The organism is Vagococcus sp. WN80Y, assembly GCF_059621045.1.
Window position 1 is genome coordinate 1 of the sequence record NZ_JCAQHY010000161.1, and the last position, 57,671, is coordinate 57,671.

60 protein-coding genes, 1 tRNA gene and 1 riboswitch are annotated in these 57,671 nt (G+C 35.4%); of the genes, 9 read left to right on the forward strand and 52 right to left on the reverse strand.

Translation table 11 applies throughout. The features are described from left to right. Positions 1 to 112 precede the first annotated feature (112 nt). Both AC5KOD_RS14155 and AC5KOD_RS14160 read right to left on the reverse strand, forming a co-directional pair. A complete protein-coding gene (locus AC5KOD_RS14155) occupies positions 113 to 1,111 on the reverse strand; it encodes a sensor histidine kinase (protein WP_496915216.1) in 999 nt (332 codons plus the stop codon). Beyond that, positions 1,111 to 1,575, reverse strand: a complete 465-nt coding sequence (locus tag AC5KOD_RS14160) for a GAF domain-containing protein (RefSeq protein ID WP_496915217.1) — start codon at positions 1,573 to 1,575, stop codon at positions 1,111 to 1,113. Before AC5KOD_RS14160 ends, AC5KOD_RS14155 begins: the two co-directional genes overlap by 1 nt. A gap of 228 nt (positions 1,576 to 1,803) precedes the next feature. On the opposite strand from AC5KOD_RS14160, the gene AC5KOD_RS14165 reads away from it, so the two are divergent. After that, positions 1,804 to 2,199 carry a YxeA family protein gene (locus AC5KOD_RS14165; RefSeq protein WP_496915218.1) on the forward strand — a complete coding sequence of 132 codons (396 nt, stop codon included), beginning with the start codon at positions 1,804 to 1,806 and terminating at the stop codon, positions 2,197 to 2,199. A gap of 145 nt (positions 2,200 to 2,344) precedes the next feature. Beyond that, positions 2,345 to 2,728 (forward strand): hypothetical protein, encoded by a 384-nt coding sequence (locus AC5KOD_RS14170; protein WP_496915219.1) that lies wholly within the window; start codon positions 2,345 to 2,347, stop codon positions 2,726 to 2,728. 341 nt (positions 2,729 to 3,069) lie between these two features. Here the strand turns inward: AC5KOD_RS14170 and AC5KOD_RS14175 are convergent, their stop codons facing one another. From AC5KOD_RS14175 to AC5KOD_RS14195, 5 genes are all read right to left on the reverse strand, one after another. Continuing rightward, complete coding sequence (locus AC5KOD_RS14175; protein WP_496915220.1) at positions 3,070 to 4,251, reverse strand: CynX/NimT family MFS transporter; 1,182 nt, start codon at positions 4,249 to 4,251, stop codon at positions 3,070 to 3,072. A gap of 125 nt (positions 4,252 to 4,376) precedes the next feature. Then, positions 4,377 to 5,030 (reverse strand): FadR/GntR family transcriptional regulator, encoded by a 654-nt coding sequence (locus AC5KOD_RS14180; RefSeq protein WP_496915221.1) that lies wholly within the window; start codon positions 5,028 to 5,030, stop codon positions 4,377 to 4,379. 48 nt (positions 5,031 to 5,078) lie between these two features. After that, positions 5,079 to 5,639, reverse strand: a complete 561-nt coding sequence (locus tag AC5KOD_RS14185) for a helix-turn-helix transcriptional regulator (RefSeq protein WP_496915222.1) — start codon at positions 5,637 to 5,639, stop codon at positions 5,079 to 5,081. Between the two features lie 142 nt (positions 5,640 to 5,781). Then, complete coding sequence (locus AC5KOD_RS14190) at positions 5,782 to 6,387, reverse strand: sugar O-acetyltransferase (RefSeq protein ID WP_496915223.1); 606 nt, start codon at positions 6,385 to 6,387, stop codon at positions 5,782 to 5,784. Between the two features lie 21 nt (positions 6,388 to 6,408). Further along, positions 6,409 to 6,969, reverse strand: a complete 561-nt coding sequence (locus tag AC5KOD_RS14195) for a nucleotidyltransferase family protein (RefSeq protein WP_496915224.1) — start codon at positions 6,967 to 6,969, stop codon at positions 6,409 to 6,411. A gap of 107 nt (positions 6,970 to 7,076) precedes the next feature. Here AC5KOD_RS14195 and AC5KOD_RS14200 point away from each other — a divergent pair. After that, positions 7,077 to 7,149: transfer RNA gene (locus tag AC5KOD_RS14200), tRNA-Ala, on the forward strand. A gap of 42 nt (positions 7,150 to 7,191) precedes the next feature. Here the strand turns inward: AC5KOD_RS14200 and AC5KOD_RS14205 are convergent. The 7 genes from AC5KOD_RS14205 to AC5KOD_RS14235 form a co-directional block, all read right to left on the reverse strand. Beyond that, complete coding sequence (locus tag AC5KOD_RS14205) at positions 7,192 to 7,512, reverse strand: DsrE/DsrF/TusD sulfur relay family protein (RefSeq protein WP_496915225.1); 321 nt, start codon at positions 7,510 to 7,512, stop codon at positions 7,192 to 7,194. Between the two features lie 825 nt (positions 7,513 to 8,337). Then, positions 8,338 to 9,603: an LPXTG cell wall anchor domain-containing protein gene (locus AC5KOD_RS14210; protein ID WP_496915226.1), complete on the reverse strand. Its 1,266-nt coding sequence runs from the start codon at positions 9,601 to 9,603 to the stop codon at positions 8,338 to 8,340. 288 nt (positions 9,604 to 9,891) lie between these two features. Beyond that, the gene (locus AC5KOD_RS14215) at positions 9,892 to 10,371 is read right to left on the reverse strand and encodes a GNAT family N-acetyltransferase (RefSeq protein WP_496915227.1); all 480 of its coding nucleotides are present in this window, start codon (positions 10,369 to 10,371) and stop codon (positions 9,892 to 9,894) included. Positions 10,372 to 10,495: 124 nt separating this feature from the next. Further along, positions 10,496 to 11,128 carry a sugar O-acetyltransferase gene (locus AC5KOD_RS14220; RefSeq protein WP_496915228.1) on the reverse strand — a complete coding sequence of 211 codons (633 nt, stop codon included), beginning with the start codon at positions 11,126 to 11,128 and terminating at the stop codon, positions 10,496 to 10,498. A 132-nt stretch (positions 11,129 to 11,260) separates the two neighbouring features. After that, complete coding sequence (locus tag AC5KOD_RS14225) at positions 11,261 to 12,817, reverse strand: DUF4097 family beta strand repeat-containing protein (protein ID WP_496915229.1); 1,557 nt, start codon at positions 12,815 to 12,817, stop codon at positions 11,261 to 11,263. A gap of 1 nt (position 12,818) precedes the next feature. Further along, positions 12,819 to 13,136 (reverse strand): PadR family transcriptional regulator, encoded by a 318-nt coding sequence (locus tag AC5KOD_RS14230; RefSeq protein ID WP_496915230.1) that lies wholly within the window; start codon positions 13,134 to 13,136, stop codon positions 12,819 to 12,821. 222 nt (positions 13,137 to 13,358) lie between these two features. Beyond that, a complete protein-coding gene (locus AC5KOD_RS14235; protein ID WP_496915231.1) occupies positions 13,359 to 14,549 on the reverse strand; it encodes a GNAT family N-acetyltransferase in 1,191 nt (396 codons plus the stop codon). Between the two features lie 358 nt (positions 14,550 to 14,907). On the opposite strand from AC5KOD_RS14235, the gene AC5KOD_RS14240 reads away from it, so the two are divergent. Continuing rightward, positions 14,908 to 16,251, forward strand: a complete 1,344-nt coding sequence (locus AC5KOD_RS14240; protein WP_496915232.1) for an FAD-dependent oxidoreductase — start codon at positions 14,908 to 14,910, stop codon at positions 16,249 to 16,251. Positions 16,252 to 16,375: 124 nt separating this feature from the next. Here the strand turns inward: AC5KOD_RS14240 and AC5KOD_RS14245 are convergent, their stop codons facing one another. Next, the gene (locus tag AC5KOD_RS14245) at positions 16,376 to 17,911 is read right to left on the reverse strand and encodes an AMP-binding protein (RefSeq protein ID WP_496915233.1); all 1,536 of its coding nucleotides are present in this window, start codon (positions 17,909 to 17,911) and stop codon (positions 16,376 to 16,378) included. A gap of 120 nt (positions 17,912 to 18,031) precedes the next feature. Beyond that, positions 18,032 to 18,550: a GNAT family N-acetyltransferase gene (locus AC5KOD_RS14250; RefSeq protein ID WP_496915234.1), complete on the reverse strand. Its 519-nt coding sequence runs from the start codon at positions 18,548 to 18,550 to the stop codon at positions 18,032 to 18,034. A 151-nt stretch (positions 18,551 to 18,701) separates the two neighbouring features. Between AC5KOD_RS14250 and AC5KOD_RS14255 the strand changes: the two genes are divergently transcribed. Further along, on the forward strand, positions 18,702 to 19,121 hold the full coding sequence (locus AC5KOD_RS14255) for a hypothetical protein (RefSeq protein WP_496915235.1): 420 nt from the start codon (positions 18,702 to 18,704) through the stop codon (positions 19,119 to 19,121). A 57-nt stretch (positions 19,122 to 19,178) separates the two neighbouring features. Here AC5KOD_RS14255 and AC5KOD_RS14260 read toward each other — a convergent pair whose 3' ends face one another. The 11 genes from AC5KOD_RS14260 to AC5KOD_RS14310 all read right to left on the reverse strand — a co-directional run bounded on the left by AC5KOD_RS14260 (position 19,179) and on the right by AC5KOD_RS14310 (position 31,950). Next, the gene (locus AC5KOD_RS14260) at positions 19,179 to 20,954 is read right to left on the reverse strand and encodes an ABC transporter ATP-binding protein (protein WP_496915236.1); all 1,776 of its coding nucleotides are present in this window, start codon (positions 20,952 to 20,954) and stop codon (positions 19,179 to 19,181) included. 3 nt (positions 20,955 to 20,957) lie between these two features. After that, complete coding sequence (locus AC5KOD_RS14265; protein WP_496915237.1) at positions 20,958 to 22,676, reverse strand: ABC transporter ATP-binding protein; 1,719 nt, start codon at positions 22,674 to 22,676, stop codon at positions 20,958 to 20,960. A 164-nt stretch (positions 22,677 to 22,840) separates the two neighbouring features. Next, on the reverse strand, positions 22,841 to 23,767 hold the full coding sequence (locus AC5KOD_RS14270) for an aldo/keto reductase (RefSeq protein ID WP_496915238.1): 927 nt from the start codon (positions 23,765 to 23,767) through the stop codon (positions 22,841 to 22,843). 97 nt (positions 23,768 to 23,864) lie between these two features. Further along, on the reverse strand, positions 23,865 to 25,034 hold the full coding sequence (locus AC5KOD_RS14275; RefSeq protein ID WP_496915239.1) for an MFS transporter: 1,170 nt from the start codon (positions 25,032 to 25,034) through the stop codon (positions 23,865 to 23,867). Positions 25,035 to 25,233: 199 nt separating this feature from the next. Then, positions 25,234 to 26,268 carry an AI-2E family transporter gene (locus tag AC5KOD_RS14280; protein WP_496915240.1) on the reverse strand — a complete coding sequence of 345 codons (1,035 nt, stop codon included), beginning with the start codon at positions 26,266 to 26,268 and terminating at the stop codon, positions 25,234 to 25,236. Positions 26,269 to 26,371: 103 nt separating this feature from the next. Beyond that, positions 26,372 to 28,195: an acyltransferase family protein gene (locus AC5KOD_RS14285; RefSeq protein WP_496915241.1), complete on the reverse strand. Its 1,824-nt coding sequence runs from the start codon at positions 28,193 to 28,195 to the stop codon at positions 26,372 to 26,374. A gap of 503 nt (positions 28,196 to 28,698) precedes the next feature. After that, on the reverse strand, positions 28,699 to 28,917 hold the full coding sequence (locus tag AC5KOD_RS14290; protein WP_496915242.1) for a YozE family protein: 219 nt from the start codon (positions 28,915 to 28,917) through the stop codon (positions 28,699 to 28,701). After that, positions 28,914 to 29,438 (reverse strand): peptide-methionine (S)-S-oxide reductase MsrA, encoded by a 525-nt coding sequence (msrA, locus tag AC5KOD_RS14295; RefSeq protein ID WP_496915243.1) that lies wholly within the window; start codon positions 29,436 to 29,438, stop codon positions 28,914 to 28,916. The genes AC5KOD_RS14290 and msrA overlap by 4 nt, the downstream gene beginning before the upstream one ends. A gap of 8 nt (positions 29,439 to 29,446) precedes the next feature. Beyond that, positions 29,447 to 30,112 carry a YpmS family protein gene (locus AC5KOD_RS14300; protein ID WP_496915244.1) on the reverse strand — a complete coding sequence of 222 codons (666 nt, stop codon included), beginning with the start codon at positions 30,110 to 30,112 and terminating at the stop codon, positions 29,447 to 29,449. Between the two features lie 10 nt (positions 30,113 to 30,122). Then, the gene (locus tag AC5KOD_RS14305; RefSeq protein WP_496915245.1) at positions 30,123 to 31,010 is read right to left on the reverse strand and encodes a GDSL-type esterase/lipase family protein; all 888 of its coding nucleotides are present in this window, start codon (positions 31,008 to 31,010) and stop codon (positions 30,123 to 30,125) included. 100 nt (positions 31,011 to 31,110) lie between these two features. Continuing rightward, positions 31,111 to 31,950 (reverse strand): DegV family protein, encoded by an 840-nt coding sequence (locus tag AC5KOD_RS14310; RefSeq protein WP_496915246.1) that lies wholly within the window; start codon positions 31,948 to 31,950, stop codon positions 31,111 to 31,113. 131 nt (positions 31,951 to 32,081) lie between these two features. Here AC5KOD_RS14310 and trhA point away from each other — a divergent pair, with 131 nt between their 5' ends. After that, complete coding sequence (gene trhA / locus AC5KOD_RS14315) at positions 32,082 to 32,726, forward strand: PAQR family membrane homeostasis protein TrhA (protein ID WP_496915247.1); 645 nt, start codon at positions 32,082 to 32,084, stop codon at positions 32,724 to 32,726. Between the two features lie 65 nt (positions 32,727 to 32,791). Here trhA and AC5KOD_RS14320 read toward each other — a convergent pair whose 3' ends face one another. The 8 genes from AC5KOD_RS14320 to AC5KOD_RS14355 form a co-directional block, all read right to left on the reverse strand. Then, a complete protein-coding gene (locus AC5KOD_RS14320) occupies positions 32,792 to 33,286 on the reverse strand; it encodes a dihydrofolate reductase (RefSeq protein ID WP_496915248.1) in 495 nt (164 codons plus the stop codon). A gap of 30 nt (positions 33,287 to 33,316) precedes the next feature. After that, a complete protein-coding gene (locus tag AC5KOD_RS14325; protein ID WP_496915249.1) occupies positions 33,317 to 34,264 on the reverse strand; it encodes a thymidylate synthase in 948 nt (315 codons plus the stop codon). 16 nt (positions 34,265 to 34,280) lie between these two features. After that, entirely contained in the window at positions 34,281 to 36,161 is a 1,881-nt protein-coding gene (locus AC5KOD_RS14330) for an ABC-F family ATP-binding cassette domain-containing protein (RefSeq protein ID WP_496915250.1), read from the reverse strand. Between the two features lie 170 nt (positions 36,162 to 36,331). Then, the gene (locus AC5KOD_RS14335; RefSeq protein ID WP_496915251.1) at positions 36,332 to 36,793 is read right to left on the reverse strand and encodes a hypothetical protein; all 462 of its coding nucleotides are present in this window, start codon (positions 36,791 to 36,793) and stop codon (positions 36,332 to 36,334) included. 105 nt (positions 36,794 to 36,898) lie between these two features. Further along, positions 36,899 to 37,240, reverse strand: a complete 342-nt coding sequence (locus AC5KOD_RS14340) for a thioesterase family protein (protein ID WP_496915252.1) — start codon at positions 37,238 to 37,240, stop codon at positions 36,899 to 36,901. Between the two features lie 51 nt (positions 37,241 to 37,291). Next, positions 37,292 to 38,506 (reverse strand): CCA tRNA nucleotidyltransferase, encoded by a 1,215-nt coding sequence (locus AC5KOD_RS14345; RefSeq protein ID WP_496915253.1) that lies wholly within the window; start codon positions 38,504 to 38,506, stop codon positions 37,292 to 37,294. Further along, entirely contained in the window at positions 38,503 to 39,294 is a 792-nt protein-coding gene (gene dapB / locus AC5KOD_RS14350; protein ID WP_496915254.1) for a 4-hydroxy-tetrahydrodipicolinate reductase, read from the reverse strand. The genes AC5KOD_RS14345 and dapB overlap by 4 nt, the downstream gene beginning before the upstream one ends. Before the next feature lie 21 nt (positions 39,295 to 39,315). After that, a complete protein-coding gene (locus AC5KOD_RS14355; RefSeq protein WP_496915255.1) occupies positions 39,316 to 39,612 on the reverse strand; it encodes a hypothetical protein in 297 nt (98 codons plus the stop codon). A 199-nt stretch (positions 39,613 to 39,811) separates the two neighbouring features. On the opposite strand from AC5KOD_RS14355, the gene AC5KOD_RS14360 reads away from it, so the two are divergent. Continuing rightward, entirely contained in the window at positions 39,812 to 40,705 is an 894-nt protein-coding gene (locus AC5KOD_RS14360) for a YitT family protein (RefSeq protein WP_496915256.1), read from the forward strand. Between the two features lie 77 nt (positions 40,706 to 40,782). Here the strand turns inward: AC5KOD_RS14360 and AC5KOD_RS14365 are convergent, their stop codons facing one another. Beyond that, positions 40,783 to 41,313, reverse strand: coding sequence for a YpiB family protein (locus AC5KOD_RS14365; RefSeq protein WP_496915257.1), 531 nt, complete (start codon positions 41,311 to 41,313; stop codon positions 40,783 to 40,785). Positions 41,314 to 41,365: 52 nt separating this feature from the next. Beyond that, positions 41,366 to 42,610, reverse strand: coding sequence for a tetratricopeptide repeat protein (locus AC5KOD_RS14370; RefSeq protein WP_496915258.1), 1,245 nt, complete (start codon positions 42,608 to 42,610; stop codon positions 41,366 to 41,368). Between the two features lie 384 nt (positions 42,611 to 42,994). Between AC5KOD_RS14370 and AC5KOD_RS14375 the strand changes: the two genes are divergently transcribed. Continuing rightward, positions 42,995 to 43,252, forward strand: a complete 258-nt coding sequence (locus AC5KOD_RS14375; RefSeq protein ID WP_496915259.1) for a hypothetical protein — start codon at positions 42,995 to 42,997, stop codon at positions 43,250 to 43,252. Positions 43,253 to 43,619: 367 nt separating this feature from the next. Here the strand turns inward: AC5KOD_RS14375 and AC5KOD_RS14380 are convergent, their stop codons facing one another. The 7 genes from AC5KOD_RS14380 to AC5KOD_RS14410 form a co-directional block, all read right to left on the reverse strand. Next, complete coding sequence (locus AC5KOD_RS14380; protein ID WP_209525764.1) at positions 43,620 to 43,895, reverse strand: HU family DNA-binding protein; 276 nt, start codon at positions 43,893 to 43,895, stop codon at positions 43,620 to 43,622. A gap of 246 nt (positions 43,896 to 44,141) precedes the next feature. Next, entirely contained in the window at positions 44,142 to 45,452 is a 1,311-nt protein-coding gene (gene der, locus AC5KOD_RS14385) for a ribosome biogenesis GTPase Der (protein WP_496915260.1), read from the reverse strand. A gap of 369 nt (positions 45,453 to 45,821) precedes the next feature. Beyond that, positions 45,822 to 47,048, reverse strand: a complete 1,227-nt coding sequence (gene rpsA, locus AC5KOD_RS14390) for a 30S ribosomal protein S1 (RefSeq protein WP_496915261.1) — start codon at positions 47,046 to 47,048, stop codon at positions 45,822 to 45,824. Between the two features lie 90 nt (positions 47,049 to 47,138). Next, complete coding sequence (cmk, locus tag AC5KOD_RS14395) at positions 47,139 to 47,816, reverse strand: (d)CMP kinase (protein WP_496915262.1); 678 nt, start codon at positions 47,814 to 47,816, stop codon at positions 47,139 to 47,141. A gap of 72 nt (positions 47,817 to 47,888) precedes the next feature. Beyond that, positions 47,889 to 48,494 (reverse strand): SAG1386/EF1546 family surface-associated protein, encoded by a 606-nt coding sequence (locus tag AC5KOD_RS14400; protein WP_496915263.1) that lies wholly within the window; start codon positions 48,492 to 48,494, stop codon positions 47,889 to 47,891. A 64-nt stretch (positions 48,495 to 48,558) separates the two neighbouring features. Further along, positions 48,559 to 49,992, reverse strand: a complete 1,434-nt coding sequence (locus AC5KOD_RS14405) for a RecQ family ATP-dependent DNA helicase (protein ID WP_496915264.1) — start codon at positions 49,990 to 49,992, stop codon at positions 48,559 to 48,561. Continuing rightward, entirely contained in the window at positions 49,989 to 51,047 is a 1,059-nt protein-coding gene (locus AC5KOD_RS14410; RefSeq protein WP_496915265.1) for a YpbB family protein, read from the reverse strand. The genes AC5KOD_RS14405 and AC5KOD_RS14410 overlap by 4 nt, the downstream gene beginning before the upstream one ends. Before the next feature lie 29 nt (positions 51,048 to 51,076). Between AC5KOD_RS14410 and AC5KOD_RS14415 the strand changes: the two genes are divergently transcribed. After that, the gene (locus tag AC5KOD_RS14415; RefSeq protein WP_496915266.1) at positions 51,077 to 51,292 is read left to right on the forward strand and encodes a ferredoxin; all 216 of its coding nucleotides are present in this window, start codon (positions 51,077 to 51,079) and stop codon (positions 51,290 to 51,292) included. 185 nt (positions 51,293 to 51,477) lie between these two features. Here AC5KOD_RS14415 and AC5KOD_RS14420 read toward each other — a convergent pair whose 3' ends face one another. The 8 genes from AC5KOD_RS14420 to fur form a co-directional block, all read right to left on the reverse strand. After that, positions 51,478 to 52,062 (reverse strand): ECF transporter S component, encoded by a 585-nt coding sequence (locus tag AC5KOD_RS14420; protein ID WP_496915267.1) that lies wholly within the window; start codon positions 52,060 to 52,062, stop codon positions 51,478 to 51,480. A gap of 186 nt (positions 52,063 to 52,248) precedes the next feature. Further along, positions 52,249 to 52,379, reverse strand: a riboswitch (FMN riboswitch). 101 nt (positions 52,380 to 52,480) lie between these two features. After that, positions 52,481 to 53,197 (reverse strand): response regulator transcription factor, encoded by a 717-nt coding sequence (locus AC5KOD_RS14425; protein WP_496915268.1) that lies wholly within the window; start codon positions 53,195 to 53,197, stop codon positions 52,481 to 52,483. A gap of 17 nt (positions 53,198 to 53,214) precedes the next feature. Further along, positions 53,215 to 53,931 (reverse strand): pseudouridine synthase, encoded by a 717-nt coding sequence (locus AC5KOD_RS14430; protein ID WP_496915269.1) that lies wholly within the window; start codon positions 53,929 to 53,931, stop codon positions 53,215 to 53,217. After that, positions 53,931 to 54,551: an SMC-Scp complex subunit ScpB gene (gene scpB / locus AC5KOD_RS14435; RefSeq protein ID WP_496915270.1), complete on the reverse strand. Its 621-nt coding sequence runs from the start codon at positions 54,549 to 54,551 to the stop codon at positions 53,931 to 53,933. Before scpB ends, AC5KOD_RS14430 begins: the two co-directional genes overlap by 1 nt. Beyond that, positions 54,548 to 55,324 carry a segregation/condensation protein A gene (locus AC5KOD_RS14440; protein ID WP_496915271.1) on the reverse strand — a complete coding sequence of 259 codons (777 nt, stop codon included), beginning with the start codon at positions 55,322 to 55,324 and terminating at the stop codon, positions 54,548 to 54,550. Before AC5KOD_RS14440 ends, scpB begins: the two co-directional genes overlap by 4 nt. 116 nt (positions 55,325 to 55,440) lie before the next feature. Beyond that, positions 55,441 to 56,331, reverse strand: a complete 891-nt coding sequence (xerD, locus tag AC5KOD_RS14445; RefSeq protein ID WP_496915272.1) for a site-specific tyrosine recombinase XerD — start codon at positions 56,329 to 56,331, stop codon at positions 55,441 to 55,443. Positions 56,332 to 56,373: 42 nt separating this feature from the next. Next, complete coding sequence (locus AC5KOD_RS14450; protein ID WP_496915273.1) at positions 56,374 to 57,009, reverse strand: SatD family protein; 636 nt, start codon at positions 57,007 to 57,009, stop codon at positions 56,374 to 56,376. A 132-nt stretch (positions 57,010 to 57,141) separates the two neighbouring features. Then, entirely contained in the window at positions 57,142 to 57,600 is a 459-nt protein-coding gene (gene fur, locus AC5KOD_RS14455) for a ferric iron uptake transcriptional regulator (protein ID WP_496915274.1), read from the reverse strand. Positions 57,601 to 57,671 lie beyond the last annotated feature (71 nt).

Here is a 57,671-nt window from a genome sequence, read left to right on the forward strand (position 1 = left end):
AGATACCTAGAAAAAATTTGTATTCTTCTCTAGGTTTATTTATGTTGCATTAAAAATCACAACAAACAATTTTAAAATAGTTCAGTTTTTACTTGACCTTTTTATAGCTGGCTTAATTAATCGGTACACTGACTTTTATCTGTGTCCCTTCATTTGATGAGGCGATCCCCAGCTGACCACCAATTGCTTGAAGTCGTTCTTCCATATGTAAAAGGCCCATGCCAGTTCCTTGGATCTTTGGAGACGCAGTGTCAAAACCTACCCCTTGATCGAGTATTTCCAACACTAACGTTTGTTCTTTTTCAACTAACAGAACGTCAATTATTTCAACTTTTGCATATTTTATCGCATTCATCACAGCTTCTTGAAGAACTCGGAATAAAGTGATTTCAATGGCTTCAGAAAAACGATCGTGAATGAGGTGAGAAATAAAATTAATCTCAATTCCTGTGGTTTCCCCTAATCGATTAATTAACATCGTAACAGCCGAAGTTAGACCCAAATCGTCTAAAGCTGAAGGTCTCAAATCAAGAGCCATGGTTTTAATCTCATGTAACGTTGTGATTAGCTGCTGTTCGATAGCTTGCAGTTTCTCCCCAAGCTCAGATATCTCTAGATAGTCTCGTTTTATTTTACGTGTTTCCAACAAGGTGCTAAAGACTCGTTGGGCGAGGCTATCGTGTAGATCTTGAGCAATTTTTTTACGTTCTTTTTCATGAGCTTGACTGACATAGGCTACCAATTTTTTTTGTTGAAAAAGATTATCAGTCTTTGTTTGATCTGTTAAATTTCTGATACTTAAAGCGAAGATAGTCTCAGTTAAACGATTATAACTTGCACTAAAAGATTCTTGTTCTCCCTTTTTAGTCGCCAAGATTAAAGAAAAGGCTTGTGGATCAAACGTTGCTTTAACCTCACAATTTTGGCACACAGCCATCATTGAATGAAGCGCACACCCTTGCGCTTCGCAGACATCCAGCACTTTTTCTAAATCAAATTGATAGCGAGTAAGTAGGTTTAGGGCGGCTGGATTAGTATAGACTATCTGCCCCATTTCAATAATAAATAGACTATCACTTACCTTTTCAGCTAATAGCTTAAAATTTATCATCAACGTATCTCCTGTTCCTCAATTAACGACTGAGCTAAATTGTCAGCAATTTGTTCTAAAAGGATACTCTGCTTCCCGTCTATCTGTGTTACCTGACGATACCCTACCAATAAAACCGCTAAGATTTCTTCTTCTCTCATGATTGGGATAACACTGACACTTTTTAACTCCTCTGCAATAGCAATTGGGTAGTTTAATAATTCTTCAGCCGTCTTTAATTCCAAGTTTTGCTCAATTAATTGACGACCCGTTTGCCAGACGATACCTGCGAAGCCATAACCTACTTGTAAGACAATTTTTTTGTAGCGTTGACTCAAATTTCCACTAACGTAACGCCACTTAATATCAGTTGTAAGGTTGGGTGAATGAGTCGTTCCTAACGCCATTCCTACAAAATCGACCTCTAACTCTTGTCTCACTAAGTTAATTTGGACTTGAATGACCTCTTTTTCTTCTGGCAGCATCCTACTAACTCCTTTTCTTATGACTCTGTTCATTTACTTTACATCTCCATTATAGCAGAGTCGAGTTACAGCGATAAAGACAATTTTAATTACTTGATAGACAACCAATTAAAATTAAGCTTCTATGTGACAAAAATGTTAGTTTGATTTTGCAGAAGGACAAGGCTATTTTTTCTATTATCACGTATAATACTATTAAAATCATCTAATTAAGGAGCGATTATCAACATGAAAAAGAACATGATAGTATTAGGAGTGATAGTATTAGTACTGATAATTTCGGTTATAGTTTCACCATTATTAACACGGAATAAGACTTCAAACGTTGCAACAACGATTGATCTGCTCAATCCACTTGTTTCTAATTCGACCCTCTATGTCAAAACGACTGACACCTATGCTGAAACATATAAAGATGCGTCAAATGGCAAAGATAACTTTGCTTACATAACAACCGGGTATGATCAGGATGGAAAATCTCGAGTTATTGGCTACACGTCTTTCGGAATAAAAATAGAACCCAATGTCTATTTAAAACTTATCACAAAAGGGCAGAATGTTCGTTCTTATGAAGAAATTTCGGTGAGTAAATTACCTAAAAAAGTGGTAGATAAATTGAATTAATTTTTCGATCTAACTGTTATTATTAAAGGTATAGTCTTAAATACTTCTTATTTTCTTCAATACCTATTAGTTGATATCTCCCAAGGTAAGTGCTAACATTTAATTATAGATAGAATGGCATAAAGGCCGAACGGAGTGATGAATCATGATTAACATAGCAGTTTCAATTTATTTGTTAGGGATTATCCTATTTTCATCTCTCGCCTACCGCTTGAAAGCGAATGATGGGTATCAAAATTTGGAGCGATTACTTTTTATTAAGAATATAAAAGACGATTATCAAACATTTGTAGCAAAAGTCAAACTATTTGGTCAATACACACAGTCATTTTTAACTTCGTCAACGATGATTTTTAGTAGTGGACTAATCGTTAGCTTAATTGTCTATGGATTTAGCCCGTCTCAATTATCATTTTACATTATGGTGATTTTGGCCATAAGCTTATTCATACAACAATTTTTCTTAGCTCGTTTGCTTGTTAAAACCAATTATTTGAAAAAATTAATCTATTTGAGAACACATGACTAGTCCTAACGACTAGTCTTTATTTTTAATATTAGACCAGAAATTGAGGTGAGTATTGTGCACATTTCCCCGGAGCAATTTGCTTTAGCCGTTGTCTCTTCCTCGAGCAGTACATTGTCGATAGCTGAAAAATTTGATCTTTATATGGAGGCCTATCGATTCGCCTTATCAAAAAACAAATCATTGAGGCAACCGGAAATTATATCAGATACTACTGATAAAGAATAATATAACAGTTATTTATGAGAAAACTGGACATTAACAAGGGTGGGACAATAAGTCTCACCCTTGTTTGATTTCACCTATGTTATGTGAGAAGCGCATATGAGTAGAGCTTAGTTAAATTAAACATGCCCCTCTTTTGCAGAGGAAATTCCTACGCCTAATAATAGTATGCATAATAGTATCAAAGATAGATATGTACTATTCCAAGAGTTAGTTACGTCATACATAATTCCAAACAAGAATGGGCCGATACTTGCTAAGAAATAACCAATTGACTGTGCCATTCCCGATAGTTGTGCGGCCTCGGAAAATGTTCTCGTTCTTAAATTAAAAAACATCATAGCCAAACTAAAACAAAAACCACACCCTGCTCCAATCAGGCTAACAGCGATAAAATTTAACGTGACACTATTAAAAAAAGTCAGCCCCAACACACCCATTAATAAAATTCCTACACCGATAATCGTTAATTTGACCTGCTCTCTCATCCTTCCAGCAATGATTGACACGACAAATGTCGTTGGAACTAAAAATAGTTGCAAGACCGATAACATCACACCAGAAATTTCTTCCCCAATATTTTTAGCTAGCAACATTTGTGGTAACCAAGCAATAGCAACATAAAAAAATAAGGACTGTAATCCCATAAAAACACTAATTTTCCAAGCTAAAGGTGACGTCATAAGGGAGTTTTTTTCATTCATCCCTGTTTCTATTTTTATTTTTGTATCATTTTTTAATTGAGGAAACCAAACTATCAATGCCACTAGTCCAAGAATACTCCAAACTTTCAGTGAGTTCTGCCAAGTAAATCCCCAATTAGTTACGAGAGGTAAACTAATACCTGATGCCAACGCCCCACAAGTATTCATTGTAACAGAATATAGACCTGTTAATAACCCAGGATTTTTTTTGAAATCCCGTTTAATTAAACTTGGTAATAGCACGTTGCAATGGGCGATGCCAATCCCAATCATAATTGTCCCAGCAAATAAAGTTAGTTGACTTCCACTTGACCGTAGAAAAATCCCACCTGTAATAAAAAGCAATGACACAAATAGGACACGTTCCATTCCAAACTTTCGCTCAGTGAGAGGAGCAACAGTAGAAAAAATGGCGAAAGCCAACAAAGGCGTTGTTGTAATCATACCTGCCATTCCTAAATCCATATGTAGCTGTTCGCTAATTAAACTAACTAATGGGCTTATTGAAGTCAAGGGTACTCTTAAATTAGCGGCCATTAGTAAAATTCCTAATATTAACAAATATGGCGAGACTTTAGGCTTTGTATTTTGTTTCATGAAAATTCCTCCAGAATTCAATTGTAGGACAATCGGACAATTAAATGATACTGCTATTAGAAGGTTTTGTCAATCTCTTTTATCATTTTTTGAAACAAAAAAAAGAAGCCTGTAAATGCTTCTCCTTAATATGAACTTATTTGGCTGACGATTGTCTCAGCTTTTCTGCTATCCTGATCTTTTATCGCTAAGAAAAGATCATTATGAAGCTGTTGAGAATCCTCATGATTGAAGCTGACATCCTGCTTCATATGATCAAATATCAATTGAAATAAATATTTTGAAATACTTTGATAAACATCCAGCATAATTGAATTATGAGCGGCTTTCGCTATTTCAATATGAAAATCAATATCCTTTAAAGCAAGTTCCTCTAAATCAAATTCAGGATTGTTACGCTTAGCCAAAGCTGCTTCCATAGCAATTAAATCAGCTGTCGTCCTTTTTTTAGCGGCTAAAAATGCCAAATTTTTTTCTAATAATTGACGTGCCTCAGCTATTTCTTGATAATCAACCTTATCTAATTCATGGTACATGTTAGCTTCAAATTTATTAGTTGCAATGACATACGTGCCATCTCCTGCCTTAGAATCTAGCAACCCAGCCTGAATCAGCGATTGTAAAGCCTCTCTAACAGTATTTCGGCTAACCTCAAATTGTTCAGTCAACTGTGCCTCAGTTGGGATTTTAGTCTGAATTGGCCAATCACCAGTTTCAATTTTTTTAGTTAATTCCTCGACTATTTGAGTGGATAATGAAACTCTCTTAGGTTTTTTCACAGTTATTCCTCTTACTTTCTCAAAATAATTTGATAAGACCATTATAACTTACAACGGCGGTAATGGAAAAGGAAAGACTGTGTCGTTATTAGCTCTGACAGAAAATGTATCAGGTGTGAAGATCTCATTCAGTTCCTTTTTCAATTGCTCCTCAGTTAGATAACTTTTAAGAACACCGCGCCTAAGCTTCTGGTTAAAGTACTTCCAATTACCAAGCTCAGCAAGTTTTGGGTAATCAGTTAAGACATTTACTTTGTTACTATCATGAAACATGACAACGAAGCTAGTTCCAGTAACTAGCAAATCGACCAGTTCTTTCTGTTTTTCTTTATTACTTGCTCTTTTTAACTGTCGTTTCACTAATAGTTGATCAGTTTCTTTCCCAATTTTTGTGAAAAAGCCTACTTTTTGAGAAAGTCCGACAAGATCGTCTAGTGAACACTCAAAAATCTGACTCATTTCAATTAAATACGCTAGATCAGGCATATTTTTATCTAATTCCCATTTGGAAATTGTTTGCCTACTAACTGCTAATAATTGAGCCAGTTCTTGCTGAGATAAGCTTTTCTCCAATCGTAATCTCTTTATTTTTTTCGCGAGTATGCTCACATAATTCGCCTCACTTTCCTGTAGAAATCAATTAAATTAATCGTAACACAGCCATCTGAGCTTCATAAGAACTTATTAGTTGCCACTCAATTTGATTTTGTCAACAGAGCGTTGCATCCCGCTAATACAGCGCATTAGACGATTAATGTAATAATCCATCTTTCAAATAGTTCGTTCTATCTTTCTCAGTGATTTCTCTAATTACCTTACATGGTACTCCTGCAGCAACAACATTAGCAGGAATATTTTTTGTTACAACACTGCCAGATCCTATCACCGTATTATCGCCAATCGTAACCCCTTGATTAACAGTGACATTGGCACCAAACCATACGTTATCACCAATCGTAACAGGTTTTGCGTAACAACCACCTTGAGCGCGTTCAATAGGATCAATAGCATGATTAGATGTAAATATTCCTGCTCGTGGACCAAAAAGAACATTGTCCCCAATTGTAATTTTTCCTCCATCTAACATGATGCAGTCAAAATTCGCGTAAAAATTTTCCCCTAAAAAAATATTACACCCAAATTCACAACGAAACGAAGGTTCAAAATGCGCAGCCTCCCCCACTCCCCCAAGAATACTAGTCAATAAAGCAACTCTAGCAGCAGGTGGCTGACCAAAGCTTTGATTATACTCATTCGTTTTTATAACAGTCTGTTGTCGGTACTCAACTAACTCTTTTGTTAAATCATCATACATGGCACCAGTTGCCATCTTCTCAAATTGTTTTTTTAATATCATTTTTTCCTCCAATAAACTTACTTATTTTTCTGAATGAAATACCTTAAGCGCAGGCCATCTTTTTGTCCATTGCTTATCTTTAATTCTCTTTTGGTAAATAGTTAACCTATCTTGATTACCTAAAAAATGAGGAGTTGGTCTAACTTCGAGATTGACTAAATCGGTAATCCCATAAGGGGCAATAAGTTCATAGCTATTTTTATTTTTCCTAATTGCTATAGCTGTACACGTTTCAGGAAACGAAGCTAAGGCTTCCTCCAAACTACGATATGGTTTAGTTCCAGGATTATGTCCGTGCATATAAATTTGATTTTTTACTTCCCATTCAAATTCAGGATAAGAATCAGTTAATTGTTGTTGAACCAAACATGTTTCATAGTAACTGATGTTTTTATCAAAAAGAACAATATCAATATCAGTTAATTGTCGCTCTTTATTCAGCGACAATTGATCCCACACATAGTTTCGAATTGTACCTGCACACAAATAAAGAGTTGCCTGATCATTTTCTTCAATAATACTTAAAATCTTCTTAATGATATAATCTGCTTGTAGCAACTCTATTAATTCATCACTTGTCAATTGGTTCCCCCCTTTATCTTATTTAATCACTAACTGATTTCCACTACTAGTTGACTTCATCAATAAAACTGGCTATAATTATTAAGAATATGGTAATTAGTTATTTTGGGGGTATAGCTCAGCTGGGAGAGCGCTTGCATGGCATGCAAGAGGTCAGCGGTTCGATCCCGCTTATCTCCATAAAAAAAACGCTAGGTCAACTGACTTGGCGTTTTTATTTTTTTAAAAAGTCAGCATTTTATCGGCCCACTCAATGATAGCTAAACAATCTGACATTGTTGAAATATCGCATGTCTCAAAATCAGTTTTATTACGAGACGTTAAACACGTCCCACAGGCTAACAATTCTCCTTTAAGAGTTAGAAATTCTTCTAATTGAGTCACTACATCAAAAGTTGTTGAGACTATTTCGGGACATTCCACTGCCTCGCCCATTAAGAAAAATTTGACAACATGTCCTTTTTTCAAAGCCGTATTAGCTAATCTAAAAGCATTCCACGCTTTTTCATGTTCACTTGTTTCTAAGATTATTCCTAATTTCATCCTCTTCCTCCTCTATGTTCTCCTTTATTATAATAGATTCTTAAATTTTAACAAGTCGTCTCTTAATTTTTCCTTTTTTAAAATGAACGCACAAATAACCTCTCGATTGATCTTAAGAGGCTTAGTTGATTTTCTTTTTTCTCTTACAGTGCCATATTGCATGCAAAGCTCACTATTTCTAATTAATTCTACAATGATTTTTCTTTTTTTGTAATTAACACCTATAAGTTTGTCACGCCATGTGTGACACTACTCGTTTTTTTTATTTGTTTATTAATTGGTTAAGGACTCTTAAATTTATCCTTTGAATACCCAGTTTTAAGTTAAAACAATCAAATATTTACTGATAAGTTATGCAATTCTAAGTATAAAATTTGTAATTTGTGTCACGCTACGTGTGACAGCACTCGTTTTTTTATTAGTTTTTTAATCGATTCAGATATCTTAAATTTATCCTTTAATCACTCTATTTCAAGCTAAAACAGCCTAGCATCTACTGATTAATCTAAGTAATTTTTAGTATGAGAGTTATATTTTGTCACGACACACGTGACACTACTCATTTTTTTAATGGCCTTTCTAATTGATTTGAGGATCTTAAATCAATTAGAAAATCGTTCAGTTTTAACTAAGATAATCAACTACTTACTGATAGATCATGAAATTATAAGCATGAGATTTTATAATTTATGTCACACATGGCGTGACACAATACAATTTTTTTAATAAGAATTAAGCAAACAATAGTTAACAAACATTAGAATTCGCCATCAAAAATGGCTGTCAAAATAAGAAACGCTGCAAACAAATTTGATGAAATGCACTTTATTCTTGGTCCTTACGTTTTCTGACTAAATAAATTGAACCTAAAATCAGTGAACCTCCAGCAATTGAATAGCTATAGTTATCATTGTTTCCAGTTTTAGGAAGATTTTTCTTAGCTGTCGGTGTTTCTTTTATAGAAGAACTTCCAGACATCCCTTCTGTTACTTTAAAAGTAATCTGTTGAGCGATTGCTGGTGCGGGCTCCTCTTTTTTGTTAGGATTCTTTTCTTTAATTCTTTTCAAACTCTCCTCAGTTAAAGTTGCAACAACTGTCAAGCTCGTTTCACCAGCTTTTAATGCTTTCCAATTACCATCTTTGTCAATTTCGATGAGCCCTTTGCTATCTGTCATATTGAAACTAGCTGTCAAATTATCAACTTCACCTATTGGATCAAGGTTAATTTTTCCCGTTTCACCAACCTTGGCGGCAATTTCACTCGGATTAACAAACAACCGATAACTAATCAAGCCATCAAAAATAGTAACTTTTACAGTTTGGAGAATTTCTTTAGAAACGAACTCTGTATCAGGAAACTTGGCCTTCAAAGTAGCCATTGTCTCATCGGAATACACAAAATCCAATGGCAGATAATACGAACCACCTTTCAATGCAGTCCATTTCCCAAATTCATCTAAAGAGATGATAGAATTTTCAGCATTAATCGGCTTAAATTGTCCAGTTACATCGACACCTTCAATTGATTGTACTTTGATCGTTCCTGAATCATTAACCATTAAATTATTTAAATCTGTTTCTAAAAATACTGGTGTGATATCAAGTATGTTCTTGTCAGCGTCCTTCACTTCTACAGTCACCATCTGTACAATCTCATTTTTGGTTAACTCATGATCAGGATAAGCTGTCTGAATTGCTTTTAAAGCAGATTCTGAATACGTATAATCTAAAGTCAAAGTGGTTGTTCCAGCTTTTAGAGCGTGCCAATTTCCTTCTTTATCAGCAGAAATAACAGATGAATCTTGAACAGATATATTAAAGATGCCAGAATTGTCAGAAACTTTTTCAATGGGCTCTAATTTGATCGTTCCTTTAGCACCAACAACAGCAGCAATTGCCTTAACATTAAAAGTAGGTCTTAAATCCAGTTTTGATTTTTTCTCGTTTTCTTCAACCTTAGTGCTTTCAGTCATAATAGTTATGTCACTAGACCCTGTTTCCAACTTAGTATCTGTTGCAGCAACTACTACATGAGCAAAACATAAACTGACAAGTAAGCTTGAGAGTACGCCAACTGTTTTAAGCTTCATAAAAAAACCTCCCTAATTTAATCGTATTTTAATTATAACCGATTCAAATTTTAATTGATAGTGTTTTCTTAGTAACGAAACTTACAGTTATGTCAGATTTCTCATTCATAATACTGATGTAAATCAAGAGTGTTTTTTGGTATAATAGAAAGAAAACGAGGAGCAAAAAGTTTTGAAAAAATATGAGCCTTATATTAACATCGCAATTGTGCTATTATTTTTACTCTGGCTAATCTTGATTGGCTATATGGTTATGAAAATTTGGATTCATCTTCATATGCAGTAGTTTTAAGAAAATGTATGTTGGAAAAAAACAGTATCCACATCCACAACTGGAAAATTAGTTGGTAAATCTGTTTTATTTATACTAATAAAGCCATTTTTTTCATAAAAGCGATGAGCAGCCTTAAATAAAGCAGTTGTCCCTAAATATAATTGATTAATACTTTCACTATAGCACCAGTCAAAAAGAACATTTAATAGTTGTTTAGCTGTTCCTTGTTTGCCACGATAAGCTGGCTCAACGAATAATTTGCGAAGGGTCCCATTACTGTTCCCCAGATCAATCAATGCAATTGTCCCAACAACCCGCTCATCCTCAATGGCTATCCAAAAATTCCCTTTTAGTTGCTGATAAACAGTGGGAATTCTTAATAAATCAGGTTGATCTTCCAAAAGAATGGGAACTTGAAATTCTTCTTGTTGAATCCTCAAAATTAAAGCAATTACTTGTTCCTGATACTTCTCCTGATACTCTATAATTTTCACTTGCATTTCCCCCATAAAATTATGTTAAAAATAAATTTTAGCATAATTTTTACTTACTGTCTTGGTAATTAGGGCTAATACGATCATTTTTAAGTTGTCATTCCTACTCTGCCCATCTGCTTAATTAGTCTAGTTTGATTTTTCTATTTTGATGGTAAAATTCTTTATCCCTTTCATCAATTTTACGAATGACCTTACAAGGACTACCGAAAGCAACTACATTCTCAGGAATATTTTTAGTAACAACACTCCCCGCCCCAATAACAGAGTTTTCCCCAATCGTGATGCCTGGCATTATTGTTACATTTGAGCCAATCCACACCCCGTTTTTTATGACCACAGGTAGTGAAAATTGTCCCCCTCCTTGACGATATTTTGGATGGATAGGATGTCCTGTTGTTGTGATTGTTACATTAGGTGAAATCATAACGTGATTTCCGATCGTAATTGTTCCATCATCAACTAAAACCAAATTAAAGTTTGCGTAAAAATGATCTCCTATAAAAGTATTGATTCCGTAAGCCATATGAACCGGCGATTCGATCCAAATAGACTTGCCACTGCTCCCTAATAATTCATCTAAAAGATGTTTTTTTCGCTCTGTGTTACTAGGTCTCGTCTGATTATAATCAAAAACAAGTTCTTTGCAATTCATGCGCTGATCTTCAATCACTTTTTCAAATGCTTGATCTTCTAAAGACTTATTGCCACTTTCCCAGTACAAGTCACCATTTTTCATTCTTTCTTCCAATGTCATTTGTGATTCCTCCTCTTTTTTTAAACGCTATCATTAGAAGTAAGTGTACCATTTTTCAAAAAAAAGTAGCAACTTAATAGAATTTTCTACCAAGTTGCTACTCTTTTTGTTTGAAATTACGAATATAATTTCTTAATTCACTTTTTTAATAACTCTAATATCGCCGCTTATCGAGCGAATTGAAACCTCAGCGTTCTTTTCTTCATCAGTTCTCTCAACCCCATTACGAACTTCTCCTGTTTTGCTTGAAGCATCAAAATTTACTGGATTTTTAATATCGTGAATCCATTTAATAAAACCACTTTGACTTGTAACATGACTTGGCATACCAGTTGTATCAATGATAATCGTTACACCACTATCATTTTTACTCTGCAGCTCCCCATCATTTGCTTCTGAAACAATTTTGCCACGAACACTCTCTATTGTTAATAACCCCGTTGTACGAGCCACAACATTTTGTCCACTTTCAGAAAATGTTGAAAGTGCTTTGAATGTAGAATCTTGAATCGTAATTTTTCCATCAGTTGTTCTAACATTTCCTTCATTTGATTCTTGCTCTTTTATAATAGTATGTCCATGAGTTCCGTCAATTGCTAATTCACCTGTTAAATGAGTCAAGATTGTCTTACCCTCAACATTGGTAATTTGAGCACTTAAGTCAGAATCTTCAATAACTATATCTCCTTTTTCACTGTGAATAGTTCCTTTAGCAACACTAATATTCTTACTAAAGATATCGCCTTCCACTAAATTAAGCGTAAGTTCTTTCGTTCCCATATGAAGCAATCTTAAATCACCTTTAAGCAGCTCTAATTCAAACTTATTGAAGAACATTCCTTTTGGAATTAAGATAACTATTTCAGATTCTTTTGTTCGAGTAAAAAGATTAAATAAACTTTTTTTATCAACAGACATTTCAATATCTTTTTTGCCCTCATTGCTAGAAAGAGCTTTAATATCTTGCTTTTTAAAGTTTCCATTTAGTAGCACACGAAAAGGTTCTTTTGGACCAACTTCAGAAGTCGTTATCTCAATAAGAGCATCAGAATCTAATGAAAAACTCAAATCCTGATACCCATCAGCAGTGATTTCCTGATAATGAGATATCCCATGGTAAAAAAGATTATCTGTCATTAGACCTTCAATTAATAACCCCAAACTGAATAAGGATAGAAGACCTGTTAACACTAAACGTTTTTCCCCTTTAATAAATGAGCGTTTAGGGAACAAATTAATAAGTAAACCAATTATTAGTAGTAATAATATTGTTGGAATGTGGGCAATATTATGCTCATAATACAATTCTTGTACAATATAGCTCACAAAAAAAAGACTCACCAATAGTAGTGTGGCGACCATTAACTTTTTTGTTAAAAGGAGTGATTTATGAACCATCAAACTGACACGTTGCCGTCTCACTTCTTTAAAAACATCCTCAACCTCTTCTTCTGGAACTACATCTCTAGTAGCAGATTGAGCCGTTTCAAAACGCCTATCAGCGAAAAAATCGCTAGCAATATCAATAGGCTTCGACAGCTTGCTGACCGCTTCCTCTTCACTTTTTCCTTCCGCAATAGATTGGTGAAATTCTTCTAATAGATCTTCTTCTAATTCCTGATAAACAGCCATATTAGATTCTGAAAAATAAGACTTAAGTTCAGCTAAATAAGCTTCAATTGGATTCATCTTAGTTCTCCCTTCTCAATCGGTTAATACTTGAAACGAAGTCGTCCCACTCGGCTATTAATTCACCCAAGTAAGCTTTACCCACTTCAGTAATTTGATAATATTTTCGAGATGGCCCTTCTGCGGATTGTTTAGTGTAAGTTAAACAATACCCATCCTTGACTAGACGTCGTAAAACGGGATAAAGAGCTCCTTCAGTAATTTGGATATACTCATTGACACTCTCACGAAGTTCATAGCCATAACGATCTTCGGTTTGAACTAAATAGAGGACACACATTTCAAGTGCCCCTTTTTTAAATTGACCTGATGCTCTCATTTAAAAATCCTCTCACTGTCAGCTATAACCAGTCTGCCATTTGCTATATTCCCGAAAAATGGGTGATAGCTCCTATATTCCCTCATTGATACTATACTGATAATCGGACTCATTGTCAATAAAGCAATTGGTTATTTTTTGATTCTTTGTAGTGCTTTTAATCAAAAAAAGCTGACAAAGAAAATTAGAACATTACGACTAATCTTCTTTGTCTGATTTAGTTTAAAAGAAGTCGTGAAGAGCTAACTTACTTTCAGGTAATAACTCGCTTAAGATTGATTCAGTAGAATTCATAGAAGATGTTATTATCTCTAGAAAAAGAAGTGACTTCAGACTTGCCCGTCCTAAAAATACTTGTGTCCATGCCTGAACACTGCCAGAAAAATCAGCTTCTGGCAATAGTTCGTCTGAAATCAAACTGACACTTCCTTTGCCACCTTCAACTGTTAGTTGCCAAGTACCGTGATTCCAAGACGAGCTATGATCCTCTACAGCCAACAGGATTGATCGCTTGCTTTTAACATTGAAACGATACAAATCAATAAAGCTTTCAAATGAGATGATCTTTACCATCATTCCTTCATTAATCTTCTGCTCTACTGATCGTGATTCTTTAAATAATAGTTTTATCTGTTCCGATAAAGTAGTATTCCAGGTGAACGTTTCAAAAGTACCGTTATGAGAAGCGATAAAACTTGCAATTTTTCGAATGGCAAACCCATTCAGATAGCTGACTTCATGGATAATCATTTCACGAGGAAGCATTTCGTAAAATACATAACCAACAGGTCTTTGATTGTCATCAAAACAAATAGCCAAGTGATTTTTCGGTGAGTAAGCAAACATATTCTCCCACCACCACTCTTCTCGTATGACACTACCAGTACGTTTTTCTAATGTTTCAATATACAGTTTCTTCACAATTAATTGCCACTTTTTCAGAGTTTTATCAACTCGTCGAACACTCCCAGCTTTTTCATTACCTAGTTGGGTGATATCTCGACGATTAATAGTTGTTTCTAGAGTACTGAAAATGGCTTCATATCCATATTTTCTATAAAAAGGTTGAGAAAATGGTGCTAGATAAGATAAAATAGTGCCATTTTCCTTCAACTCTTCGAAAATGGCTGTAAACAATTGGTTTATGCCTCCTTCCCCTCGATAGTCAGGATACGTGGCTACATTGCCAATGCCGGCCATTTTCATAGATTGGCCAAAAATATTTACCTGAAAAGGGAAGACTAAAATCTGACTAGTCAACTGCTCATTATCAAAAATCCCCCAATTATCTGAGTGCTGCCATAATTTCAAGAAGCCTTCTTGCTGGTCTTCAATTGTAGTAAAATTAAATGCGTAAGCGGTTAAATCTAACACATCTTGTAACTCTTTTTGAGACGTCAATTTCTTTATCATTGTATTCTCCTTTTTGGTTGATAACTGTTATTTATTTGCCTTATTATATCACGCATTAAACTATCCCCCAACTCCCAACTATCCTTCTTGCATCGATAATCTAATTGATAATCATCTTCACTATATTCTCAATTGTGAATTGGTCATGTGAACATTCAGTATGTCAAAATTTATTTGTATTGTGAAATTGAAACTAAAACCAATTAGCACCAAAGAGAACTACCTTCTAATTTGTGAATTATATTTTTTGTGAGAAAGCTTTTAAAATTCACAAGCATCAAACTATTTTCACATGAAACTATATGTTAAATTAAACACGTAACAAAATTAAACTAATTATTATTTAGGAGGTAACAGTATGAAAGTTATTGTTGTAGGATGTACTCACGCTGGAACATCAGCTGTTAAAAATATATTGAACGAGGTTCCAGATGCTGAAGTAACTGTTTACGAAAGAAATGACAATGTCTCATTTCTTTCATGTGGGATTGCTCTTTACGTTGGAGGTGTTGTAAAAGATTCTTCCAGTTTGTTTTATTCTAATCCCGAAGAATTAGCCAGCTTAGGTGCCCGTATCCACATGGAGCATGATGTTCTATCAATTGATACCAAGAATAAGACTTTGATTGTCCGTAATTTAAAGACTGGCGAAGAGTCTGAAGACTCTTACGATAAATTAGTGATAACGACAGGTTCTTGGCCATTAACCCCCCCTATACCAGGAATTGAACAGGAAAACATTTTATTATGTAAAAATTTTAACCAAGCAAAAGACATTATTAATCGTGCTGAAACTGCCAAAAAAATAACAGTTGTTGGTGCTGGGTATATTGGAATTGAATTGGTGGAAGCTTTCGCTATGAAAGGCAAAGAAGTGACTTTAATTGATGGTTTAGACCGAATTCTAAACAAATATCTTGATCGTGAATTTACAGATGTTATCGAAACACAACTTCGTAATGAAGGAATTACTTTGGCACTTAATCAACAAGTTTCTGCCTTTTTAGGTGACGGAAAAACTGTGACAGGTGTCGAAACAGCCGCGGCAGTTTATGAGGCGGACTTAGTTATTCTATGTATTGGCTTCCGTCCAATGACTGATTTATTAGCCGGACAAGTTGATCGTATTGATTCTGGCGCGATTATCGTTGATGAGTATATGCGGACAAGTAACCCTGATATTTTTGCCGCAGGTGATAGTGCGGTCGTTCACTATAACCCAACAGAAGATTACCACTATATTCCGCTTGCAACAAATGCGGTCCGTCAAGGGATGCTTGTTGGGAAAAATATCAAGGAGCCAACCTTGGCTTATCGTGGAACACAAGGGACATCTGGCTTGCATTTGTTTGGTTTAAATATTGGTTCAACAGGTTTAACTGAAAGCAGCGCTGGCCAACTTGGATTATCAATCGGCGCTACTTACTTTGAAGATAATTATCGCCCTGAATTTATGCCTACTACTGAAAACGTTCAAATGAAGCTTGTTTACGATACTGATACTCACCGAATTTTAGGTGGACAATTAATGTCAAAATATGACATTACCCAATCGGCAAATACTTTGTCGCTAGCTATCCAAGCTAAAATGACCATTGAAGATTTAGCAATTAGTGACTTTTTCTTCCAACCACATTTTGATCGACCTTGGAACTACTTGAATCTCTTAGCACAAAAAGCAATGGAAGACGCTAGCAAATAAACTTGTTAAAAGGCGAAGCAATGAGTAGAATAACTCATTACTTCGCCCTATTTTTATTACTTATCCATTTCTATAACAATAACCCAAATAAGCTACGCATTACACCGCAGCTTATTTACATAAATTAGTTCTTCATTTTTAACTGTTCTTCAATTTTTAAGCGCTGAACTTTCATTGTTGCAGTTCTTGGAATTGCATCATAAGCACATAACAGTGGCTCATTAAGTAAAGGGAAATCTGCAATTGCCTGCCACCAACGATCCCAGTCCATCTCACAGTCTGCGTTAACCGCAATAATTGGTTGAGCAACATCATTTTTGCCACGAACAATCACGACTTCATCAAGGAATTCGAGTTTATCCAGTAAGCGATCTTCAATTAATAATGTACTTTCGACGTCACTAATTAAATCAACTTGTCGATCAAGTAGATATAAATCCCCTTGCTCATCTTTATAGCCAAAATCACCACTATCCCACCACGGGCCGTAAGTATTTTCAGTAAACCTATTGTCTTCATGGTAATAAGTCAAAGCTCTTCCCTTTGATAACATTTGAATATTTCCGGAAATTGTTGCAGCAACTTCTTGTCCCTCTTGATCAACAATACGTACCTCTGTTAAATCAGGCATCCCAATCCCCATATTCCGCGCATTTAGAGTTTGAATACTTTCCAACGTGTGAAATCTCATAATCATTGGTCCGCACTCACTTTGGCCATATACTTGCATAAAAACAGGTTTCACAGCTGATGATGCGTTTAAGAAAATATCCATTGTCCCTTTGTTTATTGCATCAAATGTTGAATGATAGTAATTAAATGAAGCGAATAATTCTGGTTTTTCCTTAGCTAAACGGCTCCATTGAACAAAATTATTAGGATGCGTTTCTAAAGCATAAGGTTGATAGTGAGTTAGCGTGTTTGTGACAGCATCTATTTCAGCATTGCCAATCCATAAAAGTGGAAATCCTTTAGACATCAAAGAAGAAATCCCGATATTAAATCGTGAATGGACTGGTGAGATATGAAAAGCAACCAATTGTTTTTCTGGCATTAAATCAAATACATTACGTTGCCATTTTGTTCGCCAACCCATTGATTGGGCTGAATGTGCTATCAATTTAGGAACACCAGTTGTTCCAGATGTATGAGTCATATACGAAATCTCATCAGGTTTTAGATAAGCTTGTGGGACTAGTGGAGTCTCTTTTAATTGATTGAGCTTTTCTAATTCGATAAACTTACTCGGCTCAATGCTAGACACTTCTGGTGCTCTACTCCCTGTCACCTTATCATAGATAAGCCATGGTTCTTCAAGTCGTTGGCACATAATTGACAATGTCGGTACAGGTAAATGATAGGAAATCATGATTGGAACAGCGCCTAAATAGCTGATGGCAACAGCTAACATATAGGTATCAAACATTGGTGATTTATAGATGACAACCTTGTCACCTTTTTTAATCCCTAAATGACTTAACCGACTTGCTTGTGTCACAATACTTGCTTCGGCCTCCTGGTACGTTGTTTTCAAGCCTAATTCTGGGAAGCCAATAAGCTCTTCATCAAAGTAAATCGGGGTTGCTGGGAAACACTTAGCTGCTTGAGAAAAATTACTGTAAAGATTCAATTCCTCATATGGGTTGTCTGGAAATTCCATCTATACTAACTCCTTCATTTCATGAATTGCTTTTTAGTATTAGAGAAGCTCTTCATGTGTTAATAGTTACCCTACTATTATAACAAAAAATAACGATAAATTGTTATTTTTTTCACAGGTTTAGTTTAGATTTCGACTATATACAAGATGGTTAACTGGTGTCCCTGAATAATTTTTAGTAAATTCTTTAATAACAATCATTTGATTTTTTCTTGCTACTTTTTGAGATGCTATGTTAGTATCTCTGATAATTGAAGCTATTTTTTTAGCTCTAAGCATTTCTTTTGCGTATGTGATACACAACTGACTTGCTTCGCTCGCATAGCCTTTCCTCCAGAAGTGTCGATTAATTAAATAACCTACTTCCAACAACTCTTCATCCTCCACCTCAGAATAAACAATTCCACACTGACCAACAAATTGATTTGTCTGCCGGTCAATTATAGCCCAAAGTCCAAAACCGTTCTGTTCGTAACTTTCTTGATTCCATTTTAACCAAGCAACTACTTGCTCATCAGTAAAGCTTGCCTCATAAGCGTACATCGTCTCTGAGTCTTTCAAAATAGCTGCTAACGAAGGGATATCCTGAGGCGTTAATTCTCGCAAGTAAATTCGCTCATTCTCAATTTTAACTACCATATTCTTTTCTCCTTTTATTCAATTGTAACTAATCAATCATTTTACCATTTTTTCTTTATTTTGGATGCCGAAATCATTCTTTAGTCCCTATTCACTATCGTCATTACATGATATATTGACACTAAACATTACCTAATCGGAGGAAATCCAAATGTTTCTTAATCCATTTCTAATTACGTTAAATATCCTTATTGGTACCGGAGGGATAGTCGGTAGCTACTTTGCTCTGGATTCAAGGGCGCGAGTGGCTCTAAAAATCAAAGAAACGATGTTAGTCAATTCACCCTTCAGTACTTTTATTATTCCTGGTTTATGTCTTTTCTTTATCATTGGTATAGGAAATATTCTGACTGGCTGGGTTAACATAAAAAGACAACCAGAAGGCCCCTATTACCATTGCTTAATGGGAAGTATTCAATGCTTTTGGATTGCCACTCAATGCTTGATGCTTTTGGCGATCAATCCTCTTCATATTATTTTCTTTATTTTAGGCCTTTGTCAATTGTCTGGTGGAATAATCTTAGTAAAACGTATGAAGGTGCCCTTTCCATTTTCTGCTCATCAAAATTAGCGTAACAAAGAGTATCGCAACTCCACATTAATTGAATGGATTGCGATACTCTTTTAGTTATTCAAATACAAATTGATTCGTGTAGAGCTCGGCATAAAAGCCATTTTTATGAAGAAGCTCGTCATGAGTCCCTTCCTCAATAATCTCACCTTGATGCAGGACAACAATATAATCTGCATTTAAAATTGTTTTTAAACGGTGGGCGATAACAAAGCTTGTGCGACCTGCGATAATTGTCTCCATTGCTTTTTGAATCCGACTTTCTGTTACAGTGTCAACATTACTAGTAGCCTCATCTAAAATCAATAAGTCAGGATTGGTAATAATCGTTCGAGCAATACTTATCAGCTGCTTTTGGCCAACACTGAACAAATTATTTTCATCGCTAACCTCAGTCTGATAGCCGTTCTCCAACGTCATTATAAATTCATGAATGTTTGCTTGTTTGGCGGCATGCCAAATTTCTTCATCAGTAGCCTCTGGTTTACCGAAGGAGATATTATCTCGGATGGTCCCTGTAAAGAGAACGGAATCTTGTAACACAATTCCTATTTGTGATCTTAAACTAGGTAATGTAATCTCGCGAATATCTTTACCGTCAAGTAAAATTTCACCGTTATCAACATTATAAAAGCGATTCAATAAGTTCATGATAGTTGTTTTACCGGAACCAGTAGGTCCAACTAATGCCACCATCTGCCCTTTCTTAGCCCCCATAGTTACTTTCTTTAATACAGGTTTGTCCGTGTCATAAGCAAAGTCTACATCTTTTAAATAAATCGATTCATGAAGACCATCAATATCTGTGGCCGTTGACCGCTCACTTTCATCTTGCTCATCAAAGATTTCATTTAGACGGCGGGCACCTGTAAAGGCTAATTGTAACATACTAAATTGCGACGAAATTTGTGTCAAAGGCATATAAAACTGTTGCGAGTACTGAACAAACATCACAATTAATCCAAGACCTGCTGCTCGCTCAATACTCCCATCTAGTACTAACCAACTCCCGAAAAATATGACAATTGCCGTATTAAAAAGAGCCAGACCTTGCATTGTCGGGAACAATAATCCAGAATAAACTTGACCCTTAAAGGTAGCCTGTTTTACTTTTTTATTGAAAAATTGAAAGCCTTCTATAGTTTCTTCTTCCAAACCATTCGTAATAATAACCTTTTGTCCTGAAATTTTTTCATCAATATAAGCATTCAGCTCACCTACGTTGTCTTGCTGAAGATTGACATATTTACGAGCCTGCTTAATTATGATGATTGCAAAAATAATCGCAACTGGCGACATAGCTAGCGTTGCAAATGATAACTGAACGTTTTGTCTAAACATCATGATTAAAACACCAATCATCATTGAAACATTAGTCAACACTTGAATCAAAGCTTGATTCATCGTGTTTGAAATATTATCCAAGTCACTAGTAAAACGGCTTAGTATTTCTCCATCTTGATGGCCATCAAAAAACTTAATAGATAATCGTTCAATTTTTTTAAATAAATCAATCCGCATCCTATTAGTTGATTTCCCTGTGACTCCTGCCATTAAGAGATTTTGAATAAACATCGCAATCCAATTCATGGCGTACAACATCACTAATATGATAATAATATCCGTAAACGGAGCTTTGTCCGCTGCTTCTTTGCCAACATGTAAATAAGTTCCTGCATAGGTTGCTAATTCAGTTAAAGCTTTTCCGATATATTCTGGTGCCTTAACTTGAAGGTAGGTTGAAATAATTATGGCAATAATTATAATAAAGAGCTGAAATTTATACTCTTTTAAATAACGCCAGAAAAAATTAAGTGTTCGATTTTTTTTCATAAATTATAGCACCTCTTTTCCTTTTTGTGTGTCATAAATTTCTCGATATACGTCACTAGTTTGAACTAATTCTTTATGAGTCCCAATGGCCACAAGTTCTCCCTCATCTAACACCAAAATTTTATCCGCCTGAACCACAGAAGAAATTTTTTGAGCGATAATAAATGTTGTTGTTGTGTTTAACTCATAATTCAATGCTTCCTTAACTAATTTTTCTGATCGAGCATCTAAAGCACTGGTACTATCATCTAAAATTAGTATTTTAGGTTCTCCTATTACACCTCGAGAAATGGATAGCCGTTGTTTTTGACCACCGGAGAAGTTGGCGCCACGCTCCTCCACTGCGCTATTATAACCGTCAATTTGACGATCAATGAATTCTTTAGCTTGAGCAATTTTTGAGGCTCTCTCCATTTCAATTTCTGATGCATTCTTTTTCCCATGACGTAAATTATCTGCGATAGTTCCAGAAAATAGAATGGCTTTTTGCAAAACAAGAGCAACTGATTCTCGAAGATTTTCTTTATTCGTTTCTTTCAGATTAATCTGATCAATTTCGATTTCCCCTTCAGTTGGGTCATACATTCGAGCAATTAGTTGAGCTAAAGTTGATTTTCCTGAACCTGTTGCCCCGACGATTCCAATTGATTGTCCGTGTTTAACGTCGAAAGATACATGCTTTAAAGAAGGATGATCTTCTCCTTCATATTGAAAAGTGACATCTTTAAATGACACATCTCCTTTGGTGATTAATTTAGAAGCATCTGGATCAAATGTGATATCTGGCTCCGTATTCAAAATTTCGTTAATACGTGAAAGTGACACCATTGCTCGCGAGGCCATCATTGTCATCATTCCGCCAATAATGATAGACATCATGATCTGCATTAAATAATTCATAAATGACGCGATCGCCCCAATAACTTCCAAATCCTTTGTTGCCAAATCTGCAGAAAAATAAATGGCAAAAACGATTGCTAAGCTTGAAATAACAGTAAAAGTTGGAATCATAACAGCAAATAAATTCCCGACCGAAATAGTATGTTTCGTTAATTTCTCACTAATATCACCAAATCGTTTTGTTTCATTTTCTTCCTGAACAAAGGATTTTACCACTCTCATTCCTGCAAGATTTTCTTTCGCAATCCCGTTGACTCTATCTAGATACTGTTGAATCATACCAAAATGTTTCCCCATTAAACTGAAAACCGCCATCACAATTACTAAAACTAAAACAACTAAGACAATAATTATCCACCATAATTGTGGCAGAGTCATCATCGCTAAAATAAAACTACCTACAAATAATATAGGGATTCTTAGAAGTGTTTGTAGCGTTAACATCACTAGAGTTTGAATTTGAGTGATATCATTAGTCAAACGTACGACAATATTTCCTGTTGAAAACCGCTCAATATTACTGAAAGAGAAAGTTTGGATTTTTTTAAATCCTTCTTCACGTACATCTGCTGAAACTTCCTGAGCCACCTTCGCTGCCAAAATAGTGTTAATAATTCCGGCAATTAAACCTACACCTGCTACAATTAGAAGCGTAATTCCCACTTCAATAATTCTACTCTTGTCATCAGCCATTACCGCATTTAAAACTTTTTGGAGTAGCTTAGGCTGCCATAATTGAGTCGCGACGATAATAACTGTCATCACAATTGACCCAAGAACTGCTACCAAATGATTTTCCATTTTTTTAATTAATAAGGACATATCCAACCTTCTTTCTTTTTTAGTCAGAGCTCAATCATACCTAACACAAACAAGAATATCAAGCATAAAACTCTTAATAAACTAATAGTTGAATATTAAGTGTAAACTATGACCTAGCTGGAGAGTAAAGAGAAAAAAGAAGTTGCAATATGCAACTTCTTTTTTTATGAAAAGGTTCGATCAATAAATGCTAGTTCATCTTGATTAAGTTCGAAACTAATTGCTTTTAGATTATCAGCAACCTGTGTTGCTCGTTTAGCACCAGGGATGATGGCTGAAATATCTGCCCGTCTTAAGTACCAGTTTAAAACAATATGAGTAATCTCAACATGATATTTATTTGCAATAAGTTGTAATAAATTGACTTTTTTGACTATTTCCCGATAGCGCTCCCCTTGAAAGTTAGCTTGCTTACTTCTAAAATCGCTCTCTGGAAAATTAATCTCAGCTTGATATTTGCCAGTCAATAATCCCGACGCCAAAGGGAAAAACGGAATGTAAGAAATGCCGTGTTCACTGCAGTAAGCCATCACTGTTTTTTCATTTTGTCTAGCAATCAAATTATATTCATCTTGAACTACATCGACATAGCCTTCTTTATTCGCTTCTTTTAACTGCCTCAAAGAAAAATTAGAAACACCAATCGCTCGAATAATTCCTTTTTGTTTGTACTCATTTAATACAGCGACTGCTTCATCTTTCGGTGTCTCTTTATCTGGAAAATGAAGATAGAAAATATCTAGGTAGTTAGTTTGAAGACGTTTCAACGAATTAGTAATCGCTTGTCTAATAAATTCGGGATCATTAGAGTGTCCTGTACCATTAGGTAAATGAGATGCCTTTGTTGCAATAACAACCTGTTCACGAGAGTATTCTTTGACCACTTCGCCTACCAATTCTTCTGAGCGCCCTCTGCCGTATGCAAAAGCCGTATCAATTAACGTAATACCATTGTCAAGTGCATAACGTATTAAGTCTTTTCCTGCATCTTCATCCAAATTAGGATACAAATTATGGCCACCAACTGCATTAGTCCCAACACCAATGATAGAAGCTAATACATCAGAGTTACCAATTTTAATTGTCTTCAACTGAACTTACCTCCTCGATTATTTATTATCATTATAGCATGGGTTTCACTTATGATGATTAAAGTATTTAGTCAATAATCAAATTGAGCTACAACGTTTATTTTTCTTTAAAAATTAAATGGTGTCCGATCAACCCTAACCCTAGATAACACATTCCTACAAGACAGACACCTGTCCACCCAGCAATTTGCCATGCAATTGAGCCAAGCAAAGAGCCTGTAGCTCCACCAATAAAGTAAGCAAACATAAAAATAGTATTATTACGGCTACGATTTTCATCACCTAAAGCCTGAATTCGGGATTGATTGGAAACCTGAGCACTCTGCGTACCTAAATCTAACAAAATAACACCTACAACCAAACCAATAAAATGGTGTCCGATTAGAAGTAGCAAAATGAATGAGATTCCTTCTATCAAGGTTCCTAAGCCAACACCAAAGCGAGGTCCTTTATGATCTGCTACTTTTCCCATATATACAGATGCTAACGCGCCAACAACCCCGACTAAACCAATATATCCAACTTCTTTTGAACCCAAATTGTAAGTAGGACTTTCCATATAAAAAACTAATGTCGACCAAAATACGTTAAAACCACCAAAAATAAAGAATCCGTTAAAGGCACTTTCACGGACGGTTCTTTGAGAGTTGAACAGTTTAGGTAAAGAGAGCATCAATTCCTTATAAGACAATTGAGAAACAGGTGTATTTTTAGGGAAAATAACAAGGACTAAAACGATCAATATTACTGCTAGCCCAACACCACAATAATAAACAGCTCGCCATCCGAGATAGGCACCCACAAATCCACTGAAGCTTCGAGACAATAAAATACCGATTAACAAACCACCAGTAACAGTTCCCAAAACAGAACCTCGCTCTTTTGGGTGAGCCAATTGACCTGCAAATGGGATAATCAATTGAGGAATTATGGATGTTAAACCTATCATGAGCATTAGTGTCATCAATGCATAATAATTTGATATGATTCCTGTTAACGCTAGAACAACACTTACTAAACTAAGCATTAAAATAATTAATTTTTTCCGTTCAAATATATCACCAAGTGGGACAATAAAAAGCAACCCTAATGCATAGCCTATTTGACTTAGGGTAGGTGCTAACCCCATTTGACCTACACTAACACCTAATTCAGAAGCAACCATCCCTTCCAGAGGCTGAATGTAATACAGACTCGCGATTGAAATACCACACACAAATGCCATAATAAATGTTAATTTTTTTGATATACCCTTTTCTACTTCCAAACGCTTTTCACTCCTAAGTAAAATTCTATGTTTTTTACGCTCAAATACATCTGAATGTCAATTGAATTAATAACGCTATTTAATAGTACTCCTTAATTGAAAAAAATTCTACTCTTCAATAGAAAAATTCCCATCATCTTTTAAATTTTTTTAAGTAACAAAAAAGCCAGCGTATTTTAGCAGCACTGGCACAATCACTTTATTTTTTTATTCGAAGAGGAACTTTGTGTTTCTCTTTAGGTTTCACTTCTAATAAATCAAGTAAAAATACAAAAACTGGAATACCAATAACTAATCCCCAAACACCAAAAAACTTCTCAGAGAACATTAAGATAACAAAAATGAAAAAAACCGGTAAGTCTGTTTTACTGCTCATTAACTTAGGATTTAATAGATATGATTCCAACATATGAATAACTGCAATCATGATCAAAACATAGATGACATCTTGAATTCCACCGACTGTATAACCTAAAAGTGCTAAAGGAATACATGATATAATGACTCCAGCAACTGGAATTAGACTAAAAATAAAAATCATTAGAGCTAAGCTTAAAAGCTGTGGAAAGCCCATAATATATAGGCCAAGTGTTGTTAATCCTGTGTTTACCAATGCAATCATAAACTGTGCTTCGATCACTACACCAAACGTATTAACAAACTTCCGACCTAAATAGGCCACATCTTGACTAAACCAACTAATCTTACTCGTTAAAAATAGCTTACTAAAACTTTTGACCCATTCTTCTTCGATACAAAAGAAAAAACTCAAAACAAAGGACATCACAAATGTCATTCCCATTGATCCAATACTTGAAACATAATCAAAAACCACCTTAACACCTGATGTTAATTGATCTTTAATTTCTTTAAAACTAATATTTTGACTTACCCATTCCAAAACTGAATTATCAGTCATCGGCTTCTGATAGAATGCGAATAGTGACTCAATCATCGTGAAGGTTTGGTTGATTAATTTCGGAACATAAATGGTTAATGCAAAATACAAGAAAACCACAATTAACCCATAAATCCCTATGGCGATAATCTTCTTTGGTAATTTAATCTTTTGATGAATCCCCCCAACTAATCGAGTGATTAAATAAGTTAGAATGAATGTCAATAAAATTAAACTGATAATTTCCCTAATTAAAAATAGTACGAGACAGATAACCAGCAAGACAACGGTTCTTCTGAGACTGTCATTTTGCTTAAATTTTTCCCATATAGTCAAAAAGTACCCTCCAAATCATCATTTATTTTTTTATTATCTCATACTATGTAAAAATAACAAGTCAGAGCTCTCCAATTTTTTACTGTTAGAGAGTTCTGACTTGCTACTCAGTTGTTTGACTTGTTTCCGTTTCACTAGTCGATTCCGTTTTACTTTCATCACTTGATTCCGTTTTTGGCGGTAAGTTTAAATCGAAATTGTTCAATTCATTGGTAATAAGATTAATGTATGTCGTTTTTCCATCACCTTCTGTAAGATGGACACCATCCCCTTCTAACAAGCTAGGCGCTTGAAATGCAATACTATACCAATCAATAAGAATAACATTATCTCTGTTTTTTGCAGCATCTGCTAACATATTATTAACATCACTTTCCCAATTGCGTGGAACACGAGTATTAATAATGAAGACATGTGCTTTATCAAATAAATCTAAGAAGGCTGACAAATCCTTCGTATTAAACGGACTGTTAGAGCCTAATTCAATAAAAATCGCGGCATCCGTGCGATTATAATCAGCGTATTTGTCTTCAACTATTTTTTTTGCGTCAACTAATTGTCTTCCAACTTCGCCATCAACCACAATACCAGGAACTGTCTCCATTAACTGATCTTTAATTCCCAATATAATGGAATCCCCTATTGCCAAAGCCTGCTTTAATGTTTCTTTTTTTACAGGCGCTGTTTCACTTGTTTTAGTTATAACTGGTTTAGCTTTTTCAACGTTCTCCGTCAAAAGAAAGTTAGTACCCCAAATCCCTAAACTAAGAACAAAAATTGCTACCAAAGACCCTATAGGATAGTACAATTGATTTTTACTGACATTTTTTAAAGATTCAAAACCTTTCTTTAATCCATCTTTTCTAATAGGTTCTTCAATCCATAAATAAGAAAAATTTGCCAAAACAATGATCAATAAGAGCTGTATAGCAACTAAGCCAATGTGGAATTTTCCGATTAATTTCACTGGCGTGGTTAATGCTACCACTGGATAGTGCCATAAATACAGACTATACGACCTCTTTCCAATCCAGTTTAAAATCGGATGAGCAAAAAAATGACCTAGTTTACTTGAAGGATGCACGATTACTGCTAAAAGAATCACTGTAAACAAAGCTATTAACACTAATCCTCCTCGATACATAAATGTTTGATACTCATTTATGACCAAAGCACTGATAATAAGTGCACTTAGAGCAACTCCCCCAGCACTATCTAAAATTCTTTGAGCCCTTTGACCAAAATTATCCTCTAAGTAATAATATGGCCATAAGAATGCCAAGCCACAACCAGCTAAAATAGTAAAAATACGTGTATCGGTACCATAATACACACGATCTATTGCTGTTGGTTCATATAAAATAGCCATCAACCCAGCTGATAAAACTCCTGCTGTTATAATTGCTATTAAGACATGTTGGCGTTTTTTTAACCATTTGAGTAAACCAAAAAGAGCTAAAGGCCAAAGAAGATAGAATTGTTCTTCGATCGCTAATGACCATAAATGTTTAAACGGACTGGGTGTTCCAAAGGAATCAAAGTAAGGGACTTTCTTAAATATATACCACCAATTGCTCACATAAAATAATGCAGCAATTGCATCACTCCAACTTTTTTCAAAGCTTTTAGGAAATAAGATGAAACAAATTAATAAAACAACACTAAGCAATGTAATGACTGCAGGTACCAAGCGTCGTATTCGCTTAACCCAAAATTGTTTAAAATCAAATTTTTTCACTTGATGCCATTCAATCATTAAACTGTTAGTAATCAAATACCCTGATAAAACAAAAAATATATCTACTCCAATAAAACCGCCTTGAATAAATGGCAGTTGAAAATGATAAAGAATAACGAGAATAATGGCCACAGCCCTTAAACCATCAATGCTAGGCAAATATCTCTTCTTTCCTTGTTTGTTACTCACACATATAAGCCCCCTGGAATTCTTTCATACTTGCATTTTTCATATGCATTTTTGTTATTTAATTATTTCATAATTGAGGAGGTTTGTCATCAATTAACCACCATTTTAATTTATTATCGCCCCCTTTATTGTGATTTTATAACTTGATCATTAACTGTCACACTGTGGGACGTAAAACGACCAAAAAATATTTCTTTTAGGTTAACACATATTACATTTTAACATGTTTTTTACAAATATGTAACAACTAAATTGCTATTAAAACAAAAATTAAGATTTATTTTTGTTTTAAGCTCTTTAAAAACATCTGTTCGTAACATTGGAAATGAAAATCAATTGAAATAATCCTAATATATTGCTTTCATTAATTCCTTTTTTGTAAAAAACACTCCCAAAACAAACTGTCTTATAAGAATTATCATTTTTTCTGAAGTAATCCGAATAAAATAAAAACAACAAACAATAAATGTTATTGTTTGTTGTGATTTGTTTTATGCTAATAATCAATTATGCTCTAAATATTTTTCCCAAAGTTCGTCAAAAATATCCATATTATCAAGATAACTCGTACTTAATTCTAAATAATCACTAATTTCACTATAACTTTCTGACTGTTTAGGAAATTGAATATCAAGACCCATTGCATTAGCAAGTTTTGTTTCAGGCTCATTAATTCTTGGTCCACGTAGTGTTAGGACATAGTGATAGAAACTTCGTCTCACTTGTTTTCCTCCCAATGCGTATCAATGAATTTTTGACGCGTCTGATGAGCCAATTTGTATCTACCAGGGTTTTTTCGATAAAAATCCTGATGATAATCTTCTGCTTTGAAAAAAATTTTAGCAGGCTCTATCGCTGTTACAATTGGATCAGAAAACTTTCCGCTTTGCGCTAAAACCCGCTTACTTGCTTCGGCTATTTGTTTTTGACTCTCATTTTTATAAAATATAACTGCTCGATAGCTATCGCCACGATCCTGAAACTGACCGAAAGCATCTGTTGGATCTGTCTGTTGCCAATAGATTTCAACTAAATCTGCATAAGACATAACCTCTGAATCAAAAATAATTTCAATAGCTTCTGTATGACCAGTTGTATGACTACAAACCTCTTCATACGTTGGGTTTTCTTTATGGCCACCTGTATAGCCTGAGGTAACGCTAATAATGCCTGGTTGCTGGTCAAAAGGCTCAATCATACACCAAAAGCACCCACCAGCAAAAATTGCTGTTTCTTTTTTCATACATTCACCTATTTCGTTTTAGTTTCATTGCTGTCTATTGGTAAGTATACATTAAATCTGATATCATCATCAATTAAATTGATTTTCTCAGCTTTAACAAACATTCCATTTTGTAGTTTAAATTCGTTTAAATGTAAAATAATTGTTTTTTCCTTGGGCAAAACCTCCACCCATTTAGGCACATCAAAATCTTTTGCAACATACTTCATAATCTCACTAATCGGTAAAGGTAAGCTACCTATAGATAAACTTTTAGCTTTTAGTTGCACATTACCATCTTCTGTAACATAAGGGTCAAAGTACAAGTAGAACTGCAAATCATTTCCCAAAACCTTAAAAGTTCCATTTAACAAAGCTCTGTCTTCTAAATAAAAATCATATTGAACACCAGAATCTTTTAAAAAATCGTTTAAATAGTAACTGATAATTTGATTAACCTGCTGCTTTTTCAACTGAACTTGAAACGTTGCCTCTTGTTTGCTGCTAATGGATTCCTCTGTCGCTTTATAATGAGGCTCACGAACAGTTATAACTCGAGTACCAACAAAAATAACTAGCCCTAAGATAATTCCCATCAAAACTAAAAAAGCGATCTTCCAAGGATTATTTAATAGTCCTTTAATAGAGCCTGATTTCTGGTTATTTTTTTTCGACCCATTTTTTTCTTTTTTCATCTTTTTATCCCTACTTTTCTAGCCAATCTTTTTTTGTATCGAACATTTCTTCCTTGAAGCTATTTGCCATGATTTGATAACCTAAGTTATTTGGATGAAAATTATCAACTTCAGAAATCAAATTATTGATTGATGTCTCAGTTGAATTTGTAGAGGATGACCCTGTTGACTGAGTTTCATCGTTACCTATTCCGATTTCACCATTCAAACCTTTGTATAAAGAATCATTAATAGGAATAAAGTAAACCTTCTTTTCCCCTTTAATCGCTTCTTTTGCACCATCATTCCATAGAGTCACAATATCTTGCATTTCACTCATATCTTGAAAACTTAAATAAAATGGGTTATAAATCCCCATTAAGTATATAGGAACTTTCGAATTATACTTGCGAATTTCAGCAACTAAAAGCGATAATTGCTCTTTAAACTTTTCTCGAGGTTTATCAAATGTCTCATAAGAAATATCATTCATAAATTCTGATTTAATCACTTTCATCAAATCGTTACCACCAGCTGTGAGAGTGACAAAATCAGCCTCTTTTAACGCGTCTTGAATATCTTCATTCTTCTTAATTCGTTTTAATATTTGATCACTTCGGTCGCCAGATTTACCGAAATTATCTGCATGAATTGCGTCAATCCCTGTTTCTTCACTAAGAGCCTGCTTCAATAATGGGACATACCCTCCTGTACCGGTCGTATCACCAACTCCTTCTGTCAGTGAATCTCCAATAGCCACAAAATTGAGCAATTGTTTTTGATTAGTTCCTTCAGTCACTTTAGATTGATTTAACAGTGGTTTAGCCTTAGGGATCAGGTTTACTAAAACAATAAAAGTAATCACACAGGCTACTATTAATATACCTACGTTATATTTATATCTATGAAAGAGTTTCATATTTTCTCTCCTATACTGGTATCTTATATCTTAAAACCATTCTATTTGCCACGTTATGATTAAAAAAAACAGACCCACAAGGTGATCTGTTCAATACATCCTACTCAGTGTATAGCATTACTGCAAAGGCGCCTTTTCCCGTGTGGGTAGCAATAATTGATGAAGCATCTAAAACAGGAATATGCATGGACGGAAATAGTTCCTGTAACCCATCTTTAAACCTTTCGGCTGTTTCAATTCCATCAGCATGCGTAATTGCGATTTGCTTAACATTAGTCATTTTTGCTAACTCAACTTTCAATTCGTCAAACCACTTATAGAAAGCTTTAGCTCCACGCCCCTTTGTTAAGGTGACTAATTCAGAATCCAAAAGCTGCATGATAACACGAATATTGAAAATGTTACCTAAAACACCTGTGGCCCTACTGATTCTTCCACCTTTAACTAAATTATCTAACGATGCAACACCGATATATAATAAACTATTTTCTTTAATTTCTTTTACTTTTGCGATAATCTCTTCCTTTGATTTACCTGCTTGGGCCATTTTAGCCGCTTCTATAACTTGAAAAGACAAGCCTTGGTCCGTAAAAGTACTATCAATAACGGTAACATCACTCTTAGATAAAGATGCAGCCTGTTGCGCAGTATTAACAGTCCCACTAATTAATTCTGTCATATGAATCGATATAATAGCACTACCGTCTTCACCTAATGCGTCATAGAGCTCTACAAATTCTCCTATTGGTGGCTGGCTCGTTTTAGGTAAGGCCTTAGCGTTTTCCATCATCGACATAAACTGGCTACCTGATAAGTCTGAATCACGATGAATGACTCCATCAATCATAACTGAAAGAGAAACTATTTCAATATTTAGCTTTTCAGCAATGCCCGCTTCCATGTTACATGACGAATCAGTGACTATTTTTACTTTTGACATATTTATACTCCATCCTTTAAAAAAAGAAATTATTCGTGTAGAATAGATATCAGAGAGATATCGTACAAACTAAGTATAACAGATAAACTTACGATTTTCACTCATTATGACATTAAAAGAGGTGGATAATTATGGAAAACACGTTATTTTCAAAGAAATACTTAATTGTAAATGAAGTATTAAACGCTGTTACACATGGAATTGGTGTGGGATTAAGTATTGCTGGATTAGTCATTCTCTTGGTTAAGGGTGCTAAACTAGGATCTGCCATGCATGTCGTGGCATATGCAATTTACGGGGCCACGTTGATATTACTGTTTCTTGCCTCGACCCTTTTTCACAGTTTGATTTTTACTAAAGCCAAAAAAGTATTTCAAGTATTTGATCACAGTTCTATTTATTTGCTTATAGCTGGTAGCTATACCCCTTTTTGTTTACTAACTATTAAAGGTTGGCTAGGTTGGACCCTCTTCATTGTCATCTGGTTAATGGCCTTACTAGGTGTCGTATATAAGTCTATATGGTTAGCAAAAAAAGGAAATTCAGCGGTGATTATTTATATCATAATGGGCTGGCTTTGTCTTGCCGCATTTAAACCACTTTACTTAGGTTTAGGACCTGTTGGAACAAGTTTACTTGCCTTAGGTGGTGTTTCTTATACTGTTGGTGCAATCTTTTATAGCATGAAAAATGTAAGATTTATGCATGTTGTATGGCACGTCTTTGTCATGCTAGGTGCCGGTCTAATGTACTTTTCAATTTTACTTTACACATAAATCAAAAGAGGGTGAGACAAATGTCTCCCCTCTTTTGATTTCACTCATTTTATGATTAACAGAAGTTAATTAGCTTTTCTTTGATACGTTTCAAATGAATGTTTTACTGTATTCTTTTCATCAACCAAACCTTCACTGATGTTAATCATTGTCCATTCTTCCCAATCTACTAAAGGAAAAAAAGTGTCGCCAGTAAAACTTTCATGTATAACAGTTCTGTATAAAACAGAGCAATCTGGCAAAAACTCTTCATAAACTTTTGCACCACCAGTAATAAAGGTTATTCCCTCAAATGAATCAGCATAATCAAGTACTTCTTGACGAGAATGCATGATCTCGACACCTTCAGCGTGATAGTCATTATTACTTGTTAAGACAATTGTTCGACGATTAGGTAATGGACGTTTCCCCATTCCCTCAAATGTCGTTCTCCCCATCACAATTGTATTGTTCTCAGTTGTACTTTTGAAAAAGGCTAAATCATTTGGTAAATGCCAAGGTAACTTCTCGTCTTTTCCAATCAACCCATTCTCATCTTGCGCCCATATCGCAGCTAACATAATTAAAAATCCTCCTAAAAATATCCCCAACTAAACGGCAATTGGTGCCTTTATTGATGGATGAGGGGTGTACCCTTCCACCATAATATCTTCAACATCAAAATCAAAAACGGATGTTTTTTCATGATTTAACACTAATTTGGGGAATTCCCTTATTTCCCGCTTCAATTGTGTCATCATTTGTTCATCGTGATTACTATATAAATGGGCATCTCCTAATGTATGAACAAACTCTCCAACTTCAAGCCCAGTTTCATGTGCGATTAAATGTGTTAGTAATGCGTAACTTGCAATATTAAAAGGTACACCTAAGAAAACATCAGCACTTCGTTGATAAAGTTGGCAACTTAACTTTCCATCTGCTACATAAAATTGAAACATCGTGTGACAAGGTGGCAATGCCATCGTTGGAACGTCCTCTGGATTCCATGCTGATACAATTAATCGTCTCGAATCCGGATTAGTTTTAATCATCTCAATTACATCACTAATTTGGTCTATAGTCTCGCCTGTTCTGGTCTGCCAATGACGCCATTGGGAGCCATAAATATTTCCTAACTCACCGAATTTTTCAGCAAATTCCTTATCATTTAAAATTCGGTGACAAAAAGTACTTAATTCCTGTTGGTAAACCTCATTAAAAGCTTCATCAGTCACTGCTCGTCGCCCAAAATCAGTCATATCAGGCCCCACGTATTCGTCACTTTTGACATAGCGCTGAAAAGCCCATTCATCCCAAATATGATTATTATGTTGTAAGAGAAAACGAATATTAGTATCTCCTTTTAAAAACCATAATAGTTCACTTTTAATTAAACCAAAAGGAACTCGCTTTGTTGTTAACAAAGGAAAGCCTTGACTTAAATCAAAGCGCATTTGATGACCAAAAACACTCTTTGTTCCTGTTCCTGTGCGATCTGATTTTTCAACTCCTTCAGTCAAAATTTTTTGACCAAGATCCAGATATGCTTGCTCCATAATCTCTCTCCTTCTTTTAAACAAATTCGCTAAGATAGTCCCAACGATTCATTTTCTCTTCCAACAACTGCTCTGTTTGACCTACATCATCTTGTAATTTCTGTAGAGCAGTAAAATCACTGCCTTGATGATTCATCTCTTCAGCTAACATTACAAGTTTCGATTCCAATACTTCTATATCTGACTCAATAGTTTCCCATTCCTTTTGTTCAGCATACGTTAATTTGTTTTTAGGTTTAATATTTGATTGGCTCTCCGCAGTCTTAGTTTTGGGAGTCGTTTTTATTTCGTTCTCTTCTTTTTTAGACTCTTGTAAATAAGAAGACATACTCCCAAAATACTCAATGATTTTACCATTACCTTGAAAAACAAGCAACTTTTCAACTGTTTTATCTAAAAAATAACGATCATGGCTGACAGCAATTACTGCTCCATTAAATTGTTCTAGATAATCTTCCAAAACGGTTAATGTATCTATATCTAAATCATTTGTAGGTTCATCAAGTAGGAGAACATTTGGTTGAGCTATTAGAAGTTTAAGTAAAAACAAGCGACGTTTCTCACCACCTGATAATTTTCCAATAATTGTCCCATGACTCGAACGAGGAAAAAGAAATCGTTCGAGCATCTCGGCAATACTAATAACAGAACCGTCAGCTTGTTTAACTAGCTCCGCGGCCTCTTGCAGATACTGAATCATTCGCATATTTGGGTCTATCTCTTCGTTTTCCTGAGTATAATAAGCTAGACGAACAGTTTCTCCAATTTCATAAACTCCAGAAGACAACTCTAGACGCCCTGCTAAAATATTTAAAAGAGTTGACTTACCTGCACCATTTTTACCAGTTATTCCAATCCTATCGCGTGATTGAACAAGTAGATTAAAATCAGCAAGCAATTGCTTGCCTTCGATAGAAAAATCTCCATGCTTAACAGTCAACACTTTTTTACCTAACCTTTGACTGCCTATAGAGATATCAATCTCACCCTGTTGCCCAATTTGATTTAGTTCCCCTTTTAAGTCTTGAAAACGATCAATTCTTGCTTGTTGCTTTGTTCCACGCGCCTTAACACCCGCTCTCATCCAAGCAAGTTCCTGTTTATATAATTGGTTCCGCTTGTGTTCTTGAGCTCGCTCTGTTTCCTCTCGTTCTGCTTTAGCCATCAAGTATGCCTGATAATTCCCTTTATACTCATGAAGCTTACCAAAAGACAATTCAAAAATTCGATTAGTCACTTTATCTAAGAAATAGCGATCATGCGTTACCATCACTAAAGCTCCCTTATATTGAGCCAAATAGGATTCAAGCCATTCGATTGCTTGGTAATCCAAATGGTTGGTTGGTTCATCTAAAAGTAATAAATCTGGTTCTTGAATTAAAACTTGAGCTAAACCAACTCGCTTCCTTTGACCACCAGAAAGCTCACCAATTGTTTTGCTTAATTCATTAATTCCAAGTTGATGTAGTATTGTTTTAGCGTTGGTATCTGCCAACCAAGCATCTTCTTTATTCATTATTTCTTCAGCTCTGCTATAAGCTTGTTGATACACCTCATTAGCACCGTCTACCGCCAAATTAACTAATGCCAATTCATACTGTCTAACAGCTTGTAACAAAGGAGATTCACCTTCAAAAACAGCTTCCGCCACCGTCAGATTTTCATCAAAATCAGTTGCCTGAGACAGATAACTAATATGGTAGTCATGAGGTTTCTTAATTTCTCCCTGATCTACACCATCTTTATCAGCTAGGATGTTTAAAAGACTTGTTTTGCCGGTTCCGTTAACACCAATCAAGCCAATTTTGTCCTTTGTATGAATCAAAAAGGAGATATCTGTGAAAAGCATCTTTTCACCATATGTTTTAGTCAAATGATCGACTCGAAGTTCTTTCATTCGTTGCGCACCTACTCTTTCTATATCCAATTCATTTTAACAGATAACGAAATTTGACACAAGGTGACTGCTGACCAAAATGTAACTTCTAAACTATCATTTTATAGTCAAAGAATTTACAGTATAAACAAAAAAGACAACCAATTACTTGGTCGCCTCATAAGTGTTATTTATTTAAATTTATCACCATAAATATCATCAACTGTTTTTTCTGGATCAATCACAATATAAAGGTGTTTATCTTTTGAGATTTTAGTTGTTTGATATTGATTGTCTAGTCCTTCTTGACCAGGAGTTCCTTTATCTAAGTAAGGGAAGTATACCCAATCTTCTTTTCCATCATCAAAAATGATTACCATTTTTTCAATATCTTCATACTTCAACGCACGCTCAAACATCCCTAATTCTAACCCGCCTTGGTTAATATCATCTGTTTTAACATGATCCGCTTCTTCAAATATTTCAATTTTTAATCCTTCGCATGGATTAATTTTTTGGAAATCTCCGCCATTAATACGGCCAAAACTTGTTGTAATATGTTTAATCCAAAGATCACCAATATGTTCGCGTTGAATAGTCCATGTTTCACTGTTTCTAAAATAAAATCTAAAACCTGTCATTTGTTTAGTCATTTGTAATTTCTCCCTTTGGCTAATGCCTTTATTCTTTATAAGTTCATTATATCACAAAGTTTTTATATTTGCACTGTTTTTTGTTAATTTTTTCACAGTTTTTTTCTAATTATCTAACTTGCTCATGAACCTATTAATATCAACGATTACACGTTGATGACTTCCACGTGCAAGACAATCTTTATTCTCAAAAATTTCAAAATTATAAGTTAATTTGCGAGAACTTCGTTCAGTCAATTCAACTTTCACTTGAATATGACCTCCAATTTTAGAAGCCTTCAGATGACTAAGCACAATTTCCGTCCCAACAGTCGTCTGACCTATTATTAAAAATTGATTTGCTAGTTCTTTACACGCATTTTCAGCAAAAGCTACTAAAGCTGGTGTAGCTAAAACTTCTAAATCACCTGAACCCATTGCTTGGGCAGACGAATCTCCCTCAATCAAATGTTCTTTTTCAAGATAAATAGGTATAGGTCTTTCCTCCTTCCTTCTAAACTATTTATATTTAGCCAATACTTGATGAGTATAAGCCAATAAACAAGATTGATTATTTTCAAGTACACCAGTTACAACAGCAGTCTCCAATTCACTCAATAACTGCCCTATCCATGGTCCAGGAGAGCAATCCGAAACCGCCAACAGCTCTTGTCCGTTAATAGCTAATTCCTGAATGGAATGAATAGGCAGGGCTTTGTAGGTCATTAATGCTGAAGCTTTCATACTCTTGATATTAAAGTATGGAAGTGTATCTTCAATTAAAATAAGTTTTTCAGCGCCAAGTAAATAGAGCCATTCTTTTGTCCAAGAATGATGCATTCTATATCTCAGACCGGCCATTGCCCCACTTACCAGTTTGCTTAATTGATTCGATAATTTCCACTGGCTTAGCTGATTTCGTAACTCTCTTTCAGGTGTTTCTAGAATGAATAAGGTCACTAACCATACCATCGCCTCACTTGTCATAGGCTTATCAGGTAATTCTATTAACTTTATTAATTCAGTAGTTTTCCCTCTGAAGCCCGGACAAAATTCAGAACATCCGCTTGTACTAAACGGGACAAGACCTTTCCTTCGATGATCACCGAGCATCAACTTAACAAATTCAATCTGAATACGTTCAATCGAAATTTTTTCTAATAATTGGTGGTGAGTAACTATTGCTTGGTAAGTCTCCGTTTCGATTTCAAAACCTAGTTGACTAGCAAAACGCAGAGCTCTCATCATACGTAGAGCATCTTCATTGAAACGTTCAGAAGGATCACCGACTGCTTTGATCAAACCTTTTTTTAAGTCATCAAGCCCATTAAATAAATCAATCACTTTGCCATCAATTCCCATTGCAAATGCATTAATTGTAAAATCACGGCGTTTTAAATCCTCAGTTAAACTACGAACGAAGGTCACTTCATCAGGACGTCGATAATCTTGGTAAGTTGATTCAGTACGGAAAGTAGTAATTTCATACTGCTCATCACCATCCAAAACCAAAACAGTCCCATGCTCAATCCCTACATCAACTGTTCGTTTAAAAATTGCCTTGACTTCTTCTGGATAAGCACTTGTAGCAATATCCACATCATGAATTTTTTTTCCAAGTAAAGCATCTCTAACACTGCCACCTACAAAATACGCTTCAAATCCAGACGCTTCTAAAGCTTCAATTAGAGATATAGCACGTTGGAACTCAACGGGTAATTCCTTTAACATCATAACAAATTTTCCAACCCATAAACTAATTCGGACAGATTAACCACTTTTTCACATCCCAAAGCTACACCTGTCATAAACGAACTACGATCATAAGAATCATGGCGAATCGTGAGCCCTTCACCGAGGTTACCAAACTGAACTTGTTGATGAGCAATCAATCCTGGTAATCGGACACTATGAATTTTCATCCCTTGATAATCTGCACCTCTCGCGCCAGGTATCAATTCTTCCTCTGCAGGATTACCTTGATTTTGTGGTTTTCTAATTTCCGCAATCATCTCAGCCGTTTTAATCGCTGTTCCACTTGGGGCATCTAATTTATTATCATGATGAAGTTCTATAATTTCTACATTGGGAAAATATTTGGCTGCTTTCTGAGAAAACTCCATCATCAAAACAGCTCCCACTGCAAAATTGGGTGCAATTAACCCACCTGTCACTTGTTGTCGTGACAAAGTAATTAACTCTGCCACTTCTTCCTCAGAAAAACCAGTTGTTCCAACAACCGGAGCAATTTTATGACTCAAAGCGAATTTGGTATTTTCAAAAGCGACTGAAGGAATTGTAAAATCAATCCAAACATCAGGTCTTACTGATTCAATTAACTCTTCTTTTTTTTGAAAAACTGGCACATCCACTTGGCTATAGTTCCCTACTTCATTTAAATTCTCTTCTTTTGAATGCGGATCTAGTACACCGACCAATTTAAAATTGTCATGATCAATCACCATTTGAGTCGCTGTCGCGCCCATTTTCCCCTTAAAACCTGCTACAACAATTGATATCATTTCCAACTCTCCTCTCATTTATTACTCAGCTTCTTTAGTTGGCGTTTTTGCCACCGTATCTAGTGATTCTTCATCTATTTTCTCCATAGATTGACTAATATTTTCTAAAATTTCTGCAAAACTTTTTGGTCTGGTATCTCTTTTAAGTTCAGGGCTAACAGCAAAATTATCAATTTCTTGCGTAACATTCTCAGTCATTTCATCAATATTATTCGATAATGTAGCTAATTGTTCAAAAGGAGAACTACTAGATATTTCTTCAACATTAAGTTTTGTATCTAATTCTTCTTGGACTGCCTTAAGGCTTAATTTCTCCATGATCAACTTCCTCTTTTCTGATAAGTTCTTTGTCATTAAACGAGTTTAGCAACATTAATCTGACTGCTAAATATATAAGGACGATCTCTCACTTATTATCTTATCAAATATCCTTAAAATTAGAAAGAGAACTTGTCTAAAAGTTTTGCCAATGATACTATCGAGATAGTTAATTCTAAGCTTAAAAGGACGTGACTACATGAGAAAAATGATTAGAATAAAAGATTTAACCTTAATATTTTTCGGGACAGGATTGTATGCATTTGGTTTAGTAGCATTTAATCTAAAAAATAACTTAGCTGAAGGTGGTGTTACCGGTGTTACCCTCATTCTAAAAGCTCTTTTCAACATTAATCCAGCTTACTCAACTCTTTTAATCAATATACCTTTGATTTTACTAGGTGGTAAGATATTAGGCTCCCGTAGCTTTTTTTACACTATCTGGGGCACTGTGTCCCTTTCTATTAATCTTTGGTTATGGCAACGAATTCCTCTTGATATCACTGTCAATAACGACCTATTAATTGCAGCGCTTTTAGCAGGATTTGCAGGCGGACTCGGTAGTGGGCTAGTTTATCGTGCAGGAGGAACAACAGGTGGAACAGATATAATCGCTCGGATATTAGAAAAAAGATCGGGTTTAACTATGGGGAAATCATTGTTATTTTTTGATGTAATCGTTTTGCTTCTATCTCTGATCTATATTGATGTGGTCCATATGATGTATACACTAATTGCTGCTTTTGTTTTCAGTCGTGTCGTTGATTTTGTACAAGAAGGAACATACTCTGCCAAAGGGTTAATCATCGTATCCGATTATCACCAGTTGATTGCAGATGAGCTCATGGAACAGATGGAGCGAGGTGTCACTTATATTAAAGGTGAAGGGGCATATTCTAATGCCGGAAAAAAAATAATCTATTGTGTGGTAGGTAGTCGAGAGATTGCAGAGATAAAATTTTTAATTGAAACTATTGATAAACATGCGTTTATTTCAATCATCAATGTGCACGAAGTACTTGGAGAAGGCTTTAGTTTTGGTGATCCACCAGCTGCAAGAAAGAAAACACCCGTATTCACGTTGAAACGATAAACAAAATAAAAAATCTGCTTTACTTTCTTAGAAACTATTAATAAAAAAGGCCGGGACTTTTGTCTCGGCCTTAAAGCTTACGTTTCATTTAAACTACTAGTTAAACGCTCAAATTCTGCTTGATTGCCAACTTCAAGAGCATTATCAATCGCTTGATAAAGACTATCAAGCTCTGCAGCCTTCTGTTGCTTTTCTAATGCCCCAAAAATTGACCTTTCAACTTCATAATCAACCGTATCATTCCATGAACAGAACGGGTTATCTTCCAAAATTGCTAAATATTCTGAGAACTTCCAAGACTGTTCAAATTTAATCTCCATGAATAATTCTTTTTTCCAATTCATTCTTAACTCATGAAAAACTTGTTCAGAATCAGTAAACGTTCGCCCATTTAAGTACAATTCAAGTGCCTCAGACTCCGCACCAGTTTGAGAAATTCTAACTCCTCGAGGCGTTTTATCCGCATTTTCAACGAAGGTCACTTTAGCCAAAAGAGCCGGATGATTGACCAAATAGTTTAAAATCCAATAAATTTCTCGTCGACCAAACTCTACATGCTCATTCAGCCATACAAGAAAATCCTTCTTTTGATCAACAGTGATACTCATTTAAATCCCCCTCTCTTAGCTCAAACTAATTATTTCGATCGCACTCAATCTCTTAATCATCCAACAAATTATATATTTCGATGTCTCCTGGAACATGTTCTAGATAATGATTCAACATCTTAGTTGCTTCTTCAATCTGTCCCTCTTCCCGTAAAAATAACCCGTAATCTTTTAAGAAATCAGGTTCATGAACTAATCCCTCAGCCGCTTTTGCATAGTTAGCCGCAGCTAACTTGAACTCTTCTAAACCATTATAAGCTTGGGCTAGGCTCCAGTTTGCATAAGGTTGGTTGTTATTCTCTAGGCCAGCCAGTGTCTCAATAACTTCTTCAAAGCGATTAGTAGCTAAAAGAATATTACTTAACTTTATTAGTGAAAATTCTTTATCTTCTTCTAAATTAACGGCCTTACGCATAAACTCCTCCGCCTCGCCAACCTTCCCCAATCGGTATGCATTGTCTGAAGCTAAATGATAGAGATCGATAGCATAAGGATTTTGTTTCAGCCCTTCTGTCATGATAAGTTCGGCTTCTTCTAATAATTCTTCATCAAGCATTGCGCTAGCTAGTGGCAGATAAACAGCCTCAAAACTAGGATTCAAAACTTGCAATTGTTGAAGTAAGGAGATCGCCTTCTCTCTTTCGCCTAATTGAATATAGGTCACACCCAATAGAAACAAGCGCTGATCAGTCTGCTCGTCTGCTAAAGCATGTTCCAAATAAGGAATCGCTTCTTCAAACTCCCCGATCATACTGAGAGATGATCCCAAACGTTCATATAAATTGATTTTGGCTTCTTCTTCCTCTTCAACTAAAAGTTTCTCATAAAGACCAATTGCCTCGACAAACTTGTCAGAAGCATAATAGAGTTCGGCTAAAGCCAAAGTTAAAATCGGCTCGTTTGGCATTATCTTTTGGGCTTCTTTTATCTTTTTCTCACTAACTTCTGGAACACCCATAATTTGATATATATCTGCTAAAACTAATAAGCTTTCAACATAGCTAGGGTGTTCTTCTGGGATTTTTTCTAAAAATTCAAATGCCGCTTCCATCTCATCGTTTTCAATAGCAATCTCTGCTAAAGATATATTTAATCCCAATTCATCAGGAAATGTGATTAATAACTGCTCAAAAATAAGGGTAGCTTCTTCCAGAAAACCCGCTCCAAATAATTGTTCGCCTAATTGAGAAAGAACATCAGGAGAATCCTTACGCAATGCTTCCTCAAAATTTAACTGAGCTTCAACTAAATCATTTTCATTGAGAGCAGCTAACATTTTTTCACTGTATGATGTCATTAATGTTTATTCCCCTTTTTATCGTAATCGAAGGTATATTTAGTTCGAACTAACTAGTAATTTGATGTAATTAGTTAGTACCTGAATTACTGACTAATCAGTTTAACCTTCTTTGACCTATTATAAGCCATTATTATTTTAAAATCACTAAAAAAGCTAGAATTATTTCTAGGCATACTGCTTTATCTCTATTTTATGCAAAAAATAAGAAACATGCTTCTCTTAATCATAGAGTTCTTATCAACTTATCAGTTTCCCACTTTTTTTTGCTCTTTCATGTTTAGCATCTAGAGCAAAAAAATCTACCCATATGATAAAATAATTGTTAAAAAGGCCCCTTAAAAGTGATATACTTGATTAATCTTAAAATAAAGGAGTACAAATATGATTACATCCACTTTACCTCACTACCCTGATAAAAAAATCATAAAACAATTAGGGATTATCTCTTCCTTCGATGACAAACTTAGAGCAATTAGACTCAATGTTGAAAGTCCAGTTTATTTAGATCACGCTATTAAACAACTAACTATTGAAGCTGAAAAACTTGGTGCCAATGCTGTTTTAGGAATTACATTTTCTATGTCAGAAAAAGTTCTACCTATCGTTATGGGTACTGATGTAATTTTAGAAGATGAATAACTATAATTAGGGTCATGACGAAAGTTGTCATGATCTTTTTTTGACTGTTAGTACTTTTTTTCGTTCCCCAACAGCCATTGTGATAGAATCCTGGTCTCTGACAGGTTTAAAATAATATCTTCTAAACTTGAGAACTATTTTAAAGCTGATAGAGCAATCAGAGTAACTTGGACGCTCGATTATACCAAAAGACACTTAAAAGGGCTTAAAAAGCGTCAGAAGCCTTTAAAATCGTATCGAATGCTCATGATGACAATTAACTTATTTTTACGACTAAAATCGATACTTTCCTTTAGTATATACAAAGAAAAAAACAGCACGCGAACCTTGAATTAACAAGAGTCATGTGCTGTTTTATTATCCCAAACTATTTAACTGCATCTTTCAATGCTTTACCTGGTTTGAACGCAGGTACTTTGCTTGCAGGGATATCAATTTCTTTACCAGTTTGTGGGTTACGACCTTTACGTGCTGCACGATCGCGCACTTCAAAGTTACCAAAACCGATCAATTGAACTTTTTCACCTTCAGCAAGGAATTCTTGGATTGTAGAAAATACTGCGTCTACAGATGCAGTAGCGTCTTTTTTAGTCAAGTTTGTTTTTTCTGCAACTTTTTCGATTAATTCTGCTTTATTTGCCATGTTTGTCTTTCACCTCCTGATAAGAGATTAGATGTATGTTTATTGACATCTTATTATTCATTTTTGAGTGGTCCAAAAATGAAGATTGAAAAATTGACTTACTCAATATTTCATTATCAAAGATATCATAGGAACACCTATATATCAAGGAATTTGAGCTTTTTTTATTAAAAATTTGAAAAAAACACTTAAAATACAAAAATCATTGCAGAAATAAAGCAAGTATGTTAAAATGCCGTTTTTCCGCTATTTTCGACGTCTTGCGATTATATGAATAGGCGTTCCTTCAAACGTAAAAGCTTTCCGAATCTGATTTTCTAAAAAGCGTGCATAAGAAAAATGCATTAATTCTTCTTCATTCACGAAAATAACAAAAGTTGGTGGCTTAACCGCTACCTGTGTCGCATAAAAAATCTTCAATCGTTTGCCTTTATCAGTTGGGGTCGGATTGATTGCAACTGCATCCATAATGACATCATTTAATAGAGAAGACGGGATTCTTAAGTTTTGATTCATACTTACCTTTTCAATGACATCAGGGATTTGATTTAAGCGTTGCTTTGTTTTTGCAGAAACAAAAATAATCGGTGCATAGTCAAGGTATTTAAATTCTTTCCGAATATCCTCTTCAAATTCCTTCATGGTATTTGTTTCTTTTTCGATCGCATCCCATTTGTTAACAACAATAATAATACCACGACCCGCTTCATGCGCAAAACCAGCAATTCGTTTATCATATTCACGAATTCCCTCTTCAGCATTAATAACCATTAACACCACATCTGAACGATCAATTGCACGCATTGCACGCATAACACTATATTTTTCAGTTGATTCGTAGACCTTCCCTTTTTTGCGCATTCCAGCCGTATCAATCATCACAAAAGGTTGTCCGCTCTCAGAAATAAACTCAGTGTCGATAGCATCTCGCGTTGTTCCGGCAATATCAGATACAATCACACGATCTTCTCCTAGCATTGCATTAATGATTGATGATTTTCCGACATTTGGGCGACCAATCAAACTAAATTTAATTGTCCCTTCGTCATCTTCTTCAATATCAGTTGAGAAATGTTTCACCGCTTCATCCAAAACATCTCCTAATCCAATACCATGACTCCCAGAAACGGGATATGGATCTCCCAAGCCTAATGAATAAAATTCAAAAATATCTGCACGCATCTCCGGATTATCGACTTTATTGACCGCCAAAATAACTGGCTTTCCAGATTTATAAAGCATTCTAGCAACTAGCTCATCCGCATCAGTAATTCCCTCGCGCGCGCTCGTCAATAAAATAATCACATCTGCTTCTTCAATTGCGATTTCTGCTTGATACTTGATCTGTTCCATGAAAGGTTCATCACCTAAATCAATTCCCCCAGTATCAATAATACTAAACTCTCTTCCTAACCACTCACCGATAGCGTATAAACGGTCGCGAGTTACACCAGGTGTATCCTCAACTATTGAGATACGCTCACCTGCGATACGATTAAAAATGGTCGATTTACCGACATTCGGACGACCGACGATTGCAATTGTTGGATTTGCCACTTGACAATCCCTCCCTTAACTATTTTAGGCCCGTTCTCTAATCATACCATGGTCAGAATAACGGACTTCCTTGTACTTATGTGTCTGGCACTTTTGACAATTACTACGGATAAACAGCAATTCTTAAGGCCGACTTCTAAATTCCAAAGCTCTTTAGTAGTTTACCTTATTGATGGCTCTGAGACAAGTATTATCGCATTATAATTAGAAAAGAATACGTCAGACACCCACTCTAATTTAATAAGAGTAAGTAATTATTTCCTAAAATTATCTCAGAACCGGCGAATAATTATTCTATTTTTATAAAACTAATTGGTTATAATGAAAAATGCACACAAAACCAAAATAGTTTTGTATGCATCGATATCGTTAATCTTCTGAATCAGAGTCAGCAACATTGCCAAGTTCTTTACCTAGAATATCTCCCAATGTAAAACCTGTACTCTCTTCTGGCATCACGTAATCATCATCCGCTTGAGACGTCGCAGATGCTTCTTCTACTTTTTCATCTAAAGCTTTAATACTCAACCCGATACGATGATCTATTGGATGAACTTCCAAAACTTTTACTTCAACCGTTTGGCCTTCTTCCAGCATCTCATGAGGGGTTGCAATGTGCTTATGAGAAATTTGAGAGATATGAACTAAGCCTTCCACACCAGGTAGAACTTCAACAAAAGCACCAAAGTTTGTCAAACGTTTCACGACACCTGATAAAACAGAGCCAACTGCGATTTTATCGTCAATATTATCCCATGGACCTTCAATCAACGCTTTAATCGAAAGAGATACGCGTTCTCTTTCTGGATCAACAGAAAGAACTTTTGCAGTCACTTCTTGACCAACTTCTAAAACCTCGTCTGTTTTGACATGGCGAGCATGAGAAAGTTCGGTCACATGAACAAGACCATCTACGGCACCTAAATTGATAAATGCACCAAAATCAGTGATACGGGCAACTTTTCCAGTAACAACATCACCCTCGGCTAAACTAGAAAGAAGTTCTTTTTTCTCAACAGTAGCCTGCTCTGCTAAAATGGCTTTACGAGACAAGATTAAGCGATTTTCAGATGGCTCAATCTCAATAATCTTAAATGTCAATGTTTGACCTTTATAATCACTAAAATCAGAAACAAAACGATTAGCAACCATTGAGGCAGGAACGAACCCTCTTACACCGACATCAACAACTAATCCACCTTTGACTACGCCAGTTACAAGAGCTTCAATTGTTTCGCCCTTTTCAAAACTAGTTTCAATCTCGGCCCATATTTTTTTAGCATCCAAACGACGCTTAGATAATAAGTAACTTCCGTTTTCTTTATCTTTACCGATTGACGTAATTACTACTAAATCTAGAATCTCTCCAACTTTTACTACTTCATTAATATCTTCGACTGGTAAAGTGGATAGTTCTTTTAGAGGAACTACACCTTCTACCCCTGTCCCAAGAATACTTACCATCGCTTGTTTATCTTCCAAAACAAGCACCTCGCCTTGGACAACATCACCAACTTTTACCTCTTGAACACTTTCTAAAGCATCAAGCATTGTCGCATTGTCATTTTCCATTTGATTATTTTCAACATCTGTCATGACTGAATGGCCTCCTCACCAACAAAAAAGTTATCACATACTATTGTAACCCATATATAGTGCGATTTCTAGAGAAATGATTAACTTTTTTTAATTAGTTTTATTTTTTATTATATTTTTTATTTCACCAACAACTTCTTTAATTGTTAAACCAGTTGTATCAAGCTTAACTGCATCCTCAGCTTGAACTAATGGTGAATTTTTTCTTGTAGAATCCTTGTAGTCTCTTTCCTCAATTTCAGCCTTTAATCTAGCAAAATCCGTTTCAATCCCTTTTGATAGATTCTCTTTGAATCGACGCTCTGCTCGTTCTTCAACACTCGCAATCAAAAAGACTTTAACTTCTGCAGAAGGCAAAACTGCTGTCCCAATATCTCGGCCGTCCATAACAATCCCGCCATTTAAAGCAAGCTCTTGTTGCCGTCTAACTAACTCTTCTCGAATCATTCTATGAGCAGAAATTTGAGAAACTAGATTAGTAACATCTGGTTGACGAATTGCCTCTGTAATGTCTTTACCATCTAAAAAGACAAGCTGCCCCTCAAAATGTTGCACAAAAGAAATTGATAAACCTTTTAGTAATTTCGCCAAACCAATCTCATCATCAGCAGCCACTTTTTGTTCTAATGAGGCCAATGTAATGGCGCGATACATGGCACCTGTATCGACATAAATATATCCCAAATCCTTCGCCAAAATTTTAGCTACTGTGCTTTTCCCCGCGGAAGCTGGCCCATCAATTGCAATACTGATTCGTTCACCCATCATATAAACTCCTTTTTCTTTAAACAATCACTAATACATTCACAATAAAAAGCTGCCTTACGACAGCTTTTAAACTTATTTAAGTTTTAGTTCTTGCCCCACAGAGATTTCATTACCAGTAATCCCATTAAGAGCTTTTAATTCATCTGCAGTCATCCCATTATTTACCGCAATTCGGTAAAGATTGTCTCCTGCTTGAACAACGTAACTTCCTCCACTAGCAGCTCCTTGATTAGCTTGATTTTGAGTGTTCTGCTGCTCTTGGGCAGCTTGTTGTTCAGCCTGTTGTTGTGCCGCAAGTTCTTGCGCTTTTTTCTCATCAGCTAATTTTTGCTCTTCCGCCGCCTTAGCTGCTTGCTGCTGTGAAGCTGCAATTGCTGAGCTATCGTCAGTTGAACTTGATGATTGCGTACTCGATGACGAAGAAGAAGACGATGATGAACTAGAGCTCTTCATCACGATGTCATTATCATTTTTACTAGAACCATAAGGACTTTGGGATAAAGTATACATATAGACAAGTACTCCAGCAATCGCCACTAAAAGTACCACCAATACTGAAATAAATACAGCATTACCCGATTTTTTTGTCCGTTTATTAGTTCTAGAAGCCGATGTTTCATATTCAGTTTCATAAATGGGTTGTTCCCACGGTTCTTTACGTTCATTATCTTTACTCACGAAAATCCTCCTAATTATTACTTCTGCTAATTATTTTACCATAAAGTGAAGAAAGATGCCGTCATTATTCAACAATAAATAAAGTTTTAAGCTTTTCTTGCCAATTTTTAGGTAAACTTAAGTTTTTTTCAGAATTAAACTTGCTCTCAGGCAAGATTTTACCATAATTACCACAGTTATCGCAACAAACTCGATTAGTTTCTTCTAACTTTTCTGAAAAATATGCTAGTAAGTACTCTCTACGACAACTAGTAAGAGGTAAATAATCAAGAACTTGCTGTAATTGATTACTTTTTTCTTGTTGCTTACTTAACAAAGCCTGCTCTAACTCATAAAGTGTGTAACGCTGGCTTAAATAGCCATCTAACCACTTTTCCTGAAGCTCATCTAGTTGCCCTTTATGAGATTCGATAAATTCTCGAGAATGATGTTTAAACTCTTGGAATTGCTTGCTAATCTCAGAAATTTCTTGCTGTAAGTAATAATAAATGAATTCATCTCCTTGGGCATAAAGAATAACAGACAAGCTCTGCTCTCCATCACGACCAGCACGTCCAGACTCCTGAAGGTAGGCTTCAAGACTTGGTGGCAAGTGATAATGAATAACAAACCGAACATTTGGCTTATTAACCCCCATACCAAAGGCACTAGTTGCACAAAGCACCTCTAACTGGTCAGCCAAAAATTGTTGCTGAATGATTGAACGTTCTTGATTGCTCATTTCGCCATGATAAAAAGCCACACGTTGGCTTGTCTGCTGATTTAAGTATTGAGAAACTTCCTCAGCCTGTTTCCTACTGGCAAAATAAATAATTCCAGGTCCAGTCGTCGTCTTTAAAAAAGAAACCAAATAGGCAAATTTATCAGCACATTCTTCTACCTCGTAAGCGATATTTGAACGATTAACCGACTGACGAATAATAGTGTGGGTTTGATCAGCGAAAAGTTTGGCAACAATATCCATCGTTACTTTAGTTGTTGCCGTTGCGGTTAGAGCTAAAATACGAGTAATTGACAGCTCTACGATGATTTGTCGCAACTGTTCGTACTCTGGACGAAAATCAATTCCCCACTGCGAAATACAGTGGGCCTCATCCACAACAAATAGCCCGATGGAGATTTGCTTCAGTTGCTCACGAACTTGCGGTTGAAGCACTGTCTCAGGACTGAAAAAAATAAATTTAAACTGCGACAAATGGTCTAAAGCCCAACGTTTCTCTTGAAAGCTTAATTGACTATTAATCGCTATCGCTTGCTTTTCTCCTTGTTTTTTTAATTGCTGGACTTGGTCTTCCATCAAAGAAATCAAAGGAGATATAATTATCGTTACACCTTGTAAAAGGTAGCTAGGCAACTGATAACACAGACTTTTCCCTGTTCCTGTTGGTAAGATTGATAATGTCAAATTATCATTCAAAATTAACTCTATCGTTTCTCTTTGCCCTTTTTTAAAACAATCATAGCCAAATCGTTGTTTCAGTAAATCGTCAATGTTCATTTGCCACGCTCCTTTCTTATTTGTTGAATTTGAAAACAACGAAATATTAAGAAACTAACTGCGTCCTTGTGCTCACCTAAATCGCTGTAACGCCATTTACGAATATCACTATTTGAAGATAGCAACCTTGCTAGTGTTACGTCAGCAGAGTCCTTAAATATTTTTTCAAATGGAAAAGAAACATCTAAAATAGCCCATTCGATTAGATGATCATTAACTGTACTCATTTTCAATTGGCGCTTGTAACAAATTTCTTGTATGCTGTCCCCATATTTAAATAATTCGTAAGTCTTCAAGGCACTTTCATTAATCGTTGCCTTACCTAAAAATCGATAGAGAGCGTTCATATAAGGTAATTTGGTTGCCTCAGTTTCTACTTTTTTAATCGTTAGGTGAGTAAGTTGTTTCTTGATCAATTGAACATCAAATAATGTATATCCAGACAATTCCGCAAGTTGGCTAACGGTCTGACCAATCTGAGTGTGTCCTGATAGACAAAGGATTACATAATCTCGATATTTTTCAGGAAAAGAAGCGATTATGTGATGCCATTCATCATAAAATAACTGGCCGAGTTGCTTTCGATCAAGAGCAAGATTCATCAGCCAGTTTTTTATAAGTGTTTGTTTAAAAGTATTGGTTTCGATAGGTTGATAGTCAGCATAATTATGACTATATTCTGATACAACCTGTGTGGCAAATAAAAGTAACTCAACAAATTCATCATCACTTCTACTATATAGTAGACTGTTAAGACCTTGGTGGCTGATAACAGGATGTTCGCTTATAAAAAGTTGTCCCTGATGACTTATTTCAACCACTCCTGCCTCATTTTCTGTCAAGTAGTTGGCATCTATCAATTGAGTTATTATTCGATTGAATGTTTGTTCTTTCAATTTTGGCATCAAAGAAAAATAAGGCAGTAACTCATAGAAAAAACCATACATTAGCACAGATGTAGTTCGTTTACCACGTAACAAATGAGCAACACTTGAATAACGAGCCTTGTCACCATGTTGAAATAAGGATAAAATAAAGATATCTAATTGTTTCATTAAATAGTACCTCGTTTAGGAGTGATAATATGATTGTAAATTTAATACCAGATAAATGTATTGCTTGTGGTCTTTGTCAACTATTAGCCCCTGATGTCTTTGATTACACTGATGAAGGCATTGTTATTTTTAGTAACTCACCTACTCAAAAAGAATTATGTCTTGAAGAGTCATTAGTGAGTCAGACAATATCCGCTTACAAAAAATGCCCCACAAGAGCAATTATTATCGAAAAAACAAGCTAATGCGATGGAGCTATGTCATAGCCCAGTATGATTAGTTTAACAGACATCAGGCAGATAAGCCAAAAAATATAAGAAAAAGTTGCTAGGACAATTGTCCCTCATCTTACTCTCTAAATTTAAAAAGTAAGAGACAAAGTCGTTCTGCTCAAAGCAAAACGACTTTGTCCCTTGTTTGTTTTTTCAAATTAAATATGCTGATGATTAACCGTTCCCTGCTTTTTAGCCAACCATGGCAATAATTTAGCATGAACACCAATAAAGACAATACTAATGATTATTCCTTTAATGATGTTAAACGGAACAACTCCAATTAAAATATATTTACTCGCTGCAACACCCAACTTAAAGTTGATAACTTTTAAATAAAGGGGCAATACAACAAAATAGTTCATAACTGACATAACAACAGTTAAACTAATGGTTCCCACAATCAACCCGATAATTAAACTTGACTTTGTTCTATTTTTCTTAGTAACAAAGTAAATTGGTAAAACAAAAACGACTGATGCAATAAAGCTTGTTGCATCTCCAATTAAATTAGCGACATCTCCACCAGTTGTAATAAAATGAATCACCGACCGAATAAAGGCAGTCATAATCCCTGCAGCTGGCCCAAATAAATAAGTGCCAATTAAGACAGGTATATCACTAAAATCAACCTTCATAAACGGGAAAGCTGGAACTACGGGGAAGGCTGCAAACATTAATACATACCCTATGGCGGCCAACATGGCTACCCCTACCATTTTTTGTGTTTTACTTCTTTTCATCCTAAATCCTCCTCGAATCGCTTTGCGAGATTTCTCGTAAAGCCAAACTAAGGAATCACCTGCAGGCAAGCCTAAACGATGACTGACTTCCATCCACTTTTATTGTGAAAAACAAAACAAAAAACTATTTTCTACATGAGGGCAGAAAATAGTAAATAGTCTTATTTGAAGCTTCCATCAAATAAGCTCTATCTTCTCTTATCCAGACTATACTGTCGGTATTGGAATTTCACCAATTCAGCCATTTCAAAAACACTTGAAACAGGTCGTGGACTATAACCACCGGTCGGGAATTACACCCTGCCCTGAAGACGAACCTTATATATTTTATTGTTCATCATTATTATACCTAAAATAAATAATATTTCAATAGATTTGCTTAAACAAATTAAAAAAATCACAATTAAGTTAAAAATAGCTATTGATTTTCCAATTTAGGCGAGGGATTAAATCGATACCCGCGCTTCCATTCTGTCTGAATTGCCAAAGCGGCCACTGGAGAATACATTTTTAATTTGTTGCGCAATTTACGTATATGAACGTCAACTGTCCGCTCCTCACCAAAATAATGATAGCCCCAGACACCTTTCAATAGCTCTTTACGGGAAATAACCTCATTAGGATGCTCGGCCAGATAACGTAATAATTGAAACTCGCGTGGCGTCAGTTTAATTTTTTTTTGATTAATATCTACAAGTTGTTTGGTTAAATCGAGAGACATAAACGAAAAAATAAGTCTATTTCCAATCACTTTAAATGGGGACGGATCATAAAAATAAGTCAATAGACGCTTGACTCTAAGCACTACTTCTTGAGGACTAAAAGGAATTGTGACATAGTCTGCTACTCCTAATTCAAATCCGTAAATCCGTTGAACTTCATGAGTTAACTTAGATAAAACAATAATCGGCACTTCAGAAATTCGTTTAAGTTCTCGGACAAACTGAAAATCTTCTTCCCCCTCAAAGCGCGCTTCCGTAATAACTAGATGAACCTCATTTTTTTCAAAAAGAAAGAGACCCTCACGACCACTTGTTGCAGTCATGACGGTTCCTCCTTCGGCTGTTAACTGTTCTTGAAGAATTTCCTTGGTTCTTTTATCTGGGTCGATTAGCAAAATTGTCCATGACTTCATCTCAGAGTCTTCCCCTCTTACTTCACTAACTCGATTAATGCATTAATTTCCCGTTTGCTCAATGAACGATATTGCCCAGGCTTAAGCCCATCTAAGGTTAAGTTACCATATAGTTCACGTTTTAATTTTGTTACTGGAAAACCAACTGCTTCTAGCATTTTTTTGACTTGGTGATTTCGTCCTTCGTGAATCACTAATTCAACAATGCTAGTTTGCTTAATATTATCCGTTGACAGTATTTTATATTTGGCTGGTGCTGTTTTTCGTCCATCAATCTTGATCCCTTGAGCTAAAGGTTTCAAATCTTTCGGGAAAGGCACCCCTTTCACCTTAGCCACGTATGTCTTATCTACCTCATGCTTCGGGTGAGTTAGCTTATTAGCAAAATCGCCATCATTCGTTAACAATAACAAACCAGATGTATCGTAATCAAGTCGGCCAACTGGATAAATACGCTCTGTGACACTAACTAGAAAATCAGTCACAACTTGACGACCTTTATCATCAGAAACAGCTGATATAACACCTCGAGGTTTGTAAAATAAATAATAAACATAATCCTCTTGAGTGATTGGCACGCCATTGACTTCTATTTTATCACTAGGAGAAACTTTAATTCCCATTTCAGTCACTTTTTTGCCATTTACTTTCACATGACCCGCACTAATTAATTCTTCTGATTTCCTTCTCGAAGCAACTCCGCTTTGAGCTAAGACTTTCTGCAGTCTTTCCATTATACATTCTCCTCTGTTGATTCACTCGCTTCATCTGTTTCTTGGCCAATCATTTCATCTTTAAAATTGGCAAAAAATAAATCACTTGGAATCTCTTGATCTATCTCTGCTTCCATTTCTTCTATAGAAGGTAATTCTTCAATTGTTTCTAAACCGAAATAATTCATAAAATAATTGGTCGTTCCATATAGAATGGGTCTCCCGGGACCATCCACACGTCCCTTTTCCTCAATAAGTTGTCTAGCAGATAATTTTTGGACAGAGCCTGCTGATTGAACGCCCCTAATCTCATCAATTTTTAGCCGAGTAATTGGCTGCTTGTAAGCAATTATTGAAAGAGTCTCTAGAGCAGCTTGTGACAATGTGTTAGACAACGGTGACTGAGCATAATTTTTAATAATGTCCGCGTATTCTCGTTTAGTTGTCAAAATAAAATGATTGCCAACCTCTAATATATGAATAGCTGTCTCCTCATTTGATAAATAGTGTTCTTTAAGCTCTTCTAATGCGTCAAATATTTTTGCAGTAGGCTCATCAATCAAAAAAGATAATTCATCTAAGGAAATCCCTTCATCCCCAGCCACAAATAATAAGGCTTCTATTTGACCTGTAATCTTCATTCTATATCCTGCTCCAGTTCTTCATCATCAATTTCTCGATTATATAAATAAATAGGGTCATAGTTTTCTGGCTGTCTAGCCACAATTTGCCTTGATTTAACCAATTCCAATAATGCCATAAAAGTGGTCACAATTTCACTTTTAGAAAACGTTACAAACAAGGAGTCAAATGGAACTCCCTGATTAAAAGGTAAATTTTTCATTAACCCTGCAATGAACTCAATTTTTTGTTCAATAGTATTGTGATCATGTGTAATAGTCGTTTCACGTGGCCTAACACTTTTACGACGTTCTAAAATATCATGAAAAGCTAAAAATAAATCGATGGTATTAATCTCATTAGGTTCCAATGGCGGAATTTCATCCTTGTATTCATCCAGATTAGAAGGTTCCTTTGTAAAGTAATTACCACGGTCCTCTTCTTTTTCTTTCAAGACTGTTGCCGCATACTTGAATTTTCGGTACTCCAATAATTGCGCAACTAAGGCCGCCCGCGGGTCGTCTCCCTCTTCATCCTCATTTTCGTCAGCTTCCAATTCTTGTTTTGGCAGAAGCAACTTACTTTTGATCGCCATCAATGTCGCAGCCATTACAATATACTCTCCTGCCACATCCAATTGTAAGGTGGTCATTGTCTTAATATAAGTCATGTATTGAGATGTGACCTCTGAAATCGGGATATCATAAATATCAATTTCTAAGGTTTTTATTAAGTGAAGCAACAAATCGAGCGGCCCTTCAAATACCGCTAATTTGACATTTAATTCAGACATTTGGGAACTCCTTTTATTCATAGACAGCCGATCAATTAACTGGATGATGAACCATCCATGGTCTTTCTGAAAACATATTATAGCATACTTAAATAGCATTCGTTAATTGTTTTTTACTAAGCGCGGGGGAAATAATCTTTATAAACATCAGCCATTCGTTGTTTCGTAATATGGGTATATATCTGAGTTGTAGAAATATCTGCGTGACCTAATAATTCTTGAACCACTCGCAAATCTGCACCATTTTCCAATAAATGCGTAGCAAAACTATGCCTCAAAGTATGGGGCGTTACCTCTTTTTTTATTCCTGCTTCATTAACATAACTTTTCAAATTTTTCCAAATCCCTTGTCGACTAAATCCACGACCATGGTGATTCAAAAATAAAAAAGGTTCATCCGTGCCTTTTCTAACAAGCAAAGGACGACTTTTCTCCATATAAACATTAATCCACTTAATCGCCATATCTCCTAATGGAATAATTCGTTCCTTATCTCCTTTTCCAATGGTCTGGATCAGGCCAAGTGACAAATGGAGATCGTCCATCTTCAATGAAATTAATTCTGTTACACGTAGTCCAGTTGCATACATCACTTCTAAAATCGCTCGATCTCTAATGCCATACTTATCAACAGTATTAGGTGTTTCGATTAATTTAATCACTTCATTTAAAGAGAGTGTCTTAGGTAGTTTCTTGGCTTTTTTAGGTGTTTCAATATGCTGTAGAGGGTTATTATCTGTGTAGCGTTCTTGTCGTAAAAATTGATGAAACTTCCGTAAACTTGAGATCATACGCGTAATAGTCGCAGAACTCTTATTTTCTTCCGACAGTCGCTTTAAAAAAGCCATCACCAAAAAACGATCAACCTCTTCCCATGTTTGACAGCTACTTTCACTTAGAAATGCTAGATATTGAATTAAATCCCGACGATAACTGACAATCGTATTATCAGATAGACCGCGCTCTACTTTTAAGTAGTGAATATAGTCGTTCAAATCATTTTCCATACGTTTCTTCCTCTCTACGACAAGGGCTAGTCTACCTAAAGACTAGCCCTTAAGACCATTAAAAATACCACTAAACGTCTCACTGACACTTTGTTTCATTCGAATAAATTGATAAAAGCCTGAACTTTGAACACGCTGATTGGCTGCCTGTCTAGAAATACCCAACTTTTTAGCTAGCTCACTCTGCAAAATGGTATCACTATGACCATTAGCCAAGAGACTTATTTTAACAAGCTCACGCTGACTATCTCGCCAGCGAGTCTCCACAAAATCACATAATCTTAAGCTATCATTAAGCAGCCGAAATTCTGAGCCATCGCCACCTGCACTTAGACGAATTCTAGATAATTGCGAGGCATTTTCTTCCCTCACTAATGTCATTGCCTTACGTGCATACCAAAATGCAGGTCCTTCACTTGTATTAGGGGCTGTTACATTTCCTACCCCTACGCCAAACCGAAACTCTAATGGATAGAGTGAAAATTTAATTTTATCGATCACTTCAAATACTTTGTCTGGCTGCCCAAACAATCCTTGAAACTCATTATCAGAAATCAGTGTCATTTCTAAAACTAATGAGTCTGCATAGTCTTGATTTAACTCAGTTAACACATCAACTAGTAAACGAGATGTAGGATTCTGCGACTCTATTACGGCACCAATAAGAGCAATATACATACTAATTCCTCCACTTATTATTACTTGTAGTTTATCAGATTAATCACTTTAGTCAAGGCTAGAACATTGATTACCTTAAAAAACAGTAATTATTTTTCTGCCAAATAAAAAGGCAAGGATTAACCCTTACCTTTAATCAGTCGTTTTCTTTTTTTGACAGTCGCTACAAACTCCATGAAACGTTAAGCGGTGATCCTTAACAATAAATCGAAATCTCTTTTCGATTATTTTTTCAACATCACCAAGTAAATCTTCTTCTACTTCCTCAATTCCACCACATTCAAGACATAATAAATGGTGATGAAAATGCTGAGCCCCTTCTTTTCGCATATCATAACGAGAAACCCCATCATTAAAACTAATTTTGTCAACGATCTTTAGTTCTGTTAACATTTCTAGTGTACGATACACAGTGGCCAAACCGATGTCTGGACTTTTTTGTTTCACTAACATATAAATTTCTTCAGCAGATAAGTGATCTTTATCATTCTCAAGAAGCACTAAAACTGTTGCTTCTCTCTGTGGAGTTAGTTTAAAACCACCATCGTGTAGCAGTTTTCTAATTTTACTAAGCATTGCACCTGTATCCATAACATAACCCCTTATTTATAATCATTATAAAAAAGACTTCTTTCTCTCTATCTTTATTTACACTCATTATA

Coding starts and splice junctions, on each gene's coding strand:
- AC5KOD_RS14155 (WP_496915216.1), bottom strand. CDS start 1,111: ATGATAAATTTTAAGCTATTAGCTGAAAAGGTAAGTGATAGTCTATTT.
- AC5KOD_RS14160 (WP_496915217.1), bottom strand. CDS start 1,575: ATGCTGCCAGAAGAAAAAGAGGTCATTCAAGTCCAAATTAACTTAGTG.
- AC5KOD_RS14165 (WP_496915218.1), top strand. CDS start 1,804: ATGAAAAAGAACATGATAGTATTAGGAGTGATAGTATTAGTACTGATA.
- AC5KOD_RS14170 (WP_496915219.1), top strand. CDS start 2,345: ATGATTAACATAGCAGTTTCAATTTATTTGTTAGGGATTATCCTATTT.
- AC5KOD_RS14175 (WP_496915220.1), bottom strand. CDS start 4,251: ATGAAACAAAATACAAAGCCTAAAGTCTCGCCATATTTGTTAATATTA.
- AC5KOD_RS14190 (WP_496915223.1), bottom strand. CDS start 6,387: ATGATATTAAAAAAACAATTTGAGAAGATGGCAACTGGTGCCATGTAT.
- AC5KOD_RS14205 (WP_496915225.1), bottom strand. CDS start 7,512: ATGAAATTAGGAATAATCTTAGAAACAAGTGAACATGAAAAAGCGTGG.
- AC5KOD_RS14210 (WP_496915226.1), bottom strand. CDS start 9,603: ATGAAGCTTAAAACAGTTGGCGTACTCTCAAGCTTACTTGTCAGTTTA.
- AC5KOD_RS14220 (WP_496915228.1), bottom strand. CDS start 11,128: ATGACATTGGAAGAAAGAATGAAAAATGGTGACTTGTACTGGGAAAGT.
- AC5KOD_RS14225 (WP_496915229.1), bottom strand. CDS start 12,817: ATGAATCCAATTGAAGCTTATTTAGCTGAACTTAAGTCTTATTTTTCA.
- AC5KOD_RS14230 (WP_496915230.1), bottom strand. CDS start 13,136: ATGAGAGCATCAGGTCAATTTAAAAAAGGGGCACTTGAAATGTGTGTC.
- AC5KOD_RS14235 (WP_496915231.1), bottom strand. CDS start 14,549: ATGATAAAGAAATTGACGTCTCAAAAAGAGTTACAAGATGTGTTAGAT.
- AC5KOD_RS14240 (WP_496915232.1), top strand. CDS start 14,908: ATGAAAGTTATTGTTGTAGGATGTACTCACGCTGGAACATCAGCTGTT.
- AC5KOD_RS14245 (WP_496915233.1), bottom strand. CDS start 17,911: ATGGAATTTCCAGACAACCCATATGAGGAATTGAATCTTTACAGTAAT.
- AC5KOD_RS14250 (WP_496915234.1), bottom strand. CDS start 18,550: ATGGTAGTTAAAATTGAGAATGAGCGAATTTACTTGCGAGAATTAACG.
- AC5KOD_RS14255 (WP_496915235.1), top strand. CDS start 18,702: ATGTTTCTTAATCCATTTCTAATTACGTTAAATATCCTTATTGGTACC.
- AC5KOD_RS14260 (WP_496915236.1), bottom strand. CDS start 20,954: ATGAAAAAAAATCGAACACTTAATTTTTTCTGGCGTTATTTAAAAGAG.
- AC5KOD_RS14265 (WP_496915237.1), bottom strand. CDS start 22,676: ATGTCCTTATTAATTAAAAAAATGGAAAATCATTTGGTAGCAGTTCTT.
- msrA (WP_496915243.1), bottom strand. CDS start 29,438: ATGAAAAAAGAAACAGCAATTTTTGCTGGTGGGTGCTTTTGGTGTATG.
- AC5KOD_RS14300 (WP_496915244.1), bottom strand. CDS start 30,112: ATGAAAAAAGAAAAAAATGGGTCGAAAAAAAATAACCAGAAATCAGGC.
- AC5KOD_RS14305 (WP_496915245.1), bottom strand. CDS start 31,010: ATGAAACTCTTTCATAGATATAAATATAACGTAGGTATATTAATAGTA.
- AC5KOD_RS14310 (WP_496915246.1), bottom strand. CDS start 31,950: ATGTCAAAAGTAAAAATAGTCACTGATTCGTCATGTAACATGGAAGCG.
- trhA (WP_496915247.1), top strand. CDS start 32,082: ATGGAAAACACGTTATTTTCAAAGAAATACTTAATTGTAAATGAAGTA.
- AC5KOD_RS14320 (WP_496915248.1), bottom strand. CDS start 33,286: ATGTTAGCTGCGATATGGGCGCAAGATGAGAATGGGTTGATTGGAAAA.
- AC5KOD_RS14325 (WP_496915249.1), bottom strand. CDS start 34,264: ATGGAGCAAGCATATCTGGATCTTGGTCAAAAAATTTTGACTGAAGGA.
- AC5KOD_RS14330 (WP_496915250.1), bottom strand. CDS start 36,161: ATGAAAGAACTTCGAGTCGATCATTTGACTAAAACATATGGTGAAAAG.
- AC5KOD_RS14335 (WP_496915251.1), bottom strand. CDS start 36,793: ATGACTAAACAAATGACAGGTTTTAGATTTTATTTTAGAAACAGTGAA.
- AC5KOD_RS14345 (WP_496915253.1), bottom strand. CDS start 38,506: ATGATGTTAAAGGAATTACCCGTTGAGTTCCAACGTGCTATATCTCTA.
- dapB (WP_496915254.1), bottom strand. CDS start 39,294: ATGATATCAATTGTTGTAGCAGGTTTTAAGGGGAAAATGGGCGCGACA.
- AC5KOD_RS14355 (WP_496915255.1), bottom strand. CDS start 39,612: ATGGAGAAATTAAGCCTTAAGGCAGTCCAAGAAGAATTAGATACAAAA.
- AC5KOD_RS14360 (WP_496915256.1), top strand. CDS start 39,812: ATGAGAAAAATGATTAGAATAAAAGATTTAACCTTAATATTTTTCGGG.
- AC5KOD_RS14365 (WP_496915257.1), bottom strand. CDS start 41,313: ATGAGTATCACTGTTGATCAAAAGAAGGATTTTCTTGTATGGCTGAAT.
- AC5KOD_RS14370 (WP_496915258.1), bottom strand. CDS start 42,610: ATGACATCATACAGTGAAAAAATGTTAGCTGCTCTCAATGAAAATGAT.
- AC5KOD_RS14375 (WP_496915259.1), top strand. CDS start 42,995: ATGATTACATCCACTTTACCTCACTACCCTGATAAAAAAATCATAAAA.
- AC5KOD_RS14380 (WP_209525764.1), bottom strand. CDS start 43,895: ATGGCAAATAAAGCAGAATTAATCGAAAAAGTTGCAGAAAAAACAAAC.
- rpsA (WP_496915261.1), bottom strand. CDS start 47,048: ATGACAGATGTTGAAAATAATCAAATGGAAAATGACAATGCGACAATG.
- cmk (WP_496915262.1), bottom strand. CDS start 47,816: ATGATGGGTGAACGAATCAGTATTGCAATTGATGGGCCAGCTTCCGCG.
- AC5KOD_RS14405 (WP_496915264.1), bottom strand. CDS start 49,992: ATGAACATTGACGATTTACTGAAACAACGATTTGGCTATGATTGTTTT.
- AC5KOD_RS14410 (WP_496915265.1), bottom strand. CDS start 51,047: ATGAAACAATTAGATATCTTTATTTTATCCTTATTTCAACATGGTGAC.
- AC5KOD_RS14415 (WP_496915266.1), top strand. CDS start 51,077: ATGATTGTAAATTTAATACCAGATAAATGTATTGCTTGTGGTCTTTGT.
- AC5KOD_RS14420 (WP_496915267.1), bottom strand. CDS start 52,062: ATGAAAAGAAGTAAAACACAAAAAATGGTAGGGGTAGCCATGTTGGCC.
- AC5KOD_RS14425 (WP_496915268.1), bottom strand. CDS start 53,197: ATGAAGTCATGGACAATTTTGCTAATCGACCCAGATAAAAGAACCAAG.
- AC5KOD_RS14430 (WP_496915269.1), bottom strand. CDS start 53,931: ATGGAAAGACTGCAGAAAGTCTTAGCTCAAAGCGGAGTTGCTTCGAGA.
- scpB (WP_496915270.1), bottom strand. CDS start 54,551: ATGAAGATTACAGGTCAAATAGAAGCCTTATTATTTGTGGCTGGGGAT.
- AC5KOD_RS14440 (WP_496915271.1), bottom strand. CDS start 55,324: ATGTCTGAATTAAATGTCAAATTAGCGGTATTTGAAGGGCCGCTCGAT.
- xerD (WP_496915272.1), bottom strand. CDS start 56,331: ATGGAAAATGATTTGAACGACTATATTCACTACTTAAAAGTAGAGCGC.
- AC5KOD_RS14450 (WP_496915273.1), bottom strand. CDS start 57,009: ATGTATATTGCTCTTATTGGTGCCGTAATAGAGTCGCAGAATCCTACA.
- fur (WP_496915274.1), bottom strand. CDS start 57,600: ATGGATACAGGTGCAATGCTTAGTAAAATTAGAAAACTGCTACACGAT.